Below are 57426 nucleotides of genomic sequence, written 5' to 3'. Positions count from 1 at the left end.
CTGGGCGCTGCCGGTGGGTGACCGGCCGCAGAGCATGGCCAACTTCCTGTTCGACGGCGGCACGGTCACGGATCCTAGCCAGATCGTCCTGCAGACCTCGGAGCTCGACGACTTCGGCTTCTTCCCCTGGGACGAGGCGGCCGGGCTGCTCCCCGCCGCCACCACCGCCCGCATCCCGGCGGCACGGCGGGCACGCAAGGACGCCCGCACCGTCTACCTCCCCTTCACCCCTCAGTAGCCCTCTCGGTACGCCCAGGCACCTGTGGCACGTTCCGCGCGTCCACAAAACCTAGGGCCTCTAGGAAATAGACTAGTATTCCTAGGATCGACCGAAAGGGGATCATCATGGCCACGCTGGACGTACCAGGCGCCACGCTCTACTACGAGGTCAGCGGCGACGGACCCGCACTTTTGCTGCTGCCCGGCGGCGGCGGTGACGCGGCGATCTTCGACGCGCTCGCCGGCCCGCTCGCCGAGCACTTCACGCTCATCACCCTCGACCCGCGCGGCTACTCGCGCAGCCACCTCGACGGCCCGGCCGTGGATCAGCGGGTCGAGGTGCAGAGCGAGGACGCCCGCCGGCTGCTCGACGCCGTCACCCCCGACCGGCCCGCCTACGTCTTCGGCGGCAGCAGCGGCGCCATCGTCGGCCTCGACCTGCTCGCCCGGCACCCCGAGCGGGTGCGCCGCCTGGTCGCCCACGAGCCGCCGTGCTTCGCCGTCCTCCCCGACGCCCCCGCGCAGCGGGCCTTCGTCGAGGAGGTTCACCGGCTCTTCCGCGAGCAGGGGCTCGCGGCCGCGTCCGCCCGGTTCATGGAGGGCATCGGCGGGACCCTCCGGCCGCTGCCGGACCCGGCCTCGCTGCCGCCCCGGGCCGCCGAGATGATGACCCGGCTGATGAACAACGCTCCGATCATGATGGAGCATGAGTTGCGGCAGTTCACGTCCTACGTCCCCGACCTGGCCGCGCTCGGCCGCGTCGCCGACCGGCTGGTCCTGGCCGCCGGGCGCGAGACCAGGGGGCACCTGCCGCACCGGCCGGCCGCGCTGCTGGCGGAGCGGCTCGGGCTCGGGCTGGTCGAGTTCCCCGGCGGGCACAGCTTCACCGACGCCCCCGAGGAGTTCGCCAAGCAGCTGATCGAGGCGCTCACCGCCCCCTGACCGGGGCTCTCACGCGCCGGCCACCTCGCGCATCAGCTCGGCCGAGACCATGGGGTTGCCGTAGTCGCGCGAGTGCACGATGAGCCCGTCCCGCACCGTCACGATCATGACGTACGTGGTGGCGAACGACCTGCCCGTGGCCGTGACGGACCCGTGCAGGGTGAACTCGGCCACCACCACGTCCGGGTCCGCGGTCTCCAGCAGGTTGACCGCGTCCGCGCGCTCGAACCGCCACAGCCCCTTCACCGCCTCGACCCGGGCACGCAGGAGGTCGCCGCCGACCGAACGCGCAGGCACGCCCGGCGGGGCGAACGGGATCTCGATGACCACGTTCGGCGCGTACAGGGCGAGCATCGCCTCGTGGTCGCCGGTCGCCGAGACCTCGATCAGCCGCGCGGCGACCTCCCTGGCGCTCCCGGGCCGCACGGGCGCGAGCACGGCCGCCAGCTCGGGCAGCATGCCGACGGCTTCGGCGGCGCCCACGGCGTTGGGATAGTCGAGGTAGGAGACCACGGCGCCGTCGCGGACGCGGATCACCCCGAGGGACGAGGCGAACCGGAACGGCGTGCCGCCGGCGCTGCCCTCCGGCTCGAACTCGACGACGACCACCTCCGGGTCGGCGGCCTCGTAGACGGTGGCGCGGACGTCGTCGAAGCTCAGCAGTTGCGCGATCCCGCCGGAGGCGCCCTGTTTCATGTGCTCACGGATGGTTTGTACGCCTTCGAACCGGCGCGGCTGCCCGGGCATGCCGAACCGCAGCTCATAGACGGCGTCGTCGGCGAACACGGCGGTGAAGGCGTCGGCGTCCCTGCCCGCCAGGGCCTGGCGCAGGTGCTCGACGACCGCAAAAAGGTTCTCGGACATGGTGAATCCCCTCGGAGAGAACGGAATAGAATCGGAACGCACGCCCCGTTTCAGGATTGGACGATACGGAACGCGCGCCCCGTTTGTCTAGAAGGGAGCCATCGATGACGCCGGACAAGCCGCTGCGCGCCGACGCCCGCCGCAACCGCGACCGCGTGCTGCAAGCCGCCGAGGCCGCGTTCTCGGCCGAGGGCATGGCGGTGCCGCTGGACGAGATCGCCCGACGCGCGGGCGTCGGCGCCGGCACGATCTACCGGCACTTCCCCTCCAAGGAGGCGCTGTTCGAGGCCGTGATCCACGACCGGATCGGGCAGTTCGCCGACGAGGCCCGCACGCTCTCGGCGGCGGAGCGGCCCGGCGAGGAGTTCCTCGCGTTCCTGGGCCGGGTGATCGATCAGGCGATGCTCAACAAGGCGCTGTGCGACGCCTTGGAGGCCGCCGGATCGCCGGTCAAGCCGTCCGACGGCGTCCAGCGCGACGTGTGGGAGGCCTTCGGCGCCCTGCTCGGCGCCGCCCAGCGCGCCGGCGCCGTCCGCGCCGACGTCGACGTCTCCGACCTGCGGGCCCTGCTGTCGGGGGCGCTCGCCATGGAACGCCACGCCCGCGACAGCGACCGCCCCGCCGGCCGGCTGACCGGGCTCCTGCTGGACGCCCTGCGCCCCCGCCCCTGACCCCGCGAAAAGATGGACGCGGCAGGGGCCCGCGGGGCATCCTATGGCGTGCTGTTGCGCCAGTTGGAGTATCTGGTGGCCCTGGCCCGGGAGCGGCATTTCGCCCGTGCCGCCGCGGCCTGTCACGTCTCCCAGCCGTCGCTGTCGGCGGCCATCCGCAAGCTCGAACGCGAGCTGGACGTCCCCCTCGTCCGGCGCGGCCAGCGCTTCGCCGGGCTGACCCCGGAGGGCGAGCGGGTGCTGCTGTGGGCCCACCGGATCCTCGCCGACGCCGACGCCCTGCGCCAGGACCTGTCGAAGATGCGCGAAGGGCTGTCGGGCACGCTGCGGATGGGCGCGATCCCGACCGCGCTGACCGCCGCCTCGCTGCTGACCACGCCGTTCTGCGAGCGCTACCCGCACGTACGGGTGCTGCTGACCTCGCTGTCGTCGCGGGAGATCACGCGGCGGCTGGCCGAGTTCGAGATCGACATGGCGATGACGTACCTCGACGACGAGGAGGAGTTCGGCGAGGTGCATCCGCTCTACGAGGAGCGCTACCTGCTGCTGACGCCGTCCGACGGCGAGCTGGCCGAGCGCCGGGTGGCGCGCTGGGCGGAGGTGGCCGCGCTGCCGCTGTGCCTGCTGGCCCCCGAGATGCGCAACCGCCGCATCCTGGACGCCAACTTCCGGCAGGCCGGGGCGGTGGCCGTGCCCGCGATCGAGACCGACACCGTCTCGGCCCTGTTCGCGCACGTCGCGACCCACCGCTGGTCCAGCGTGATCGCGCACGCGTGGCTGCACATGTTCGGGGTGCCCGAGGGCATGCGGGTCGTCCGGCTGGAGCGGCCCGCCCGGGAGCCGCGCGTGGGGCTCGTCCTGGCCGGTACGGGCCCGGAGCCGGTGATGGCGCGGGCGCTGCTGGACCTCGCCCGCGACCTCGATCTGCGCGAGGTGTTCGACCGGCTGACCCACGACCACCTGGGATAGAAGCCCTCTATCACCCGATAGGAACAAACGCTTTGACCTGCGGATATACGTCGGCGGACAGTGAGATCATTCCCGACCGACGAGGAGCAGAGGCCATGGCCAAGGTGCTGTGCGTGCTGTACGACGACCCGATCGACGGATACCCGACCACCTACGCGCGGGACGGCCTGCCCGCGCTGACCGGCTACCCGGGCGGCCAGACGCTGCCCAGCCCCAAGGCGATCGACTTCACCCCCGGCCACCTGCTCGGCAGCGTCTCCGGCGAGCTGGGCCTGCGCCGCTTCCTCGAAGAACGCGGCCACACGCTGGTGGTCACCTCCGACAAGGACGGCGACGACTCGGAGTTCGACCGCGAGCTGGCCGACGCCGACGTGGTGATCTCCCAGCCGTTCTGGCCCGCGTACCTGACGGCCGAGCGCATCGCCCGCGCGCCCAGGCTGAAGCTGGCCGTCACCGCCGGCATCGGCTCCGACCACGTGGACCTGGACGCCGCCATCGCCCGCGGCATCACCGTCGCCGAGGTCACCTACTGCAACAGCATCAGCGTCGCCGAACACGTCGTGATGATGATCCTGTCCCTGGTGCGCAACTACCTGCCGTCCCATCAGACGGTGCTGGACGGCGGCTGGAACATCGCCGACTGCGTCGCCCGCTCCTACGACGTCGAGGGCATGCACGTCGGCACCGTCGCCGCCGGCCGCATCGGCACGGCGGTGCTGCGCCGGCTCAAGCCGTTCGACGTGCACCTGCACTACACCGACAAGCACCGCCTGCCGCGCGAGGTCGAGGAGGAGCTCGGGCTCACCTTCCACGCGGACGCCGCCGCCATGGTCCCGCACTGCGACGTGGTGACCGTCAACGCGCCGCTCCACCCGCAGACCGAAGGGCTGTTCGGCGACGAGCTGATCGGCTCGATGAAGCGGGGCGCGTACCTGATCAACACCGCCCGCGCCAGGATCGCCGACCGCGACGCGATCGTGCGCGCGCTGGAGAGCGGGCAGCTCGCCGGCTACGCGGGCGACGTCTGGTACCCCCAGCCCGCGCCCGCCGACCACCCGTGGCGGACCATGCCGCACCACGGCATGACCCCGCACATCTCCGGCTCCTCCCTGTCGGCCCAGGCGCGCTACGCCGCCGGCACCCGCGAGATCCTCGAATCGTGGCTGGAGGGCACGCCGATCCGCGAGGAGTACCTGATCGTGGAGGGCGGCGCCCTGGCCGGAGCCGGCGCCCATTCCTACACGACCCGGACGCGTTGACGCGACCGGATCGGAAGGCGGCGGGCGCCTCCCGCGCCCGCCGCCCCGGGGATCAGGGCTCCAGGCCCTTACGGAGCAGCAGCCACGCCCTGTCGGCGGTCTCGCGCCGCAGGTCCGCCGGTATCTTGGCGAGCAGTCCCGCGATCATGCCCAACGCCGTCACCAGATCCTCGGCGGTGACGTGCTCGCGCACGCGGCCGGCCTCCCGCGCCCTCGCCAGCGGCCCCTCCAGCAGCGCCTCCACCTGGTAACGCAGGCTCATGATGCGCGGATCCGTGGCGCTGACCATCGCGATGAACGCCGTCGAGGCGATCGCCTGATCGGTCGTCAGCGCCAGCACGTCGTCGAGCGTGGCCGCGGGGTCGGTGGCCAGCGCCTCCAGCGCCTTGATGCCGTCGTCGAACACGGCCAGCGCGAGGCTGACGCGGTCGGGGAAGTGCCGGTAGAGGCTGCCCTGGCCGACCCCGGCCGCCCGCGCGATCGAGGTGAGCGGCGCGTCGAAGCCGTCGGTGGCGAACAGCTCGCGGGCCGCCTCGATCAGCGCCGCGCGGTTCTCGGCGGCGGCGCTGGGGCCTCTGTTGGGTCGACGCGTGTTGGGCATAGGAGTACGGTAGCAACCGGACGACATCGTCCGGTATTCCTGGAGCGCAACATCGCCAGTTCCGTACCCTTTTGAGGAGATACCGCATGACGCAGAGCGAGCAGGTCCTGAGCTATCCGATCCCCAGCGAGGCGGCGCTGGAGCCGCCCACCGAGTGGGCGGACCTGCGGGGGAAGTGCCCGGTCGCGCGGGTCACGCTGCCCAGCGGCGACGAGGCCACGCTGCTCACCCGGTACGAGGACGTCAAGCAGGTGCTGGCCGACCCGCGCTTCACCCGCCTGCTGAACGCGCCCGACGCGGCCCGGCTGTCGGCCAACGACGACGGCGGGCTGTTCAGCAGCGAGATGGCGGCGATCATCCCGGACAGCGGGGAGCCGCACCAGCGGTGGCGGCGCCTGGTCGGCAAGTACTTCACCGCCAAGCGCATGGCCGCCCTGCGGCCCGCCATGGCGCAGATCGCCGAGCAGCTCATCGACGACATGGTCGAGCGCGGCGCCCCCGGCGACCTCAAGGCGGCCCTGGGCTTCCCCCTGCCCGTGTACGTGATCTGCGACCTGCTCGGCGTGCCCGCCTCCGACCGGGACCGCTTCGCCCACTGGTCGGACAGCCTGCTCAACCTGACCAAGTTCACCCAGGCGGAGACCGACGCCTCGCAGGCCGAGTTCATCCAGTACATGTCCGAGCACGTGGCCGCCAAGCGGGAGACGCCGGGCGACGACCTGCTCAGCGAGCTGATCGAGGCGAGCGCCGCCGAGGGCGAGGGCCTGACGGACGTCGAGCTGCTGGCCACCGGGATGGGGCTGCTCGTGGCCGGGCACGAGACCACCGCCAACATGATCGGCAAGATGGTGGGGATGCTGCTGGCGGACCGCGCCCGCTGGGAGCGGCTGCTGGCCGACCCGTCGCTGGTGCGTACGGCGGTGGAGGAGGTGCTGCGCTTCGACGCCAACTCCGGCTTCGGCCTGCCCCGCTACCTGAAGGAGGAGACCGAGGTCAGCGGCACGGTGCTGCCCCGCGGCACGACCGTGATCTGCAGCATGGCCGCCGCCAACCGCGACGAGAGCGTCTTCGACGCGGCCGCCGAGATGGACCTGACCCGCACCCCGAACCCGCACCTGGCCTTCGGCTCCGGCTCCCACTCCTGCCTCGGCCAGTCCCTGGCCCGCACCGAGCTGCAGGTCGTCCTGGAGGTGCTGCTGCGCAAGCTGCCCACGCTGGAGCTGGCCGTGCCGGTGGAGGAGCTGCACCGGGTGGAGGGCCTCGTGGTCGGCGGCCTGCGCCAGGTCCCGGTCCGCTGGTGAGGAGGAGACTCAGATGAAGATCATCGTGGACGAGGCCAAGTGCTGCGGCGCGGGCCAGTGCGTGCTGATCGCGCCGGAGGTGTTCGACCAGAACGAGGACGACGGCATCGTCATCCTGCTGGAGGCCGAGCCCGCCGCGGACCGGCACGCCGCCGTACGTGAGGCCGCCGCCGTCTGCCCGGCGTCCGCCATCCAGGTGGACGAGGACGCCTGAGCCCTGACCGCGCCGCCCGGCCCCGGCCACCCGGGGCCGGGCATCCCGAGCTGTCGCGGCGTCAGTCCATGAGACCGAGCTGGCGACCCGCCCGCAGGGCCAGCCAGACCTCCGCGAACGCGGCGGTGGACGTCAGGTCGCGGCCCGTCAGCTCGGCGAACCTGCGCAGGCGGTAGGCCAGGGTGTTGGGATGGATGTGCAGCGCGGTCGCGGCGTCCTCGGTACGCCGGTCGCGCTCCATCCAGGTACGCACGGACGTCAGGAGCTGGGACCCGTGCGCGGAGTCGTAGGCGAGCGCCTTGCCGAGCACGTTCTCGACCAGCGCGGTGAGCGCCCACGGGTCGTCGGGCAGCCACCGGCCGGTGGTGTCGTCGCCGTAGTGGATCAGCGCGCGCCCCGACTCGGACGCCGAGGAGGCCGCCCACACCGCCTCCCGCTTGGGGATCTGCATGGACTCCCCCGGCGGGAACGGCCTGCTCATGCCCGCCGCGACGCCCGGCAGCGCGGCGATCGCCGGGCCGAGGGCGGGCGAGCCGAGCACGTAGCGGTCGTCGCCCCGGCGCAGCATCAGGTGCGGCGCGTCGTCGAGCGCCCGGTGGATGGCCTCGTCGGGCACGTTCCTGATCACGAGGAGGGCCAGCTCCGCCTCCACGGGGATGCCCATCCTGACCAGGCGCCGCCGCGCCGCGGCCGGGTCGAGGACGTCCTGGAGCAGCTCGGACAGGGTCTCGGCGCCCTGGCGGCGTAGCGTCTCGCGCTCGTTGCGGGCCATGGCCACCTGCAGGGCGGCCACCGTGGCGATGTGCTGCACCACGGCCAGCCCGGCGGGCCTGGCCCCCTGGCGCTCGAAGGCGACGAGGAAGCCCGCCGGACCTCCCGGCGCGGGCACGGGCAGGACGAAACCGCCGGGGATGGTCGGCGGCGCCTCCGGCTCGGAAGGCAGCACCGCGACGTCGGGCACCGGCACCCCCGGCAGCAGCGGCCGCCCCTGCGGGGTGCACAGATAGACCTCGTATCCGGACAGCCGCTCCAGCCGCTTGAACAGCGTCGCGCTGTCGAGGTCCTCGGCCGCCAGCCAGCGCAGCGCCCCGAACACCTGCAGCTGCGCACCGAGGCGCTGCCTGGCGTCCTCCTGCACGGCCGCGGCCACCTCCTGGGCGATCGCGATGAACGGCACGGCCAGCGGCACCTCGAGCACGGGCATCCCCCGCTCCTCGGCGGCCTGGATGAACGCGTCGTGCAGCGGCGGCACGTGCAGCTGCGCGGACAGGGCGAGCGCGGACACGCCCGCGTCGTCGAGCCGTTCCAGGTAGGCGCGCTGCTTGGCGGCCTGGCGCGGGATCGCGATCCCCGTCGTCATGATGACCTCCGCGCCGAGCAGCCATGGCGTGGGGTCGTCGAGCTCGCTGACGTGCGCCCACGACACCGACCGCCCCAGCCCCGCCTCACCGGCCAGGAGCCGTAGCTGGAGCGCGGGAGAGCGCAGCAGGTCCTCCACGGACACCTTTGTGGTCACCCACAAAGGATATGGCGGGTCTTGAGTGCTGCCCCGATTGAAGGTTGGGGGGTACGGCCTTCACACTCGGTAGTCATTCGCCCCTGTTCGGGAAGGCACGGCACGACATGAGAAGACAACTTGCCATCGCCCTCTTCACCGGATTGGCCCTCACCGGCTGCGCCGCGCCCGAGGAGACCACCACGACGGCGCCCAGGACTGAGATCGCGGCGGGCGCGAAGGACGAGGCGGTCGCCCAGCTGCTCCCGGCCGACATCCGGCAGGCCGGCAAGGTACGGGTGGCCTCGGGCGTCTCCTTCCCGCCCATGGAGTTCTTCGACACCGACAACAAGACCGTGCTCGGGTTCGACGCCGACCTCGGCAAGGCGCTCGGCGAGGTGCTGGGCGTGCAGTTCGCCTTCGAGAACGTCAGCTTCGACGGCATCATCGGCGGCCTCAACGCGGGCCGCTACGACCTCGGCCTGACCAGCATGCTCGACAAGAAGGAACGCCAGGAACAGGTGGACTTCGTCGACTACCTCAAGTCCGGGTCGGCGCTCATGGTGGCCAAGGGCAACCCGCAGGGGATCAAGGAGACCCTCGACATGTGCGGCAGGAAGGTCGCGGTCGAGAAGGCCGCGACCGGCGACCTGCTCGTGGACGACGTCACGAAGAAGTGCGCCGGGGCCGGAAAACCGGCCGTGGAGAAGGTCCCCTTCCCCGACCAGGCGAGCGCCGTGCAGGCCCTGCAGTCCGGGCGGGCCGACATGGTCGCCGCGCTCGACCTGACCCTGGCCTACAGCGTGAAGCAGGCTCCGCAGCAGTTCGAGGTCGCGGTGAGCGCGATCGACCCGCTTCCCGTCGGCATCCCGGTCCCCAAGAGCAAGCCGCAGTTGCGTGACGCCGTTCAGGCGGCGCTGAAGAAGCTCATCGCGAACGGCACCTACGACCAGCTCCTGGCCAAGTGGAACCTGCAGGCGCAGGCGTTCAAGGACGCCGCGATCAACGCGGGCGCATGACTGCCGCCCGGGAGCCGATCGTGCCGCTGCGGCGGCCCGGCCGGTGGGTGGCCGCCGCGGTGCTCGCCGTGCTGGCCGCGATGGCGGTCAACTTCGTGGTGACCACCCCGGCGCTCCGGCCCGACCTGGTGGCCGGCTACCTCTTCGAACGCTCGATCATGCGCGGGCTGCTGCTCACGGTCGAGCTGACGGCGCTGGCCATGCTGGCGGGCGCCGTGCTCGGCACCGCGCTGGCGATCATGCGGCTGTCGGACAATCCGCTGCTGCGCTGGGTCGCCGCCGCCTACGTCTGGCTCTTCCGCGGCACGCCCATCCTGGTCCAGCTGCTGTTCTGGTTCTTCCTGGGCGCCGTGATGCCGCGGATCAGCCTCGGCGTCCCCTTCGGCCCCGAGTTCTTCTCCGCGCCGGTCAACGCGCTGATCACCCCGTTCACCGCGGCCATCCTCGGCCTCGGGCTGAACGAGGCGGCGTACATGGCCGAGATCGTCAGAGCGGGCATCGGCTCGGTCGACCACGGGCAGCGGGAGGCCGCCGAGGCGCTGGGCATGCGGCCCGCGCTGGTCTACCGGCGCGTCATCCTGCCCCAGGCGGCCCGGGTGATCGTGCCGCCGACCGCCAACGAGACGATCTCGATGCTCAAGCTCACCTCCCTGGTGCTGGTCATCGGCCTCCCTGACCTGCTGACCAGCGCCCAGCTGATCTACGGCCGCAACTTCCAGCAGATCCCGCTGCTGATCGTCGCCAGCCTCTGGTACCTCGTCCTGACCACGCTGCTGACCTTGGCCCAGTCACGGCTCGAACGACGGTTTGGAGGCCGATCGTGAACGAACTGCTCAGCGCGCGGGGCGTGCGCAAGAGCTTCGGGAAGGTCGAGGTGCTCAAGGGCATCGACCTGACGGTCCACGCCGGCCAGGTGGTGTGCCTGCTCGGCCCGTCGGGCTCGGGCAAGTCGACCTTCCTGCGCTGCGTCAACCACCTCGAACGGCTCGACGCCGGGGAGATCTGGGTCGACGGCCACCTGGTCGGCTACCGCCGCTCGGGCGGCAAGAAGTACGAGATGCGCCCGCGCGAGGTGGCCGACCAGCGGCGGGACATCGGCATGGTGTTCCAGCGCTTCAACCTCTTCCCGCACCGCACCGCGCTGGAGAACGTCATGGAGGCGCCCGTGTACGTGCTCGGCCGCCCCCGCGAGGCCGTCCGGCAGGAGGCGCTCGACCTGCTGCGGCGGGTCGGCCTGGAGGAGCGGGCCGGCCACCGCCCCGATCAGCTGTCCGGGGGCCAGCAGCAGCGCGTGGCGATCGCCCGGGCCCTGGCCATGAAGCCCAAGCTGATGCTGTTCGACGAGCCGACCAGCGCGCTCGACCCCGAGCTCGTCGGAGAGGTCCTCGACGTGATGAAGGACCTGGCCGGAGCAGGGATGACGATGGTCGTGGTGACGCACGAGATCGGGTTCGCCCGCGAGGTCGCCGACCACGTCGTCTTCATGGACGACGGGCTGGTCGTCGAGGCGGGACCGGCCGCCGAGCTGATCGCCCGGCCCCGGCACGAGCGGACCAGGGCCTTCCTGGCCAAGGTCCTGTAGAGGAAGGGATCCGACCATGTCACGGGGACAAGCCGTGCGGACGGGCGGCGACCTGGTCGTCGAGTCGCTGGCCGCACTCGGCGCCACCACGGTCTTCGGCGAGCCGGGGCAGCACGCGCTCGGCCTGTTCGACGCGCTGCGCCGCTCTGACCTGCGCTACGTGGGGTGCCGTACCGAGCTGAGCGTCGCCTTCGCCGCCGACGGCCACGCGCGCGCGACCGGCTCGGTCACGCCTTTCCTGGTCTCCACCGGCCCGGGCGCGCTGGGCACCCTCCCCGCGCTCATGGAGTCCCGCGCGGCCGCCGTCCCCGTGCTGGCCGTCAGCAGCCAGATCCCCGCGGACGGGCTGGGCGGGCGGCGCAAGGGCTACCTGCACGAGCTGCCGGACCAGGCCGCGGCCTTCAGGGACGTCGTGAAGTCGGCCCACGTGGTGTGGACGGCCGGGCAGATCGCGCCGGCGCTGGCCGAGGCGTGGGAGCTCGCGCTGACCGCGCCCGCGGGCCCGGTCCTGGTGGAGATCCCGCAGGACGTGCTGCTCGCCGAGACCGGGATCCCGGCGGTGACCGAGCTCCGGGTGGCGCCGAGACCGCTCGTCCCGAGGGCCGAGCTCGTCGCCGCGGCGGCGGACCTGCTGGTACGGGCGGCCGATCCGGTGATCCTGGCCGGCGGCGGGGTGGTGCGCGCCGGCGCCCAGGCGGCCCTGCTGGAGCTGGCCCAGGAGCTGAACGCGCCGGTCGCCACCACGTTCGGCGCGAAGGGCGCCTTCCCCTGGGAGCACCCGCTGTCGCTCCAGTCGTGGCTGGAGGACCGGCACCTGACGGCGTTCCTGGAGGAGGCCGACGTGCTGCTGGTCGTGGGCTCGGGGCTGGGGGAACTGTCCAGCAACTACCACACGATGCGGCCGCGCGGCCGGGTCGTGCAGATCGAGGCCGATCTCGGCAAGCTCGAGTCCAACCATCCGGGGCTGGCCGTGCACGCGGACGCCCGGGCGGCGCTGGAGGAGCTGGCGCGGGCCGTGAAGGGCGCGCGTACCGGCCGGGACAGGGCAGTAGCCCAACCGGCGGCCCGGTCGGCGGTGCGCGACGTGCTCGGGCGCGTCGCCGCGCGGCTGGACGCGCAGGACCTCGCGCTCGAACGGTCGCTGCTCGCGGCCATCGACCGCGCGCTACCGGAACAGGCCCTGAGCTTCTGGGACATGACGATCCTGGCGTACTGGGCCTGGTCCGCCTGGCCGCGGCCGATGGAGTCGGCGCAGGGCGCGGGCGGGCTCGGCTACGCGCTGCCCGCCGCGCTCGGCGCGGCCGCCGCCACCGGCGGGCCGGTGCTCGCGGTCAGCGGCGACGGAGGGGCCATGTACGGCCTGGCCGAGCTCGCCACGCTGCACCAGCACCGGCTCGACGTGACCTGGCTGATCGTGGACGACGGCGGCTACGGCATCCTGCGCGAGTACATGACGGACGCGTTCGGCGCCGCCACGGGGACCGAGCTGGCCAGGCCGGACTTCGCCGCCCTCGCGGCGGCCTTCGGCGTCCCGGCCCGGCGCACCACTCCGGAGAACCTGGAGAGCGACCTGGCGCGGGCGCTGCGGACCCCGGGGCCGAGCGTCGTCGTGCTGCCCGCGACCCTGCGCATGTTCGCCCCCACCCACCTGGCGGGCTAGCTCTTGCGGAAGGCGTCCGCGTGGTCCCGCGCCCACTGCTCGAACGTGCGCGGCGGCCGTCCGAGCACGTCCTCCACGGTCGGGTGGACCGTCGTCTCGTCGAGCGTGCCGTCCACGAAGAACTGGAAGAAGGCGTCGACGTACTCGACCGGCATCCCCGCCTCCATCTCGGCGCGCGCCTCGCTGTTCGTCAGCCCTTCGCACCGCAGGTCCCGGTCCAGCACCCGGCCGAGAACGGCGACCTGGTCGGCGGGCAGCAGCGCGCGGGAGCCGGTCAGCTCGTGGATCCGGCCCTCGTGCTCGCCGCTCAGCAGCGCGCGGGCCGCGACGGCCGCGATGTCGTACGGGTCGACGGCCGCGACCGGCACATCGGCGAACGGCACCCGCACCACGTCGCCGGCCTCGAGCTGCGGGAGCCAGCGCAGCGCGTTGGACATGAACGACCTGGGCCGCAGGAAGGTCCAGGCCAGGCCCGACTCGCGCACGTCCCGCTCCGAGAGCGTCATGTAGCGGGAGACGGCGTTCCCGAGGTCCTCCAGCGCGGCCGAGCCGCCGGACAGGAGCACGACGTGCCGCACGCCGGCGTCGCGGGCCAGGGCCAGCAGCCCGGGCATGTCCGCATAGCCCGGCATGAGGAACAGCCCCTGGGCGCCGTCGAGCGCTCCGGCCAGGCTCTCCGGCCGGTTGAGGTCGCCGGTCACGGGCTCGGCGCCGGCCGGGAGGGCGGCGCGGTGCGGGTCCCGGACGAGCGCCCGGACCGGCCGGCCGGCCGAGGCCAGCGCGGCGACGAGTTCGGAGCCGACGTTGCCGGTGGCACCGGTCACTAAGATCATGCCGGAAGCCTATCGGGGGTCACAATCGCCGGATGCAGGTGACGGACGGGTAAGGGTCGGGGCCGTGCGGCAGCCCGTACATCGTGGTGTTGGTCGTCACCGAGTAGTCGGCCGGGCGCTCGCACTCGAACTCGATGCTGACATGCCCGACCACCTTCCCCCACGCCTTCCCGCCCTTGCACGGCGTCTTCTTCAGGCCGCCGACGATGGCCGTCTCGGTCCCGAACACGGTCTTGCGCTTCTTGGTCTTCGGCGCGGTCAGGCAACTGCCGGGCTCGTATCTGGGGCCGACATCCGTGGCGTCCTCGCCGGGGCCGACGCAGACGTACGAGCCGTTCCACTTGTAGGCGTACGACCAGATCCTGCGCTCGCACGCCTTCTTCGTCCTGGTGAAGGAGCGGATCCTGCCGGGGCCGTGGGCGTCGAAACAGGCCCGTTCCTGAACGTCGCCGTCCTGGATGAGCGTGCAGTCGCCGGCCTTCAGGACGCCGCCGCCCTTGCCGGGGTCTCCGGGGTGCGGGCCGACGCGGTTGCGCAGGCAGGCCGTCCGGGAGCCTCCCGGGGCGTCCAGCCAGCCGTCGGAGTCGGGCGGGCACTTCGCGGCGCCCTCTCCCTGGGCCACCAGCCGGATGATCCGCACGCCGGCCGTCGCCAGGGTGCAGTCGACCGGCGCCGGGACCTGGGTGTCCGGTTTGGGCACGCGTACGTCAAGGCAGAGGCCCTGCGCCCAGGCGACCGGCGCGCTGGGGGACGGTGTGCCGGCGGACGGTGTGCCGGCGGACGGGGAGCTCGTCGTGGAGGGGGTCGTTCCCGCAGGCCCGCCGCCGCTGCACGACGTCAGGGACAGGACCGCCGCCAGCCCGCCGATCACGATCGAAGACCTGCCACCCACGAACCGTCACCCCCGCGCGCTCGCCCGTCGCGACGATCGTCGGGCACGGCCCGCACCGTGACAAGACCGCTTGCCCGATAATTCGCGAGATCCACGCATTTGTCGGTCAAGGCCGCTAGGTTCGGCGCAACAACAGCGGCAGGGGCACGGAAACCCCTGCTCATTCGAGGTTTCATGCCCGGATTCGGGCGTCTGGAAGGCGGGGACCGTTGGGTTGGCTGGCAGCGGGCGACGGGTACGAGGTTGCCCTGATAGAAGGCCGGGTGGCGGCGCGAGCCACCTCCGGCCGATCGGCGGGACGGCAGCTGAAATCGCTGCCGAAGGCGTTGCGTGATCACCCCGAGGTGGACCGGCTGCGCCGCTTCGCCGAGTGGCTCGGCCGCCATGCCGCCGCGTGCGTGGCGCAGGCGGACCTGTGGATGGTGTCGTCACTGCCCGTGCCGACCGGGCTGCTGGCCCGGGTGTGGCCGGACGAGGCGTGGCAGTCGGCGCTGCGCGACCTGGCCGTGGTCGGCGACGACCCCGACGAGGTGGGCTTCCTGCGCGACGCCACCGAGACGGGCGAGCTGCGCGTGGTCAACCTCGACGGCGAGACCGTACGGCTGTCGCCGCGCACGGTGACGCTGCCCCACCCGGTGCTGCTGCCCGACCTCGACGACCTGCGGGAGTTCGCCGCCGAGCTGGGCGTGGTCCAGAAGGTCGAGCAGATCCACCGCGCCACCTGGCGCAAGCCCGCCGACCTGGACGTCAGGGCGACGACCGTGACGGAGTTCTCCGGCGGCACGTACGACTCCCGCTTCGGCCTGGCCGCGCGGGCCACCACGCTCGGCTACCGGGTCACCGGCGGCTACGCCACCTGCCGGGTCCGCGACGCCGGGGCCATCACCGAGGCGAGCGTCTGGATCGGCGAGCCGTACTGGGAGGACGAGGTGACCACGGGCGGCCTGACCTGGCAGGACCTCGACGGCAGGACGCTGCCGCTGCGTGAGGTCGGCCCGGTGGCCTGGTCGGAGGGGATGCGGATGGCCGCGGCGCTGTACGCGGGGCGCAAGGTCGAGGAGGGCAAGGACGCATGAGTGAGCAACTCCTGAAGGCCGGAGCGATCCTGCCGCCGGACACCGAGAGCGCGGTCGAGGGCGCCGTGCCGATGACCGCCCGCCGCTACCGTCACCCCGTGCTCGACGACCGCGTGGTCGTGCGCCTGGTCGCGGGCGAGCTGGGCGCGGCCGAGGACCTGGCCGCCGGGTTCCTGGGCCTGGCGCCCGACGGAGAGCCGGAGGTGGTCGGGCTCGGGTTAAGGCGTTCGCTCGGGTTCCCCGAGTGGGTGCTGGTGCACTACCCCGGCGACGGGCAGCACGCGCTCGCCGTCGTCCCGGAGCTGGAGCGGATCTCCCGCCAGGCCAAGTCCAAGCCCAAGAACGCGCTCGACGGCTACCACGAGCTGGCCCGCCGGCTCGGCGCGTCCGTGCCGCACTTCCTGCCCACGTTCTACGAGCAGGCCGGGCGGGTGTTCATCGGCGTGGAGAACGCCACCTACGCCTCCCAGATGTTCTCCAGCGCCCGCAAGGCGGAGGCCGAGCACGGGCTGGAGGTCGACGAGGACCGGCTCGACTCGGTGTTCCTGGAGTTCGCGCTGGCGGGCGCGCTGCCGGTCAAGGTGCTGTCCGGTTACGCCAGGGAGCTGGCCGCCCGGGTGTCCGCCGACGAGGCCCTGCGCCGCTTCTCCCAGCTGTGCGTGCGGCGCACGGCGGGCGGGATGCCCCCCTCCGCCCAGATGGCCACCGACCTGCGCCGCCTGGCCAGGGCGGCCGGCGTGGACGCCGACGCGACCGAGCAGTCGTACCTGCGCGAGCTGCTCGCCCTGCCCGCCACCCTGCGGGCCGCCACCGGCTGGTGGAAGGCCCACCGCGCGGCGATCGGCGCGCTGGGCGCACGCGAGCCCGAGGTGCGCGCGACGCTGCTCGCCGTCATGCCGCAGAGCCACGACAACGACGTGCCCGGTGTGTGGCTGGACGTCCTCGAGGCGGCGGGCGCCGTCGACGAGCTCGTCTCGGGCCAGGTGCCGGAGGACGGCGTGTCGGGCTGGCTCCGGCGCTTCCTCACCACCCGCAACGCCACCTATGGCCTGCCGCCGCGGCTGCCGGTCCTCTACACGCTCGTCGAGCGGGCCGCCGACCGGCTGCGCGCCGAGCTCGCGGGCACCACGACCCGGCTGACGGACTCGTACGACGTCGATCTGCTCGACCTTTTCCTCGCGCTCGGCCTGCCCGTGGCCGACCCCGATGAGCGCGACTACCTGCGGCTGGAGCACTGGGCGAAGGGCGAGGGGCAGCGCGACCTGACCGCGCTGGCCGCCGACGGCCGGTTCACGGCGGCCTTCCAGCGCTCGGCGGACACGTTCACCGGCGACTCCGACGGGCTGCGCGCCGTCCGCCTGCTGGCCGCCTCCGACGGCAGCCGGCCGATGCTGGCCGAGTGGGTGCGCAGGGTCTGCGCGCGGTCGGCGTCCGCCGGGCTGCCCGATTTGCCCGGGGCGCTGCGGCGGCTGTCCTGGCTGCCGGGCGAGGCCCTGGTCCTGGCCGAGGACGAGGTACGCCAGGCCGCCGCGGCCGACGTCTCCCCCGTGCTCGCCCGTACGCTGCGGACCGGGATCTTCGACGAGCTGGGCTGGCCGGCCTGGGAGGAGGCCGCCGCGACCCTCGTACCGAGGAAGGACGTCGACGACATCGTGGTCGCCGACGCCTGGCCGTACCTGATCGCGGCGGGCTCCCGGCAGGTCCGCGTGCTCGATCGCGAGGGCGCCGTGCTCACCCACGACCTGCGCGTCCCGCCCAACGACACGTGGAACGACATCGGCTACCACTACGTGGACGGCGACCTGCTCGTCTACTGGCACTCCCGCACCGCCGACTACGCCTACCGCGGCTACTGGCACACCTCCGCCGACCGTATCCACCCCATCGAGACCCAGAGCGGCACCCGGGGCACGCGCATGGACTGGTACCGCGGCGACGACGCGGTCACCCTGGCGCTGCCCGGCGGCGGGCGCACCACCGGGCTCGGCGTGGTGCACCCCGGCGACACCACCGTCCCCCTCGAACGGTCCGTGATCACCGACGGCACCTCCTACTGGGTGTGGACCTGGGACGATTCCGACCACGACACTGTCGGCTGGCACGAGTACGACCCGGTCAGCGGGCAGCACGGCAGGAAGAGCATGCCCGCCTTCCTCACCGACATCCCCGCGGGCACGACGTTCGAGAGCGGCTGGCTGCTGCCCGCCCCGTCCGAGGAGGCGACCCCGGGGAGCGTTCCCGTGGGCGGGCTGGTCGGCTGGCGGGTGACGCGGCTGCCCGACGGTTCGCTGCGCGGCGAGGACCTGTCCGGCCGCGCGATCACCCTCCCGCCCGACGGCGGCAAACCGGCGCGCATCCTAACCTTCCCCGGCACCGACCGGCCCGTGGCCGTCCTGAAGGGGAGCTACCGGGTCGAACTGGTCGACGCCGAGGGTGTGCTCGTCGCCACCGCCAAGACCGACGCCGCTCCCGGCGCGTTCGGCGAGGGCACGATCATCCTGCCGCCGCTGCGCTACTGGCACCACCTGCGGCCGAGGGACCCCGAGGGGTCGGCCGCCCTGCGTGAGCTCGGCCCGGACACCGCTTCGCGGCTGCTGGCCGCAGCCCCTGAGGAGGACCTGCCGGCGCGGATCCGGGAGCTGCTGCCCCAGGTCAGCCACGACGGGCTGGTGGCGGGCATCGCCGGGATCGTGCGGTTCGCCGGCGCGCAGCAGGCTTCGCTGGACGCCGTCGCCGCCAGGCTCACCGAGGCGCTGGCCGGCGGACACCGCGAGCAGGCTCCCGTGGGCCCCACGGACTACGAGCTCCAGGAGGCGCTCAGCGGGCTGGACTTCTCCACCTCCTACTACTGGCGCCACGAGACCGACGGGGCCTTCCAGCAGATCCGGAGGATCCAGGCGCTGGCGGATGACGCTCCGGCCGGGGTGGGCCACATCCACCTCGACCGGCCGGGACTGCCGTCCTCCAGCCTGGACTGGGAGCCGATGCTCGACCACCTGGCCGCGGTGGCCTACCGCAGCGGATCGGCGACCATCGCCGAGGAGCACCGCGTCCCGCAGGAGCGGCTGCTGCAGGGGCTGGCCGAGGCCGGGCTGCCCACGGCGGCCGACCCGTCGCGGTGGCGCCGCGTCGCCGTCCACCTGCCCAACCGGTATCTGAAGAAGCCCGACGGCGAGTGGCGCGAGGGCACCTGGCAGCTCGGGGTCCTGCCGCTGGAGGGCGGCGCGTTCCTGGTGCTCTTCGGCCACGACTCGCCCGACGACTCCACGACCCGGTGGAGTGCGCTGTTCCACGACCCGTCCGGGCGGTTCGACGTGCCCCAGCCGTACACGCTGGGCTCCTCCGGCCCGGTCGGCGTGGACCGGCCGCAGGGGTGGCTGGAGGCGTTCCGCGCCGAGCTGGCCGAACGCGGGCCCGCGCCGTGGCGGCCGGAGGCGGCCGAGGAGTTCTCCCGGCTCACCGGTGTCTCGCTGACGATGGCCCGGCTGGTCGTGGCGGGCCTGCCGTCCGTCGACTCGTACGAGCACTCCTTCCTCGCCAAGGAGACCCGCACCACGATCGGCGTGAAGGTGGCCGACGCCGCCATCGCCCGCAACGAGCTGCGCGAGATCGGCGCCGGGATCCGGCGGGCGGTCGTCGCCGCGCTGCTGCCTCAGGAGCCCGCCCGGCTCTGGAGCGACGGCCCCGACGTGGCCGCCGCGGCGGCCCTCTGGAACGACAGGATCGGCCACCAGACGGCCGTGCCCGAATGGCTGCTCGGCGAGGCGTCCCGCACGGTCAGGACCGGCTGGGACACCGGCCGCGCGCTGCGCGCCCTCATCGACCCGGCCGGCGAGCCGGAGCTCGGCCACGACCTGGCCTGGGCCATCCGGGGCGACCGCGCCCACCCCGCCGACGGCAACGCCACCGGCTTCACGGCCGACACCCTGCACACGGCCATCGTGATGTCGCGCTGGCTCGCGCACCGGCTGCCCGCGGGCGACCCGATCAGGGCCGCGCTGCCGGGCGCGCTGGCCGCCGTCCGCGACCGGCTGGCCGCCCCCGGCCTGCTGCTCGACCTCGGCCGGTACGTCGACCTGCCCGCCTTCCGCAAGGCGGCCGGCATGCCCACCGAGACCGGCGAGGGGTACGAAAGGTACGGCGCCGTCCTCATGGCCACCCACGACGACCGGCCCGCGCCCGCCGTCCGCGTGTCGCTCCTGGACGAGGCCGGCGACGACCCCTACCTGCGGGCCCTCATCGGCTCGGAGGGGTCGTTCCCGGCCATGGACGCGCTGCGGACCGTCCGCGGCCCGCGCTTCGAGGCCCTGCTGGCCGACCCCGGGGACCCGCTCGCCGGGGAACGCGGGGCCGACGGCACGTGGTGGCCGCAGGATCCCAGCCGTTCCGTGCCCCATCTGGTCGTCGAGGTGGCCAAGGAGTTCGGGCTGGGCGAGGACGCCGCGACCGCGTACCTGATGCTGCTGGCCATGCCCGACCCGACCGACCGGAACGCGGCGCGGTGGACCGGCTGGAAGCCCGCCCGGCTCAAGTCGGCCCACGCCGAGCTGGCCGACACCGACCTGGTCGTGCGGGCCACCCGCGAGCGGGCGGGACGGTCGCTGTTCCTGCCCGGCGGGTGGACGACGCAGAGCGCGCCGCGGCTGCCGCTGGAGCAGTGGAAGCTGGCGCTGTTCGACGTGACGGAGTCGACCGGGGTGCCGCTCGTGCCCGCCGAACCCGCCGCCGACCTGTACGCCAGGGCCTGGGGACGGGTGCGGGACGGCGACGCGCCACGCTTCGAGGAGCTGAAGGTGAAGCGCGGACGCCGCCGCTGACCTGCTCGGGGCGCGCCCCTTCCCCGGGGCGCGCCCATTCCATCCACCGATGACTCAGAGGACTTCTCTTCTCATGACCTTGACCGAAGATCGCGCCCCCTCGGCCCGGCAGGTGCTGCCCGCCGAAGAGCGCCACGCCGCCGAACTCGCCTTCCTCGCCGCCCACGACTCCGGCCCCCGCCCGCCCGGCTGGGCGCTGACCCCGCGCGCGGTCGTCACCTTCATCTGCGGCAGCGGCGACGAGACGCTGGACGGCCGGATGAAGATCGCGCCCAAGTTCGTCGGCGAACGCGCCCTCGTCGAACGCTGCGTCGTCACCCTCGCCGGCGAGCGCGGCCTGCTCCTGGTCGGCGAGCCCGGCACCGCCAAGTCGATGCTCTCGGAGCTGCTGGCCGCCGCCGTGTGCGGCACCAGCGCGCTCACCGTCCAGGGCACCGCCGGCACGACCGAGGACGCCTTCCGCTACGGCTGGAACTACGCCCTGCTCCTCGCCCAGGGCCCCAGCCGGACGGCGCTCGTCGACTCGCCCGTGCTGACCGCCATGCGCTCCGGCCGCGTCGCCCGGGTGGAGGAGATCACCCGCTGCCTGCCCGAGGTCCAGGACGCGCTCGTGTCGATCCTGTCCGACCGGCGAGTCAGCGTGCCCGAGCTGGCCGGGACCGAGGACGCGCAGGTCGCGGCGGCGTCCGGGTTCACCGTCATCGCCACGGCCAACCTGCGCGACCGCGGCGTCTCGGAGATGTCGGCCGCCCTCAAGCGGCGCTTCAACTTCGAGACCGTCGGCCCCATCTCCGACGCCGACGCCGAGGTCTCCCTGGTGCGCCGCCAAGCCACGGCCGTCGTCGAGCGCGCCGGCGCGACCTTCGGGGTGGACGACGCCGTGCTCGACGCGCTGGTCACCGTCTTCCGCGACCTGCGCTCCGGCCGCTCCACCGAGGGCTGGGACGTCGAACGCCCCGGGACCGTCATGTCCACGGCCGAGGCCGTGCAGGTGGCGGCCTCGCTGGGGGTGGCGGCGGCGTACCTGCCCACCGGCGACGTGCTGGACCTGGTGCCCGGTCACCTGCTGGGGGTCGTGCGCAAGGACGACCCCGCGGATCACGGGCGGCTGCTCGGCTACTGGGACGGGCCGGTGCGCAGGCGCGCGGAGGACGGGTCGGCGATGTGGCGCCGCCTGTGGGACCTGCGGGAGAACCTCCGTTGACCGCTCAGAGCCTCAATCCGCCCGCCCCGGATCTGGATCCCCGGGAGGCGGTCGCCGCGCTGGCGGCCTCGTCGCGGCCGTACCTGCTGGGGGTGCGGCACCACAGCCCCGCCCTGGCCGTGGTGCTGCCCGCGCTGCTGGACGCCGCCGACCCCGAGGTGGTCTGCATCGAGCTGCCGGCGGACTTCCAGCCCTGGCTCGCGCACCTGGCCGACCCGGGGACGCAGGCCCCGGTGGCGCTCGCGGGGGCCCGGGTCGACGGCGGGCTCGGGTTCTACCCGTTCGCCGACTTCTCGCCCGAGCTGGTGGCCATCCGGTGGGCCTGGAAGCGCGGGGCGGAGGTGGTCTGCTGCGACCTCCCGCTGTCCGACCGCGGCTGGGACGCCACCGCGCCGGCTCCCCTCGCCGAGGAGGCGGGCCCGCGGAATGTCTCCTTCGCCGAAGGGCTGGCCAGGGCCGGCAGCGGTCGTGACGGCGACGACATGTGGGACCGCGCCGTCGAGGTCCTCGCGCCCGGCTGCGAACCCGAGGCCGTCCGCCGCGCCGCCCTCGGCGTCGGCTGGGCCCTGCGCCGCGACGCGGAGACCGCGGGCGGCGTGCCCGCGATGGACCTGGCCCGCGAGGACCACATGCGCCGCGTCCTCGCGGCCGCCGCGGCCGGTGGCCGCCGGGTCGCGGCGGTGATCGGCGCCTTCCACGCGCCCGCGCTCCGCCTGCCCTCCGACGAGGCCACCGGTCCCGCCGCAGGGCCGGCTGACGGGGCCGGGCCGGTGCCCGTGACCTCGCTCGTGCCGTACGCGTTCGACCTGCTCGACTCCCGGTCCGGCTACCCGGCCGGCATCCGGGACCCGCGCTGGCAGCAGGCCGTGTTCGCGGCCGGGGGCGATCCCGGGAAGGTCCGGGACGGCGCCGCGCGCGCCATCACGGACCTGTGCCGGGAGCTGCGCTCGGCCGGGCACACCGCGGGCACCGGCGAGGCCGTCGAGACGCTGCGGCTCGCCTGCGACCTGGCCGGCCTGCGCGGCCTGCCCGCCCCCGGGCGCGGCGAGCTGCTGGAGGCGGTGACGACCGTGCTCGGCCAGGGCGAGCCGCTCGGCCGAGGACGTGCTCTGGCACGGGCCCTGGACACCGTGTTCGTCGGCACCCAGCGGGGCAGGACCGCGCCCGGCACGCCGCGTTCCGGGCTCGGGCCCGCCGTGGAGACCGATCTCGCCGCCCTGCGCCTCCCGTGTCCCGACAACCCCGAACCTCGTGAGGTACGCCTCGATCCGCTCCGCTCCGACCTCGACGCCCGCCGCGAGGTGGCCCTGCAGCGCCTCCTCGTCTGCGGCGTCACCTACGGCGAGCCGATCGAGGTGATGGGCACGGGCGACGGAGCCGCGCTCACCACCAGGTGGCGGCTGGCCTGGACCCCAGCGGTCCCGGCCCTGCTGGACCTGGCGGGCGTGCGCGGTGTGACCCTCGCCCAGGCCGCGGCCGGGACGCTGCGGGAGACGTACCGCCGCGAGTCGGCGGACGGCGGGCCGACCTGCGCCCTCATCCTCGGCGGCCTGCGCGCCGCCGCCGGCTGTGACCTGCCCGACCTGGTGGCCGACCGCCTCGCCGACGCCGCCGTCACGCTGCCCGCCACCGCGAGCCTCGCCGAGCTGCTCCAGGCCCTCGACCTGCTGGAGGCCCTGCGCCGCCGGCACCTGCCCGGCACCACGCCGGAGGGCCGCGAGCAGGCCGCCGAGCTGTCCGGCACCCTCCTGGAGGCTGCGGTACGCGCCCTGCCGGGGCTGGCGGGCAGCGATCAACCGGAGGACGCGGTCGCCCTGGTCGCCCTCGCCTCCCGGGCCGGCGAGGAGCGCCTGGGCCTGCGGATGGACGACGCTCTGGCGGTGCTCGCGCGTACGGCCTCGCCTCTCATGCAGGGGGCGGCGCTGGCCGCCCGCGTGCTGCTGGACCTGGACGGGCCGGCCTCGCTCGGAGACCGGGCGGCCGGCTGGATCGACACCGCCACCGGCCCCGACGGCCGCCTGCGGCTGGCCCGGTTGCTGACCGGCGTGCTCACGGCCGCCGGGCCGCTGCTCCAGTCGGCTCCGGCGGCGCTCGACCCGCTCATGAACCGGGTGGACGGGCTCACGGACAAGGAGTTCCTGGACCGGCTGCCGGCGTTGCGCGGCGGGTTCGACACGCTCAGCCCGGCCGGGCGCGCCCGGCTGCTGGGGGTGGTGTCCGAACGGCTCGGCGACCGGCTCGACGTGGCCCTGCACGCTCCACCGGCGCTGCTGGCCCTCTGGACCGCCGCCGACGCGGCCGGACTGGAGGCCCTGCGCGCGCTCCGGCTCCCCATCCCCATCGAGAGCACCCCGGCAGCACCGGCGGATGAACCGCAGGCCGGTACCTCGGAGGAGCCGGAGGCGGTCGCCGTCCCCGTGACCGACATCCACCGCAGGCTGAGGCCCGCGGACCGGTGGCGGTTGCTGCTCGGCCGGGAGTCAGAAAACCTGCCCCCGAACGCCCGCTCGTACGCCCGCGCCCTGGACGAGCTGTACGGGTCGGGCCGCGGCGAAGGCGCCAACGACTTCGGGCCCGCCCCAGGGGACGGGGGCGGCAAGGAGGCGCCGTTCCCCACGGCACGCGAGTGGTCGGAGGAGCTGGAGGAGCTGTTCGGCACCGAGGTACGCGAGGAGGTCCTGGCCCGCGCCGCCGACGCCGGACGCCACGACGTGCTGACCGAACTCGACCCCGCCTCCGTCCGGCCGTCCGTGGACCTGCTGACCTCCGTGCTGTCCCTGGCGGGCGGCCTGCCGGAACAACAGGTGGCCAAGCTGCGCCCGCTCGTACGCCGCCTGGTGGACGAGCTGACCCGCGAGCTCGCCACCCGCCTGCGGCCCGCCATGACCGGGGTCGCCACGCCGCGCCCGACCCGCCGCCCCGGCGGCAAGCTGGACCTGCCGCGCACCCTGCGCGCCAACCTGGCGCACACGCGCCGCCTGGACGACGGCCGGCTCGTGGTGGTGCCTGAGCGGCCGGTGTTCAGCACGCGTTCGCGCCGGGAGGCCGACTGGCGGCTGATCCTGGTCGTGGACGTCTCCGGCTCCATGGAGGCGTCGGTGATCTGGTCGGCGCTGACGGCCGCCGTGCTGGCGGGGGTGCCGACGCTGTCCACGCACTTCCTGTCGTTCTCCACGCAGGTGATCGACCTGACCGACCGGGTCAGCGACCCGCTGTCCCTCCTGCTGGAGGTACGCGTCGGCGGCGGCACGCACATCGCCGCCGGGCTCGCCCAGGCCCGTACGCTGGTCACGGTCCCGAGCCGCACGCTCGTCGTGGTGGTCAGCGACTTCGAGGAGGGCTACCCGATCGGCGGCCTGCTCGCCGAGGTGCGCGCGCTGGCCGGCTCCGGCGTGCACCTGATGGGATGCGCCGCCTTGGACGACGACGGCGTACCCCGCTACTCGATCCCCGTCGCCCAGCAACTCGTCGCGGCCGGGATGCCCGTGGCCGCGCTCAGCCCGCTCGCCCTCGCCCGATGGGTGGGCGACCGCCTCCGCGGAGAACACCGGTGAACCCCTCCACGTCAACCACTCCCGAAACCGCTCCGGAGACGGTCCCGTCCGGCTCTCCCGGTGGCGGCGGGCCGCTGCCGCCGGTGACCCCGGAGGTGGTGGCCGCCGCCGTCGAGAGCCTGACCTCGCGGCTGCGCAAGAAGCTGGACGCGGCGATCGAACAGTACGCCGCCCTGCCCGTCACGGCAGGTGGCGAGGGCCTGCGGATCGCCTGCGGCGAGGACGCGGTCGTCACGCTCTCGCCGGGGCCGTCCGGGGTGATCGCCGACGGTGACCAGGCGTCGTGCAGTTGCCTGCTGGCGCCGCGCTGTCTGCATCGTGCGGCCGTACTGAGTGCCTGCCCGATCGGGGACGCGCTCACCGGTGGAGAGGAGGCCACCTCCCGCGACTCCTCCGACGCCGAACCCGCGCTCGCCGGATCCGACGGCGCGCAGACGGCCGAGGGGGCCGACAGGGCTGAATCCGACAGGGCTGAATCCGACAGGGCCGGGTCCGTCGAAGCGCCCGAGGCGACGGGGCCCACGGCGGACCAGGTGGCCGCCGCGACCGGGCTGTGGGCCGCTGCCGCCGCCGTGCTGTCCGCCGGGGTGCCCGCCGCCGGCGCGGTGCCCCAGGCCGAGTTGCTGAGGGCCGCGCACACCGCCCGCCTCGCGGGGTTGCCGGGAGCGGAGGCCGCCGCGCTGCGGGTGGTGCGGGGGCTGCGCTCCGCCCGCGCCCGCCACGCCGGCCACCGCCTCGCCGACCTGGTCTCCGCCCTGCGCGAGCTGCTGCTCACCGCAGGCCGGCTGGCCGGGGCGGACCCCGACCCGGCGCTGGCCGGCACCGTACGGCGCAACTACCAATCGGGCGGGAGCCTGAAGGTGTACGGGGTGTTCAGGGAGCCGGTGATCAGCGCCACCGGGTACGGCGGCGTGGTGACGCACGTGGTCGCGGAGGACGGCCGCTGGTATTCGGTGGCCGACGTCAAGCCGGGCGGATCGGCCCGTGCCCGTGGAGCCGCCACCGCGCCCGTCGCCATCGGCCCCGCCGTGCTGAACCACTCCCAGCTCTCCCGTGCCGGACTGCTGATCGTCGGCGCCACCGTCTCCCCGGACGGGCGCCTCGGGGCGGGCAAGGGTGTACGAGCCACCCCCGTCTCCGGCATGCCGTGGACGGAGGGGCCGATGGCGGCCCTGTTCGCCCGGCCGCTGGCGGAGTCGGCGGGCGCCCGGCTCTCCGGCCACGCCTGGAGCGAGTCGGACACGGCGGAACAGGCCCGCGAACCGGTCGGCTGCGACCTGGTCATCGTCGGCGCGGCAGGCGACCACGTACTGGCCCGCGCGGTGCCGCCCGACTCCGGGGGTGACGCGCGGGGCCACGGTCCGCTGATCCGGCTCGTCCCCGCCAGCCACCATCCCGAGCTGGCCCACGTCGACAACCTGCGGCGCCTCGCCTCCCGTCCGGGCCTGCTCGTACGGGTGGTGGGCCGGGTGGAGCCGGACCGGGTGGCGACGCTGCTCCCGCTGGCGGTCGGTCCGGTCCCCGGCACCGAGGCGACGCTGCGCCTGCCCCCCGAATGGCAGGGGCACGCCGACCTCGGGTACGACCGGCTCCAGGGAGCCCACCTCCCGCCCCAGGACGCCTGCCCGCCACCCCCGGACGGCGACGAGGTGGACCCGGTGGCCGGAGCGCCGCTCTGGCGGGTGCGCAGGCTGGTCGAGCTGGCCGTGTCCGGCGGAAGGCGGGCGGTGGCCGAGTCGGCCCGCAACGGCGAGTCGTACGCCCAGCTGCGCAACGCCGGGTTCCAGGCCGCCGCCGACCTGGTCACGGGGCTGACCGCCGAGGCGGACCGCCGCAGCCGTGACGTGTTCGGGCGGTTGACGGACACGGGGCCGGACCGGTACGCGTGGGCGTGGGTGGCCGCCGCCACCCACCTCGCCGCCACGGAACGGGCCATGATCAACGCCTCCTGGCAGCCCGGGGAGGCCCTCTGACCAACCCGACCGTCACCCGGGCCGAACGTGGCGGCCCCTAAGACGGCACGGCGGGAGAGCTGGGCTCCCGCAGGATCCGGATGGCGTGGGCGAGCTCGTCCGGGTGCGTCAGCTGGGGGTGATGGCCGGCGCCGGGGACGACCGTCACCGTGGCCCGGGGGAGCGTGTCCAGCAGCATGCGTCCCTCGGCGGTGAGCGGGTCGTCGGCTCCCACGATGACGTGCACGCTCCCCGCGTACCGCCGCAGCTTGGCCCGGAGGTCCGCACGCCGGTCCTCCCGGCCGACGTCGGCCAGGAGCCGGGCGACGTCGGCGGCCACGCGGCCCCGGCGCAGGTCGGCGACGCTGGACTCCAGCGCCTCCGCGTACGCCACGTCCCCGGTGAGCCGCTCCGCCAGCGCCGCAGGACGTACCCGGCCCAGATACCGGCGGCTCAGGAACGCCGACCGCGCGGCGAGACCGGCGCGCGCCTGGAGGAAGAACGGCGACACGAACGTGAGCCGGTCCACCAGATCGGGACGCGCGAGTGCCGCCTCCAGGGCGGCCGCCGCCCCCACGGAGTGACCCACCAGGTGACGGGCCCCGGTCTCGTCCACGAGCGCGGTCAGCCAGCGCGGCCGGTCTCCGGGCCGTCCCGAGCTCAGCCCCAGCCCGGGCAGGTCCACGACGCGGGCGTGGCCCAGCGCCGCGGCGACCGGGGCCCAGGTGTCGGCGTTCACCGGCAGGCCCGGCAGCACCACGGTGGACGCGTCCGGTTCGCCGAGTTCGAAGGTGCGGACCCCGCCGATCACGGTGAACCGCCGCCGACCTGCGGGCACGGCTCCGAACCGGTGGGCCGCCAGGTGGTCGGCCCAGCGCAGGACGGACGCCGTGACGTCCGGCATGGCGAGGCCGTGCCGGGCGGCGAAGGCATCCGCCGGACCCGTGGGGTAGCGGTCGTCCGAGAGGAACGTCAGCGTCTCCGGGTCGGCCTTGGTGAGCGCTCGGGGCAGGCGCTTCAGGAGCGACACCGGGATCCGCGTACGCGGCGCCCTGACCTGGTAGTGCTCCGCGACGCGGGCGAGCAGATCGGGCAGCGCGGGCGTGTCGTCGTCGAGCACCCAGTACGCGCTCCGCGCGGCGGCCTCGTCCAGCGGGAGCAGGGTCATGAACCGGGCCAGATGGTCGACCGTGACCACCGGCACGAACGTCGTGGCATCTCCCGGCAGCGCCGCCATGCTGCCCTGCCAGATCTCCTTCACGCTCGACGCGAGGCCCAGTTGCTGGTCCGACTCGCCGGTGACGCTGTCGCCGATCACGCTGGAGGGGTTGACGACGGACCAGGGGACGCCGAGCTGGTCCGCGGTGGCCTGGAGCACGGCGTCCGACTCGACCTTGGACGCCTCGTACGCTCCCAGCGCCTCGTACGTCTCCCGCCGTCGCGCGTCGCTCCAGGGCTCGGGGTCCTGCCCGCCCACCCGGTACCCGGAGACGTGCACGAGGCGGCGCAGCCGGGGCAGCCCCGCCGCGAAGGCGACGACGGCGCGGACGCTGTCGACGTTGGCGCGGCGGGCCTCCTCCGCCGGCATCCCGAACCGGTAGGCGCCGGCGCAGTTGTAGATCTCGGTGACGTCCGCCGCGTCGCCGCGGATCAGCGACGGCGTCCCGAAGTCGACCCGGAGATCGGCCGGGGCCTCGCCGTGCCCGTGCTCCTCCAGCCAGCGGACGAGCCGCCGGTACGACTCGGGGCTCCGGGTGGCCGCGCTCACCCGTACGCCGGCCTGGCCGAGCGCGAGGATCAGGTGGCGGCCGATGAGCCCCGTCGCCCCGAACACCAGGGCGTGCCGGCTCATGACAGCGTCTCCCCGGCCAGGAGCGCGGCGATGACGTCGGCGGCGCAGCGCAGCGGCTCCACCGACCGCCGGGCGCGTGACATGATCATCGCCCCCTCGACCGTGCTGACCACGGCCGTCGCCAGCGTCCGCGCGGCGGCCGGGCGGCCCTGCGCTACGAGGTATTCGGCCACGGGGTCGATCCAGGAGCCGAACGCGTCCGCGCAGGCCTCCCGCAGCCGCTCGCTCTGCGCGCCCATCTCCAGCGTGACCACCGAGACCGGGCAGCCGAGCTGGAAGTCGCTGTCGGTGAGCATCCCGGCCAGCACGTCGATCACGCGGCGGACCACGTCGCCCGGGCTCCCCGGCTCCCCTGCCGACTCGACCACGAGGGCGCGGAAGCGCTCGGCCGCGAGCGCGACGGCCTTCTCCCCGAGCGCCTCCTTCCCTTCGGGGAAGTGGAAGTACAGCGATCCCTTGGGAGCGCGGGCGAGCTCGACCACGGTGTTGAGGCCCGTGCCGCTGTAGCCGCGGGCCTGGATCAGTTCGAGCATCGACTCGACCAGCCGGGCGCTGGTTTGCGCGCCTTTGGTTCCTATCATGCGGAAAATATAGACCGGTCTACCTATTTTTCCAACTATATGGTGATGACGACCTTCCCCCGGGTGTGGCCCTTCTCGAGGTAGCGGACGGCTTCGGGCAGCTCCTTGAGCGGATACGTCCGGTCGATGACCGGCGTGATCTTCCCGGCTTCGGCGAAGTCCCGCAGGAGTTCGAGATCCTCGTTGCTCGTCCGCGACAGTATGGGCGCCAGCCGCTGGCTCACGACCACGGAGAGCGCCATCAGCTTGAGCGGACCGGTGAAGGGCCCCAGCCACAGCCCCTTGACCGGCCCTCCGACGGCCACCAGCACCCCCTTCGGGGCCAGCACGCGCCTGACCTCGGACAGCGAGTGGTTTCCGACCATGTCGATCATCGCGTCGTAGCGCCGCCCGGCCCGGGTGACGTCGTCCCGGGTGTAGTCCACGACGTGGTCGGCGCCGATCGAGCGGACCGTCTCCACGTTCCCGGTGCTGCACACGCCGGTGACCTCGGCCCCGTACGCCTTGGCGAGCTGGACCGCGAACGTGCCCACGCCTCCCCCGGCGCCGTTGACGAGGACCCGCTGCCCGGCCCGGACGCGCGCCTTGTCCCGCAGCGCCTGCAGGGCGCTGAGCGCGGCCACCGGGATGGCGGCGGCCTCCTCGAAGGTCAGGTTGACCGGCTTCTTCAGGAGCATCGCGTCCTGGTGGAAGCAGGCGTACTCGGCGAACGCCGCGCTGCGCGCCTCCGGCTTCGCCCGGCCGCCGAACACCTCGTCCCCCGGCCGGAGCCTGGTGACGTTCCTGCCCACCGCTTCGACGCACCCCGCCAGGTCAGCGCCCATGCCGATGGACTTGGGCCGTGACAGGCCGCTCATCGAGCGGACCACGTACGGCGTGCCCCTCATGAAGTGGTAGTCGAGCGGGTTGACGGCGGCCGCCTTCACGCTGACCAGGACGTCGTCGTCGCCCACGGCGGGTGGGTCGACGTCGTGGAGCTCGAGGACGTCGGGCGAGCCGTACCGGTCATACCGGATTGCCTTCATGGTGCCCCCTTGGACGAGTTGCCGGCAGGACGCGCCGCGCGGCCGCGTCGCTGGTCAGCGTAGGCAGCCGCCACCGAGCGCCGATATCACGGAAATTCGTGATTTTGGGGGCCAATCGATCCGCCGCCGGGAGTAGTGTCCAGATCAACGATGGCCAGACCACCGCGCCGCTCGGGCAACCTGCCGGCCGAAGCGACCAGCTTCATCGGCCGCCGCCACGAGCTGGCAGAAGTCAGGAAGAAGCTCACCGGGGCCCGGCTGGTCAGCCTCGTCGGGCCGGGCGGCGTGGGCAAGACCCGCCTCGCGGTGCGGATGGCGTCCGACCTCGGACGCGGGTTCCCCGGCGGCGCGTGGCTGGTCGAACTGGCCGAGGTCCGGGATCCGGCTCGGGTCGGCGACACCGTGCTGGCGACCCTGGACCTGCGGGACCAGGCGGCGGCCGATCCCCTGGTCCGGCTGCTGGCCCACCTGCGCGACAAGCGGCTGCTGATCGTGCTGGACAACTGCGAGCACCTGCTCGAAGCGGCCTCCCTGCTCGTGACGGAGATCATGAAAGCCGCGCCGGGCGTGAGCGTGCTGGCCACCAGCCGGGAGCCACTGTCCGCGCAGGGTGAGCACGTGGTACCGGTGCCGCCGCTCCAGCTGCCGGTGGCCGGGCCCCTCGCGCGGGTCCGGCAGAACGAGGCGGTCACGCTCTTCGTGGAACGGGCCGTGGCCGGATCGGGCGCCTTCGAGCTGACCGCCGCGAACCAGGCGGCCGTGGCCGATCTGTGTCACCGGCTCGACGGCCTGCCGCTGGCGATCGAGCTGGCGGCCGTCAGGACGCGGGTCCTGTCCGCCGAGCAGATCCTCGACCGGCTGTCCGACCGGTTCGGCCTGCTCACCGGCGGGGTACGGGCCGCGCTGCCCCGCCATCAGACGCTGCGCACCACCATCGACTGGAGCCACGACCTGCTGGCGGCGGGCGAGCAGGCGCTGCTGAGGCGGCTGTCCGTGTTCTCCGGCAGGTTCACCCTGGAAGACGTCGAGTCGGTCTGCGCGTGGGACGACGTGCCGGCGGAGCGGGCGCTGGACCTGCTGTCGTCACTGGTCGACAAGTCCCTGGTGACGAAGGAGGACGCCGGCAGCCTGGCCTGCTACCGGCTGCACGAGACGATGCGCGAGTACGCCGGGCTCAGGCTGCGCGCGGCCGGCGAGGAGGAGACCGTCGAACGGCGTTGCTCCGGCTACTACCGGTCGAGGTGCCGCCGGTCCGCGGCCGAGGCCCGGGTCCGGCTCGTCGAGTGGCTCGCGTGGATGGACCTGGAGATCGACAACATCCGGTCGGTCCTCAGGCGCTGCCCGGCCCACGAAGGTGTCGACCTCGTCTACTTCCTCGGCTGGTACTGGATGACGCGGGCCACGAGCGAAGGCGTCCGATGGCTGGACGAGCTGCTCGCCTCCGGCCCCGGCGACCCGGGGGCGCGGGCACGGGGGTACTTCATGCGCGGTTTCCTGGCCGTGCTGCAGTCCGACCCGGCCGCAGCCCGCCCGGCGCTCGAACGGGCGGTGACGGCCGCTCGGGAGGCGGACCTGCGCAGCCTGCTGTCGCAGTCGCTCTCCCTCGCCGCGATCGCCGCGACCATGGCCGGCGACCACCCCGCCACCAGGCGCCTGTCCGAGGAGGCCCACTCTGTCGCGGCGGCCCTCGACGACCTCCCGGCCACGCTCATGGCGCTGCAGTCGCGAGCGCTGAACGGCCTGGCCGACGGCGACCTCGACGACGCCAGGGCCGCGGCGTCGCAGGGCGTGCGGATCAGCCGGGAGATCGGCGACCTCTACAGCCTCGGCATGATGCTGCTGAACCTCGGCTCGGCCATGCTGATGGCCGGCGCGCTCGACGAGTCGAAGCCGCTGCTCGCGGAGGCCCTGCCGATCGCCCACCGGATCGACGACCGGGTGGCGCAGTACTGCCTGCTCGACGCCCTGGGCTGCCACGCCGCGGCCTCCGGACAGGCGCAGGTCGCGGCGCGGCTGCTCGGAGCGGCGGAGACGGTGCGCACGGGCGCCGGCGCGAGCCTCCAGCCGTACCTGACCCGGCTGGTCGCCCGGGCCGAGGAGTCGGCGACGGCGGCGCTCGGCGAGCCCGGCTTCAGGGCCGAGTACGAGGCCGGCGCACGCCTGAGCCGCGACGCCGCGATCAGGCTGGCGCTCGGCGAGCCGGCTCCCGCCGCCCGGACCGCCCCCGCCGACGCGGGGCCGCTCGGGAAGCGGGAGGCGGAGGTCGCCCGGCTGGTCGCCGACGGGCTGAGCAACAAGCGGATCGCGGCCCGCCTGTTCATCTCCGAGCACACCGTCGACAGCCACGTCCGCAACATCCTGAACAAGCTCGGCGTCAACTCGCGGGCGCAGATCGCGGCCTGGATGGCGGCGTCCGGTCAGGCGGACGGGCGCAGCAGCACGGCCAGCGGGTCGGCCGCCTTCGACGAAGGGTCGTCGGAGACCGTGTAGACCCGTCCCGCGCCGTTGCCGACGGTGATCCGGTAGGTCATCAGGTCGGCGCCCACCTCCCCGGACCCGCCCTCCGCCGTGGCGGCGTCGATGGCGGACAGCGCCTCGTACACCCTGGCGGCCTGAGGCTCGGGGAGGTCGTCGGTGTCGTACTCACCGACGGCCTCCTCGATGCCGGCGAAGCCGCCGGTTCTCTCGATCTTCACACGCATGTCTGACTCCCCCTGCCGTACCGCACGATACGGCGAGGTGTCACTTGAACGCCTTCTTCAGCACGCTCAGTTCCGAGGCGAGGATGTCGTCGTCGTGCAGCTGGCCCTTGGTCGTCAGCTTGTCGGCGCCGATCACCTGGAACTCCGGCAGCTGCATGGTGCCGCAGCAGCTCGAACGGTCCTGCACCGCGCGCAGGCTGGCCGACGACGCGTCGGCGGGCTTGACGGTGGTGATGTCCTTCGCGGTCTTGCCGTCGCCGGTGTAGTCGGCGTTCCTGAAGTCCATCTCACCGGAGAGCATCTCGGAGAACGGCGTGGGCGACGTCACCACCTCGCGGAAGGCGAATCGGTTGCGGATGAAGGTCCGGTAGATGTTGGGATCGCCCTGGCCGGCCGAGATCTGCAGCATCTGGTTGACGACGTCCGTGTAGGTGGCCTTGGTCGCCGGCGCCTTCACGATGGCCTTGAACAGCAGCTCGCACAGCCGGTTCGCGACCTCCATGAGGATCACGGTGGGGCTCTTGAGCGCGCCCTGCCGGGTGCGTTCGAACGCGTAGATGTCGGCCAGCACGTCGTAGATGCCGCCGGTGAACACCTGCGAGATCGCGTGCACCTCGTTGCTGACCTCGCTCAGCTTGAGGTCGTTGTCGGCGTTGCGCAGGCCGAACGGCCGGCCGAGCGCCTGCCCGAACTGCTCGGCCAGGGCCGACAGGAACGACTTGGCGTGCAGGTTGGCCTTGGTGAGCGCGACGAGCGCCTCGGCCTGGTCCGGCTGCGCCAGCGTCAGGAAGACCGCGGTCAGGTCGCCGAACGACTCGTGCAGGCCGCCGGTCTGCGGCGGGTTGTCCGCGGCGAGCCAGCCCGGCTTGAGCCCGTCGAGGATCGCGTGGCCGGTCTCGTGCGCGACGATGTCCAGCGAGCGGCAGGTGAAGACCTGCTGCGTGGTGCCGGTCGGGGTGAAGAAGAGGAACTTCAGCGCCTTGGCCGTCCTGCTGTAGAAGGCGTTGGCCCCGACCGCGGCGTGCGGGAAGACGGTGATCCGGTCGATGTTCCCGCCGGTGTTCCAGGCGAACGGGATGGGCGTACCGCCGTTGTGGCGCTCGTACATCGTCAGCGTCTCCCGGACGACCGCGTACGTGTGCGAGCAGTCGAACTCCGGCGAGTTGGGGACGAAGATGAAGTCGCCGTTGACGCTGCGCGCCACGGGCGTGGTGCCGGGCAGCTGGGTGACGATCCGGGCGTCGGTGGGTCCGTTGAGCACCGGGTTGGGGATGAAGATCGGCCTGACGCCCAGCTCGGCTACGGTGGGGTCCTGCTTGTAGATGAGGATCCGGGGCCCGACGATCGGCGGGACCGGGATGGGGACCGGAGCCGGGGCCGCACGCTGAACGGGCGCCGGTTCGATCGTGAACGGCGGCTGCAGCAGCAGCTTCGTCGTGTCGGCCACGGCCGTCCCGGTGACCGCGCGGCCCTCAGGGACGCTCTTCTCCCGCACTTCCTGAATGATCATCTGATCTCCACTCCCCGTAACTCGGGCGCGGCGACAATTTGGACGCGCCTATCGAGTCGTGCCCGGACTTGGATAATCAGGTGCACATGGGAAATAAAAGGTTCGATCGGACATTCTGCTAGAGCGTCCGCAGCGCGGGTGGCACGATCTTCTCGTACGTGGGGAGGTGCTTGACCAGGCCGGTCGCGCGGTGGAAGGCGATGGCCGTGTCGAAGGAGGCCCGCGTGAAGCCGATGCTCTCCGGCATCTCCGTACGCATGAGACCCGGCAACTCGGTCAGCGCCTTCGGGTCGATGCCCTTGAGGTAGACGGTCAGCAGCCGCGTGATCTCGGCGGGGTCGGCCTCGGGCAGGTCGATCGGCCGGTCGAGCACGATGCGGCCGACCCGGCCGAGCACGACGACCCTGTCGCCGAGCAGCAGCGCCTCCTCGATGTCGTGGGTCACGAACACCACCGTCTGCCCGCTCTCCTCCCACAGCCGCAGCAGCTCCGCCTGCAGGTCGCCGCGCAGCTGGGCGTCCAGCGCGCCGAACGGCTCGTCCATGAGCAGCGTCTCGGGGTCGCCGGCCAGCATCCTGGCCAGGCTGACCCGGCGGAGCATCCCGCCGGACAGCTCGCGCGGGTAGTGCCGCTCGAACCCCTCCAGGCCGACCTTCTTGATGAGCTCGGCCGCGCGTTCCCTGCGCGGCCGCGCGGGCACGCCGCCGATCTCCAGGGGGAGCTCGACGTTGCGGCGGACGTCCCGCCACGGCATGAGCGTGTCGGACTGGGTGAGGTAGCCCAGCTGTGTACGCGGGCCGGAGACCGGCTCGCCCCGGTAGGCGACCGAGCCCGCGGTCGGCGTGGTGAGACCGGCCATCAGGTTGAGCATCGTCGACTTGCCGCAGCCGCTGCGGCCGAGCACGCTGACGAAGCCGCCCTCCGCGATCTCCAGGTCGAAGTCGCGCAGCGCCACGATGCCGACGGCCATGGTCCGGACGTCCTCCTCGGTGAAGCCCTCGGCGAGCAGCCGGTCGGCCAGCAGGGCGAGACCGTCCTCCACGGGCGGGTTGAACGGCTGGCCGAGGTCGCTGGAGAGCACCGAGTGCTCGGGGCCCACGGCGCCGATGTGCTCGTACCACGTCTCCCAGGAGACCTTGCCGGAGTGCGGTGTGGTGAAGCAGCGTTCGAGCAGAGCGCCCTTGGCCGCGAGCGCCCGCTGCCGGTCGATCGCGACCCACTGGGAGGTGAACTCCGGATGGGTGATCACGATGCGGCGGACGCCCTCCTCCGCGGCCGCGTCCACCACCGCGTCGATCTCGTCCGCGCTGAGGTGGCCGGTGGCGAGCGTCATGTCGTGCCCGGCGATCACCCGCAGCACCTGCCGGGTCCGCTCCAGCACGGCGCCGCCGGGCCCCACGACGTCCACCGGATCGGCCGCCATCCCCGCCTCCCGCAGCTCGTCCTGCAACCGGGCCCACATGGGCGGCGTGGCCCCCTCGGGGTCGCCGGCCGTGCAGGCCCGCTGGTTGGCGCTGTCGACGGTGGGCAGCCACACGACCTGCGCGCCGCCCCGGGCGGCGATCTCGACGGCGACGGGGTTCATGCCGCCCACGGACGCGTTCAGGGTGATCGCGCCGACCGCGCCGAACCCGGGCACCGCCGCCCGCACCACCGCGGCCCGCTCCGTCGTGGGGACGTAGTGCGACTTGAGCACGAACCCGGCCAGCCCCACCTCCGCGAAGCGCCCCGCCAGGGTGAGGTCGTCTATCCGCCTGCGCATCACATCGGGTGCCACGTGGATGTGGATGGTCGCCGAGAATCGCGCGACTACACCGCGCTCGACGTCCCGCTATGACGCGGCCGCCACTTCTTGCCGACCGCAGGCCCGGATCTTGTATCCGCCAGGGAGACGCGCTGCGTATCGGATCTGTTACACCCTGTGATGGAACTGTCCTGGAAGCCCCTCCAGGCTGCACCGACACGAGGAGAAACTGTAATGAAGTCGAGCACACGCGGCATGCGCATCGCATCGATTACCGGCACCGTCGCCCTCGCCGTCCTGGCTTGCGCCGCCCCCGCCACGGCGGCGGCCCCACCCGTCTCCGGCTCGGCCCGGGCCGGCGACATCTGCCTGTACAGCGGGCGGGACTACACCGGCGCGTCGTGGTGCTGGAACCCGGGGAACGGCTACGTGGACGTTCCCCCGGCCCTGCACGACAACGTGGGCTCCTTCATGGCGCACGCCGACGGATGTTTCATCAACTGGATCCACGTCCCCGACCGCAAGGAGACACGCGTCGTCCGGGACGGCGACTACCGCAGGGTTTACAAGGACGACTTCGGCGGCAAGATCGACGCCGTGGCGCCCCGCTGCTGAGCCCCTGAGCCCCTGAGCCGAGCCGGACACGCGGGCCCCGGGCGCACGCGGCGCGAAGGGGCCCGCGCGCGCCGGGAAACTAAATGAGCAAAACGAAACCTCTTCCAGGTCCTTACGCGTCTCTCAGATAACCAGCCTCATCGGCTGCACGGAGGGAGGCCGTAATGGACCTTGTCCTGCTGATTCTCTCGGTGGCCCTGGCGGCGATCGCCGTCACCATCGCCTTCGCGATCAAACGCGAGCACGCCGCCACCCGGGTGGCCTCGGCCGGATCCCGCGCTCGCGACCTCGATCATTACGAACTCGCCTATCTGGCGGGCGGATCCGGGAAAGTGGTCGACACGGCCCTCACGCTCCTGGCCGAAAGCGGAGAGCTGCGCGTGTCACGGGGGCCGCGCTTCTACACCGTCTCCAAGAGATTCGCCACGGACGAGCCTGTCGAGCGGGAGACTCTGACCGCCGTCGCGGCGAACGACGGCCCGTCAAGGTTCCTGGTGAGCCGGGCCGTGGGCGGTGGCCCGGCCATGAGGGAGCTGGAGCACCGCGTCGCCGGGCTGGGCCTGATCGTGGCCGATGCCCGTCTCGCACGACTCACGCGGCTGGCCCGCGGGCTGCGGGTGATCTCCGTCCTGGCGGTCGCCGGGGTCGCCGCAGGGGCGGTCGTACTCGCCGCAGGCCCGACGCTGTTGCCGCTGGTCACCGTACTCGTCCTGCTGGCCACCGGAATCGGCGCGGTCGGCGTGCTCGCCGGTGACAGGAGGTTCAGGCGGGGCAGGCTCACGGCCGACGGCACGGCGGAGCTGGGCCGGGTACGCAAGGCGCACCCCGCGGGCTCGGGAAACGGGCCGGTGTACATCGCGCTGTACGGTCACTGGGCACTGCGCGACACGGACCTGAGCAGGGCACTGGACACCTACATCCCCCGGACCGCGCCTCGACGCGGACCGCGGTCGACGTCCAGCAGCAGCGGCACCTATTCCGGTGGTTGCGGCGGATCGACCCACAGCGGGTCGAGCTGCGGCACCGGGTCCTCGTCCTCGGGCTGCGGCAGCGGCTCCTCAGGCTGCGGCGGCGGGTCCGGTTGCGGGGGCGGCGGTTGCGGGGGCGGCGGCAGCTGACCTGCGCAACGGCCAGCGACGCGACGCGATGCCAGGCCGTGCGCAGCGCGACATCTCCGCGTTGACAGGCAAGTGACGGCTTGCCTATCATCGCCGCATGGGCGACATCTTCAAGGCCCTGGCCGACCCCACCCGGCGGACCATCCTCGACGAGCTGACCGAACACGACGGCCAGACCCTGTTCGAGATCTGCGTCCGCCTGACGAGCCGACATCAGCTGAGCCTGACCAGGCAGGCCGTGTCCCAGCATCTGGCGGTGCTGGAGGAGGCCGGGCTGATCACCACGCGCAAGCAGGGGCGGTACAAATTCCACCACCTCGACACCACTCCCCTGGCCGCCATCTTCGAACGGTGGCCGATCACCAGGAAAGGACAGACACCGTGAAGATCTACATCACCAGCGTGTTCGTGGACGACCAGCAGAAGGCCCTCGCCTTCTACACCGACGTGCTCGGCTTCATCAAGAAGCATGACATCCCGCTGGGCGGGGCCCAGTGGCTGACGGTCGTCTCGCCGGAGGACCCCGAGGGCACGGAGCTGCTGCTGGAACCGGACGGGCACCCCGCAGTCGGGCCCTACAAGAAGGCGCTGGTCGCCGACGGCATTCCGGCCGCCTCGTTCCAGGTCCCGGACGTGCAGGCGGAGTACGAGCGGCTGCGCGGGCTGGGAGTGACGTTCACGCAGGAGCCGTTGGCGGCGGGGCCGGTGACCATGGCGGTCTTCGACGACACCTGCGGGAACCTGATCCAGATCGTGGCCCCGGCCTAGTGGCGCTTTGCCATGCCGACAGGGGGCGAGACGCGGATCAGGGGGTTCTGAACGCGTCGGCGTTGCGTGCGCACCAGGCGGCGAAAGTGCGGGGCTTGCGCTGAAGCAGGCGTTCCACGGTGTCGGTGCGGAAGCCGGCGGTGTCGGCGCGCATGAGGTGGAATCCCTCGATGATGGCCTCGGCCAGCGCCGGAGGGGCCCCGTTGGGGAATCGGGAGGCGACGGCCTCCTCCGCCGTGGTCACCGCCCGGATCGCGATCTCCCGGCCGGCCGCCGCAGCGAGGATCTTGACCTGCTCGGTGATGGTGAACAGCTCCTCACCGGTGAGGACGTACTCCTGGCCTTGGTGGCCGTCACCGGCCAGGGCCAGGGCCGCGACGGCGGCGATGTCGGCGGGGTCGATCGGCGCGTACCGGCCGGGGCCGACCGGATCGAGGACATAGCCCGCCTCACGGATGGTGGGCAGCCAGTCGAAGGCGTTGGCCATGAAGCCGCCGGGCCGCAGGAAGGTGGCCGCGATGCCGGAGGCCCGGATGGCCTGCTCGCGTTCGTGGTGCCAGCGGCCCATGGCGGGCATGGGGTCGCCGAGCACGTTGAACGAGGACAGGTGCACGATGTGGCGCACCCCGGCGGACCGGGCGGCGGCGACGGCGTGCCGGGTGTGGTCGAGGCCGATGCCCGGGGTGAGCAGGAACAGCCGGCCCGCTCCGGCGAAGGCGGGCGGCAGCGTCGCCGGGTCGTTCAGGTCCGCCACGACCCGTTCGACCCGTTCGGGCAAGGTGGCGGCGCGGGCCGGGTCGCGGACCAGGACGCGGAACGGCACGCCGGCCTCGTCCAGCTCGCGGACGAGCTCGCGACCGACGTTTCCGGTGGCACCGGTGACCAGTATCATGAGAACCCCTAAATCGTGTACCGGTTAATGATCGAGGAGAACGTTAACCGGTACACGATCTGCTGTCAATCGCCCGCGCTCGCGACATCACCGGAGGTCCTCGACGTGCCCGAATTCCTGGACGTGCACAGCAAGACGTCGAAGGCGCTGCGGGCGGCGGCCGAGGCGGCCGTGCGACGCCACGGGCTGCACCTGGGACAAGACCACCTCCTCGCGGTGCTGTGGCAACAGGACGGCCGCACCCCGGGCGAGGTCGCCGCCGCGCTGAACGTCACCACCCCCAACGTGGTCAAGGCGGCCACCCGGATGACCGCGGCGGGCCTGCTCACCCGACGCCGCGACGACCAGGACAACCGCCTGGTCCGGCTGTGGCTCACCGACGCCGGACGCGCCCTGCAGGCACCCATCGAGAAGGAACGGCGGTTGCTCGAGGAGAAGGTCACCGCCGACCTCACCGAGACGGAACGCGAACATCTCCTCAGCGCACTCAGGAAGATCCACCGATCGGCGAACGCCCTGCTGGAGGCCCCCACCGACCACCACGGCCCGGCCACCACCTGACCCTGGACCAGCGAGGCGACGCACCGGCCGAACCGCTTACGCCTCGGCCGTAAAGGCCAAAGTGGTCACCCTGAGTGGCGGCTTCTGCACATTCGGGAGAACATCGAGGGGTACCTGGAACCCCCCGTCCCGGCGAAGGAGCCTCGCATGCTGGCGAAAGTGGCCGATGGGATCGCTGACCGGTATCAAAGCCTCCAGAGATGGGCGAGCGAGCGGTTCGCCGACAACCCCCGCGAGGCGGAGATCGCAAAGTACGTGGTCATCGTGGTGTGCGTCGCGGTCGTGGCCCTCGTCTCGGTCACGCTGTTGTGGCTGGCCGTCATGGTGCTGGGCGGCGTGGTCAACGGCGTGGCCCATGGCCTTGCCACCGGCCTGACGTGGGCGCTGGAACGGGTGGCCGACTGGCACCTCACCGAGGTCGTCACCAAGCCGGTCCATGACTACATCACCGCCCACGCCGCCGGCCTGCCCTCCGGAGCCGAAGCGATCTGGTCGGCCTGGGCCTTGACCGGGCCGGGCCTGTGGCTGCTCTGCTGGCTGCTGCGGTCCTGGGGAGCCCGCCTGGCCTGGGTCCTGTACGGCGCCGGCACGGTCGCGATGGTCTACAGCGCCAGCCCGGCCAACGGGCAGTCGCTCGCCGCGGGCATCGCCGTTCTGTACTGGGCCGTGCTGTCGGTGTTCGCCTTCCGCGGCGTCGGCCGGCGCCGCCCGACGGTGCAGGTCCACCCGGCCCCCGACGTCAGCACCACGCTGGTGCAGCTGCGCGAATACCTGAACGAACAGTTCGAGGACGTTCAGGCTCGCATGACCGGCATCGAGGCGGCGGCCAAGGACGAACTCGCCGCCCGGCGGGCAGACTCATGAACCGTTGACGTGCCGACCCGAATCTAGCGTCGACCGCTCCACGAGCCGCGGTGCACGACCTCCTCCAGCGGTCTCCTGCCGCGCTTCAGCGAGGGCGAGCGCTTGTCCTGCGCCCGGTATCCCACGCTGATCACCCCGATCGGCGTGTACGCCTCGGGCACCCCGAAGGCCTCCTTGAACGCCTTCGTCCGCTCACCCGGCGGGATCCCGAAGAAGCAGGCGCCCAGCCCCTCGTCGACGGCGGTCAGCAGCATCAGCAGCGAGGCGAACCCGGTGTCGATGTCCCAGTACGGCACCGGCCAGCGGGCCTCGTCCCTGTCCTCCCAGCCCTTGTCGCCCTCGGCGTACCGGTCGAGGTAGGCCTGCTTGTGCGACAGGGCGACGATCAGCAGCGGCGCCCGCCGCAGCCCCATCCCCCACTCGGAGTCGTCGGTGGACGCCTCCCAGAACCGCTCGCGATCGGCCGGATCCTCCAGCACCAGGAAGGCCCAGCCCTGGCTGAACCCGGCGGAGGGCGCGTGCAGCGCGTTGCCGAGGATCCGGTCGACCACGGCGGCGGGCACCGCACGGTCCGGGTCGTAGTTCCGGACCATGCGGCGCCGCCGTACCACCTCTTGAAACTCCATAGGAGTCAGTATCGCTCGGCGATCCCCGTGTTGATCTCGACGAGGGCCACCATCGCGTCCGTGACGCCGATGAGGTCGGGGTCGGCCAGGGTCTGCTGCGCGTGCTTGGCGGCCTCGCCGACCGTGTGCAGGTGCAGCCGCTCGATCGTGATCGTGCGGACGGCCGTCGCCGCGTTGATCCGCCTGCTGCCCACGTTGAAGTACGTGGTCAGCAGCTCGGCGCGGAGGTTGCGCGGCGGCAGCAGCGGCAGCGTGAACGCGGCCGCCACCTCGTGCTGGGACAGCTGGCCGTCGGGCGTCGAGCCGTCGATCCCGTCGAAGCGGGTGTCGGTGGCCTGGACCCTGGCCAGCAGCTCAGACGTCCGCATTGAGGGGAAGGCCAGCCAGATCCCCTGCGGGCGGGGGTCCCTGCTCGGCGCGGTCTCGGTCACGGTGCTGGTGGAGGTCGCCGTGGCCGGGGTGTAGGAGCAGCCCTTGGCGTTGCCGTAGGAGACCTGCGACTGCCCGGTCAGGACGGTCCCGCCCACCACGAGCAGGCTGGAACGGCTGCTGAAGGCCACGGTCGTGGTCGAACCGGCCGCCAGCGTGCCCAGGTTCCAGGTCAGCGTGCCGCCGGCGACCGCGTCAGGCTTGGGGCCCGCGCCCTTGTCGAGGGCCGTGCTGTAGTACACCTCGGTCGGCAGCTTGTAGGTGAGCTTGGCTCCGGTGGCGCTCGCGCCTCCGGTGTTCTTCACCGTCAGCGTGGTCGTCACCGCCTCGGCCGCGCCGGCGGTGGGCGTCGCGCTCGCCGACAGGGTGAGCTTCGGCGCCTTGACCGTGGTCGAGGCCTTGCCGGTGTTGTCGGAAGTATCCTCCTCCGCGCCGCCTGCCACGTTCTTGCCCACGACGGTGGCGGAGTTGGTGACCGTGGCGGCGTCGTCGGTCGCGCACGGGATCGCATAGGTGAAGGTCTCGCTGCGGCTCGCCCCGGCGGCCAGGTCGGGCAGGTCGCGGGCGACGGCGGTGCCGTCGGGCAGCGTGTCGGTGAGCTTGACGGACTCCGCCCCGCCCTTGCCGACGTTGTCCACCTTGACCGTGTAGGTGAGGGTGTCGCCGGGCTCGGCCGGCTCCTTGTCGACGGTCTTGGTGGTGGCCAGGTCGGGCGTGTAGAAGTCCTGGAAACCGGCCTCGATCTTGGCCGCGGTCACGAAGTCGATCTCACGGCCGGACTCCACGCCGGCGCCGGGCTTGGAGACGTCGAGCTTCAGGTGTCCCCAGTCGTCGTAGTCGGTGAGGATCGGGTCGCGACCCTTGTCGTCGCTGCCCGCCAGCGGCGTCGACTGGCACGTGTTGTCGGGCCCCTGGATGATCGCGTCGCTGAACTGGACGTCGTCGCTCATCCTGGTGGAGTCGACCGTGTTGTTGGTGCCCGCCAGGACGCACACGTCGTCCTCGGAGTTGATGTCGGCCGCGATCGTGGGCGGGTCCTCCGTCCCGTTCACGTTCCAGTCCAGCCAGTCGACGGCCGGGTCGACCGGGCCGTACTGCTCCGGCTTGCTGGGGATCTTCCAGCGGGCGTAGTCGTCGCCGGGGCCGATGGCCTTGCTCTCGTCGAGGTGATCACGGTCGAGCCGGGGCATCCTGCCCTGGCTGTAGTCCAGGCGGCGGGGCGCCGGGTCCAGGCCGGTCGGGATGCCGGCCGGCTCGTAGGCGTAGTTCATGATGCTGAGGTAGTTGGGCTTGTAGTTGGTCCGGGTGTCGCCGCCGTGGGCGAGCCCGAGCGCGTGTCCCAGCTCGTGCATCAGCGTGCCGGCCTGGTCGCGGGCCGTACCGGAGAAGACGACGTCCGGACCGCTGCCTGGCTTCATCAGCTGGATGTCGTCGGAACCCTTCTTGACCTTGCTGTTGCAGACGTGGTCGGGGCCGACGCCGATCTGGCTGCCCTTGAGGAAGTCGTCTCCCACCACGGTGGAGTCCAGCTTGCCGTTCGGGCCCCCGTCGACGCACCACGTACGCCACTCGCCGAGCGTGACGATGAAGTCGCGGTTGCCGCGGCTGGGGTCACAGCAGCGGCCGGAGACCATGCTGCCGGCGGTGAGGTCGTGGGCGAAGATCGTGTAGTGCGCGTACGGCGCCAGCTGCCCTGGCAGGTCGGCCGTCCTGGCGTTGGCGAAGGCGGTGTCCTTCTCCGTCATCACGGCCTGTTCCGGAATGCCCGTGCCGACGATGGGGATGAAGTCCACCCCGTCGTCCAGCGGGACGCCGCCGTAGGGGCAGGGCTGGGTGGCCGTGGCCGGGCCGTCCTCGAAGGCGCGCCTGAGCTCCTGGAGCGCGGCGTCCTTGGGCCGGTGGGTGTGCTGGGAGTCGCCGGTCATCCAGTCGATCCACACGATGACCGTCTTGCGGCAGGGGTTGGCGCCCAGCTGCTTCAGGTCGAACCTCATCGAGTCGTCGGGGTTGCGGATGCCGAAGCGCTCGATGACGTCGGGGATGCCGTCGCCGTCGATGTCGGGCAGCGGGCCGCTGGTCCGCTCGATCCTGAAGCCGATCCCCGCCCGCTTGCCGTCGTGCGCGTTGGGGAAGTTGGGGTCGCCGTCGCCCTCCACGTAGGTCTGGCCCGGCGTGAGCAGGTCGCCGGGGTCGGTCCAGGTGTCGGTGCCGATGTCGTACTGGAGCTCGAGGTCGTCGTCCTGGTTCTGGGGGCTGATGTCCAGCTTGTCGTCGCCGCCGTTGAGGCCGCCGTCCTCGTCCCAGAGGCGGATGAGGATCGGCACCTTGGTGGTGTCGTCCGGGACCTGTACGTCCTGGGTGAAGATCCACGGTGGGTCGAACGCGCTGGGATCGAAGTCGTCGTCCTCCACCGCGCTCCTGCGCTGCAGGTCGCCGTTCCCGATGCGGATCTCGGGGAAGTAGTTGCCCGTGCCGTTGTCGGGGCTCTCGATCTGGTGGATCTTGTTGATCGTGAGCCGGAGTGTGACGCCCGTACTGGCCTGGGCGGCGGGCGTGCCGACCACCACCAGGCTGAGCGCGATCAGGGATAACACTGTGAGTAAGCGCATGCTGCCAGGATGAAGTGACCTCGCGGGACGCACATGAGTAAGGTCTACTCAGAACCTTGGGCGTTTCGCGGTCGTCATACCAACCATGATGAAGCTCATGATCGCCGTGGCCGCCACCCTGACGCTCGCCGCCACCCCCGCCCTCGCCCAGACCAAGCCGGTTGTCGGTCCGAACGGTTTCGGCGGGCTGAAGCTCGGCATGTCGCTCAAGCAGGCCAAAGCGGCCGGGATCACCAAGAAGATCGACGGTGGCACCGACGGCTGCTCGGGCTGGGACCTGAAGAAGTACCCGACCGGCAAGGACAACGTCGGCCTGTACATCTCGCCGAAGCTGGGTGTGGCCGCCTTCTTCCCGCCCAAGACCGCCAAGACCTCCGAAGGCGTGGCGGTCGGGACGGCCAAGTCGCAGCTGAAGAAGGTCTACCCGAACCTCAAGCAGGACACGCACGGCTTCTGGGTGACCACGGTGCCGGGCAACACGAAGGCCTACTACTCCTTCACCGTCCTGCACGGCAAGGTCACGGAGTTCGGCATGGCCCTGAAGAAGCAGGACTGCTTCAACTGAGCGGCCCGCCCCTCCGCATGATCCCGGCGGGGTCGGACGCGAAGTTCCGGCTCCCGCCGGCCGAGGCCACGCCCCGGTCGGCGGGAGCCGCGGGCTGGGATCAGATACCCGGCAGGGCGGTGGTGCGGGCGGGGTTCGTGCCGACAGGGAGCACGTCCATGCCGGCGCGGGACAGGTGGCGCGCGGTCACCAGGCCCAGGCCGCCCGCTCGCTCACGCAGCTCGCATCCCGGCATATACCGCCCTCGTACGGGTCATCGGCCCGGGGCGCGGCGCCCCATCCGGTAGACGGCCAGCGGGCGTCGCAGCGCGGTGATGTCGGAGAGCGGGTCGCCCGCCACGGCCAGCAGATCGGCGTCGAACCCGGACGCGATCCTGCCCTTGCGCTCCCCCACCCGGCAGGCGCGGGCCGCGCCCGACGTGATCGCCCGCAGCACGTCCAGGGGCGCGTACCCGTGCTCGACCAGCATCTCCGCCCCGTACGGCAGCACTCCGTGGGGCTTGGGCGGCCCGATGCCCGCGTCCGTCCCGATGACGAAGTCCACCCCGGCGGCCTGAACGGCCCGCAGCGCCTCCCTCATGCCCGCCATCCGCTGCTGGATGCGCGGCGGCAGCTGCGCCGGGCCGGGCGCCACCCCCGCCGTGAGGGACACCACGACGTCGGCGGCGGCCAGCCGGGCGATCATCGCGTGGTCCACCGCGTAGGAGTCCTCGGTGAAGAACGAGCAGTGCTCGATCGAGTCGAACCCGGCGTCCAGGACGTGCGCGATCCCCTCCGCGCAGTGGACGTGCCCGGTGATCGGCAGGCCGTGCGCGTGGGCCTCGTCGGCCGCCGCCCTCAGCTCGGCGAGGCCGTACTGGAGCAGGTGGGAGTGCGTGCCTGGCGTCATCTCGCCGCCCGTCACCATCATCTTGATCACGTGGACGCCGCGCGCCGCCCGTTCCCGTACGGCCTCGCGCACCCCGTGCTCCCCCGCCGCCTCACCGCCCAGGAACCAGCAGTGCCCTCTGGGAGTGGTGATCGGCGGCCCGGCGGAGAGGATCTCCGGCCCGTCGAGCCCGAGGTCGAGCCCGAGCGCCAGGTAGTCCCGGTCCCCCAGGTCGCGTACGGTCGTCACCCCGGCCGCGAGGTGCTGCCGCGCGGCCTGCCGCATCCGGTCGGCGAGCCCCGGCGGTTCCAGCATCGCCACGACGTCGCGGCTCGCGTCGAAGGCCAGGTGGACGTGGCAGTCGATGAGTCCGGGCAGCAGCGTGGCATCACCCAGGTCGACCGTGGCCGGCACCTCGGTGGTGATGCCGGTGATGCGGCCGTCCTCGACGATCACCACCTGGTCGTGGCGCATTTCCTGGCCGTCGAAGAGACGACGGGCACGCAAGGCGAGCATGGCCCCACCGTCGCGCCCTCGCGCCGCGATCGCCTGAGTATGCCCTACTCAACTTCGCCCGCGCCCCCGGCGCCGCGGTCGACCACTCCGGATCGCCGGCTCGGCTGCCGCTTCCTTTCCCAGCCGGCTGAAGTGATCTACACCACTCACCGCAGTCGCCCGTGGTGGCGACCGACTGGTAGCCGAGCGGTTTCACGGTCACACAGCGTAGCGGCGACCATCCTCCTTTTGAGCATGCCTTGCTCATGCGGCGCCGCGCGGTGCAAAGCACAGTCGAGACATGAGAACCTTCCTCGCAGCGGCGCTGTCGGCCACCGGGCCGGCGGCCACCGCCGAGCGCGTCGGCGTCCGGGGCGGGGCGGCCGGCTACTGCCCGGCCGGGCTGCGGCGAAGACCGAGTTGAGCGCGGCGCGGTTATGGCCATAGGTGACCGGCCCGTGGCAGTTGCGGCACAGCGCCGGCGCGGCGGCGGGGTGGTCCCGCGCTCCGCGAGCATGCGCGCAGGCGGGATCCCCGTCGGTATGGTGCGCCTCCGGCGGGGACTCACCGGCATCGGTGACGTCTTGCCGGAAGCCCGTTCGGCGTGTTCGACCTGCAGGCACAACTGCCGGTACCGCGGTCGGATTTTCCGCCAAAGCTCCGGAGCTTCCAGGTAGCGACAGTGTGATCGTCGGCGATATCGGTATGTGACGGCTCAGTCCCTGGCGACATGCCGTCTTCGTGGTGTCCTGCGTTTGCCCGGAGGCGGCCCATGGTGAGTGAGACGGTGCGGTTGCGGCTACGAGTGATCGACGCAGCCGCGGATGCCCAAGAGCTGGACGACGCCACGGCCAAGCTGAGGAACGAACTCCTCGAACTGGACGTGGTGGCCGGCGCCGCCGAGGCGGGGGAAGCCGCCGAAGACACCAGGGCGGTCCTGTCGTTCACGCTCGGAGGCCTGGTGATCGCGCTGGCCGGCACGGAACTGCTGGCCTCGATCGTGAACGCTGTGACCGCCTGGCTCAACCGCCATCAGCACCGTTCGGTCAAGCTGGAGATCGACGGCGACGTGCTGGAACTGACCGGCATCCCGTCCAGGGAGCAACGCGAGCTCACCGACGTATGGTTGCGCCGCCGCAAGCAGCCGGACGCACCCGGCCAGTCCGGCCGCCGCCTCGCGCTGATCGTGGCCAGCGACGAGTTCGGAGATCCCGGGCTGCGGCGGCTGCGGGCGCCCGCACTTGACGCCGAGGCCTTGGCGAGGGTGCTGGGCGACGAGGCCATCGGCGGGTTCGACGTACGCACGATGCTCAACGAGTCCACCACCGTCGTCAACGAAGCCGTGGAGGAGTTCTTCGCCGACTGTCACCCCGACGACCTGCTGTTGCTGCACTTCTCCGGCCACGGGGTCAAGGACGACAACGGCGAACTGTATTTCGCCACGCCCAGCACCAAGCTCAACAGGCTCGGCGCCACCGCGGTGTCGGCGGAGTTCGTCAACCGGCGGATGGGCCGCAGCCGCAGCCGGCGCATCGTCCTGTTGCTCGACTGCTGCTACGCCGGCGCCTTCGCGCGGGGCGCGCTGCCGAGAGCGGGAACGGACGTGCACGTCGAGGAGCAGTTCGGCGGGCGCGGGCGGGTGGTCATCACGGCCTCCAATGCCCTGGAGTACGCCTTCGACGGGACCGACCTCGCCGACGCTCAGGAGACGACCTCGCCTTCGGTGTTCACCAGAGCGCTGGTCGAAGGGCTCGAGACCGGCGAGGCCGACCAGGACCAGGACGGCTATGTGGGCATACACGAGCTGTACGACTTCGTCTACGACAAGGTACGGGCCGTCACCCCCAAGCAGACGCCCGGGAAGTGGACGTTCGACGTACAGGGCGACTTGATCATCGCACGGCGCGGCCGTCCCGTGGATCGACCCGCGCCGTTGCCGACCGAACTGCAGGAGGCCATCGACCACCCGATCGCCAAGATCCGGGAGGGTACGATCGGCGCGTTGGAGCGGCTACGACACAGCCGCCACGCCGGGCTCGCGCTCGCGGCGCGGCTGGCCCTGGAAGAGCTCGCGCACGACGACAGCCGATCCGTCTCGGCAGCGGCGTCACGCGCCCTCGGCCACCCCGCCGTCCCGCCTGAGAACCTGCCGGATGATGCCGGCCGTGGGACAGTCGCGCACGTCGGCCGCGCGGCGCCGCTCCCCACCGTGCCGGAGGCCGAGCAGGTGCCCGGCGGCGACGTGGAAGCCGACCAGGTTCGCGCGGCTGCGCGGGCTCCCGGCTCCTGGACCGGGAAACCTGGTGCGAGGAACGCCGCATCGGCGGACGTGGACGCGTCGCCGGACAGGGATTCCGACACGCCGCGCGGGCGGGTGTGGCTGCTCCTGGCATCGCGTGGATTGGCGCTGTTGTCAGGGCTGCTGCTGTTGCTCGGTCCGGAGCGCACGCCCCCGTTCTCCGCCATGTTCAGCAGTGCGGTCGTCCCTGACTACATCGTCTGGTTGTGGCTCTTGATCGCCGCGGCATTCGGGGTCGGCCTGCTGCCGGAGGGCCGATGGCGCACCGTGAGCCTCGGCGCGTCCGCCGGCCTGGCCGCGCTGCACTTGGGCGTATCTGCCCACGTCTACGCGGCTTTCAGTGCAGCCGAACTGGTCGGCCCCATGGTATCCGGCCTGCTGATCCTGCTGGTCGCGTTCACGGAGACGGCCATGGCCCAGCCCGGCCGCTGGTGGTGGAGAGCCGCAGGAGCCTTCGGCGGAGCGCTCGCACTGGTCATGATCATCATCAACCAGCGGTTCCCCCACGACATGATGGACGATCCCGGGGAGGAGATCCCTTGGCGGGTGGTGTTCTCGGCCGTCGTGCTCTTGCTCGGGTTCTTTGTGACGCGGGTGGTTCTGCGCTGGCGAGCGGGCGGCGCGCGGCCGGCACTGGTCCTGGGCATGGCGGCCACGTTGCTGGTCGTCGCGGACGTGTGCGGCGTCTACCTGCTGAACAGCGGCTCGGACTACCCGCAGATTCCGGCTTACACGCCCGCCCTGCTGGTGCTGCTGCTCATGGCCGCCCAGGCGCTCGATGACCGGCCGGAACTGCTTGCGGCGGTCCAGCTCACCGTCATCGTGGGACTTGGACACAACCTGGCGATGGTCGCGACCTGGCCGGTGTTCGTGACAGTGCTTTTCGTCGCCGCGGCCTGCTCTGCGGCAGCGGTCTACCTGCCCGGCAGACGCCTGCACTCGAGCCGCCGTCCTTGAGCGCTTGTCCGGCGTCGAGGTGGTCTTGGCGCCGGCTCTCGTAGTCACCGCGACCGTGCAGCTGCGGCGGGCGGCACGGCGCAACTGCGCCGGAGCGCGGCCGATGCGTCAGCCTAGTGCCGGATGCTTCCCCCGGTCAGCGGTGAATCAGCGCTGGGCATCCGTCGCGGGTAGGCGTTGGGTGGGTCGGACATCGGCGAGGTCGGTCAGGGCCTGCTGCTCGGCGGGGTCGATGGTCAGCTGCCGTGCGACCCCAACGCCTCAAGATCGCGAAGTGTCGCTGGAGTACCAGGCGTCATTTACCAGAGCCTGACACCTCCTCGGCTGGGGTGTCAGGCTCGGTGACCGTCGGGCTCAGAGCTTGCGGCGGGCCATGGTCGAGGTGCACCAGGCCGGACGGGTGAAGCCGTACCGGTACTTCCACGGCCACCAGCACGGGTTGAACCCGGCCCAGCTACACGAGCAAGCCACCTTCCACCTGGTCCTCATCGGCGACTGCGAAGGCGCCGCCGGGATGTTGCTGCTGTGGCCCCCAACGGTGCGTACCACGGGGGAGGCACCGGTACGGGTGTCGTTCGAGACCCCCTGGCCGGCGATCGTGGCCGTCGTCGCCCGCCGCCACCCTCGGCGCGTTCCTCGCCCGCGAGCAGTCGCATCCTCCCGAACCCGCTGCGCCTCGACCCTGAAGCGGGTGAACCGAACCGCCATCTCGCGCGCCGGCCGGGGCGTGCTGTGGCCACACCTCCCGTCACCAAAGGTGGCGCCGGAGCGCAGCCGACGGTGACGGGGGCCTCTGAGGCCAGGTGCCGGCAGGTGACGGGTCAGGCCTCGACCCGCTGCACGCTGATCTCATACTGGTCCACAGCACCCTCCCACCGGGCCACCAGTGCGCATGTCGTGAAGACAAAGGGCGAGGTCGTCGGAGTGGGGGCGCAGAACGCGCCCAGGTGCGCCCAGCGAAAGGCAACTCCGTCTGGACTCGACCCCGGTGGCGCGCAGCAGCTCCATGCCACGCGCCTGCTCGGCCGCGTCTTCCGCGAGGGCCGACTTGCCGATGCCCACCTCGCCTGCGATGACCAGCGCGCCGCTGCCGCCTTCCCGGAGGGCTTGGAGCAGCCGGTCGATCTCCGCCTTCTCGGCGGCCCGTCCATGTAACAAGGCACCCCTAGCTCGGCCGATCACCTGCCTGGAGCACCAGTCCGCCATGGACGATCATCTCCCTGTCAGGCCGGATGTCATGCCAGATCGTCCGGAGCTCCAGGAGCCGACGATGGCTATTGGCGGGAGAGTACGCGGGTGAGGCCTGCCAGGATGGTCGTCGTGAGGATCCACCCCGCGGCGATCAGCCCGGCGGCGAGCCACTGTTGCAGGTCGCGCGGGCCGAAGGCGCTCTCCTGTCCGAAGGTGATGATCGGGAGGAGCAGGTCCAGGGTGTAGAGGAAGGGGCTGAAGGGGGGTGCCTCGCCGGGTTTGAAGGCCGGTGGCTGGTGGACGGCGAAAGCGACCGTGCCTATGAGGAGAAGGGCCGCGAGCCAGAGCGCGGCGCGGAACGGGCGGTAGCCGTACCCGACGGTCCAGTCCTGCAGGTAACCCCAGAGCCGCGCCCCGGGCCGCTGCCCCGTCCGGCGGCGGCGCTGTTTGGCCAGCAGCACGTCCCGAGCGGCCTCGTCGTGACCATGCCGGCGGTAGACGGCGGCCAGCTGCTCGTACGGCTGCGGCTGGTAGGCCTCCTTGGCCAGCCAGTCAAGGCGCTCCTGGACGGGCAGGGGTGTCTCCAGGCTGTCGTAGGTGAAGCCGTTCATCAGGAGTTGGGCGGGCCACCGGTCAGGAACGTCGTCGAGCAGGCCGACCCGGGTGTGGCGAAGGTCGACGGTGCGCAGCAGCAGGGTCTCCGGCCCGATCTTCAGCGAGGCGGCTTCGACGCCACGCAGGTGAAGGTCGCCGTCGAGGGTGGTCTCGGCGAAGCACAGCGTGGAGGCGATCCGGGAGTTCCTGATCGAGAGGGCTCCGGTGGCCGTGAAGCCCTCGCAGCAGTCGACGCCACCGCCCGCGGTCACTTCCCACAGGGACAGAGCGCGCCCGCCGGGATTGCTGAGGGTGGCGCCGTGAAACTCCACGGTGCCCTCGACCTTGGCGGTGATGAGCACGATCTCGCCTTCGGCGCTGAAGCCCTCGCTGCAGCTGAGCCTGCCGGTAACCCCCAGCCGCCGCAGTGAGAGCGCCGTCCCGCCCGGGTTGGAGATCCTCCCGCCGTCGACGTTGAGCGATCCGCGGACCTGCGTCGAGTCCAGGAAGACCGCTCCGGTCGCCACGAAGCCGGGTGTGGCCCGCAGCCCGCCGCCGATCTCCATCAGCGGTGCGTTCAGCGCGCGTCCGCCCGGATTGGCCAGAGTCGCATGGCGGAAGAAGAGCTGCCCGGCCACCTGGGCTCCGCGCAGGAGGACTTCGCCTTCGGCGGCGAAGCCCTCATCGAAGAGCAGCCTGCCCTCGACGGTGAGCCTCTCCGCGTTCAGGGCGACGCCGCCGGGGTTGGACAGCCGGGCCCCGCCGAACTCGCATCGGCGTCCCACCCGGGCATCCTGCACGCTCAGCTCACCGTACGAGAGGAAGCCGTGCCGGCCCGACAACCCGCCGTCGACGACGATCCCCTCGGCGGTGAGGCCGCGGCCGCCCGGCCGACCGACCCGCGCGCCGTCGAGCGTCATCGTCCCGCCGATCCTGGCGCCCGCGAGGCGCATCTCACCGTCGATGACGGCGTTCGCGCACAGAAGATCCCGGTTGACGGTCAGGCCGTCGGCGTGGACGGCCGGATCCGCGCGGATCGCCGTGTCGCTGAGATCCATCGTCCCGGACACATGCGCTCCGCCGAGCTGGATCGGGCCGTCCATCAGGCACCCTTCCAGGCGCAGGCCCCCACCGATCACGGCATCCGCGGACCGCAGTCCGGGTAACCGGGAAGCCGCGAGGTCGACCAGGCCGGTGTGGGCTCGGGTGAGGACGGGCGCCTCCTCGAACTCGCAGCCGGTCAGGATCAGAGGGTGCTGCACCTCGGCGTCGGACAGGTCCAGCCGGCCGGTGATCCGGGCTCCGGACAGCCGCAGGCCGGGCGTCTGTCCCGGCAGGCGTTCCTGGGCGCCGAGCAGCAGCTTCGCGATGACCGCGGCCCGGACGGGGACGCCGGGAAGATCTACCGGACGGGCTACGGGAAACGCCTCCCAGAGGACGAGTTCCGGCTCGGAGAGATCATCGATGACCACAGGGCACTCCCGGAACGTCGCACGCGTCGGTAAGGAGATGCTCCAAGGTCATCACCGACTTCGCAACAGCGAAGACCTCTGCCGAGCCGGTCACTCTGCCCGGCTGATCCGGTGCCGGGGCCGGGTCACCAGCTGCCGCTGGCTCCGCCTCCGCCGCCGCTGCCGCCGCCGAAACCGCCGAAGCCGCCATCGCTGTCGGCCGCGGCGGGTCCCGCGATCGCGAGCATGGCGCAGGCGGCCAGCGCCACCGCGCCCACGACGATGCGCCGCAGTCGCCGGATGCCGGTCTTGCCGTTGTCGTTCATCGGTCCTCCTCGGTCGTGTGGGTTCCGGCGCCCATTGTGGGCAAGATCGGCCCTCGGGTGAACGGCCGCGGACCCGTAAATCCGGCGCCTCAGTGGTTTCACGTATCCCGCGGGCGACGGGGGCGGGCGGCTCACGGCGTTCACCGGATGCCGCGGCGGCCGGGTGCCGTCTCATCCTGCTGACAGCCAACGGCCAGGGGTCCGCCGAAGCGCGTGGTCCCCGCGAGCAGCGAGGATGCCACCTTTGTCACACATCGCCGCGACGCCGGCACAACGTACAGACACGGACACGGAACCGGCGCCGTACTGGTGGGCCGGGGCGCTCACGCTCGCCGAGCGGCTGGCGCTCACCACCCGGCCCGCTCCCCGCGAGAGCGGCCTGGCCGAGCGGCGGCTCGCGCGCTGGCGGGCCGCGCACCGCATGGACGAGGACGGCCGGTTCGAGGCCAGGCTCGCCGACCTCGGCATCGACGCGGACATGCTGCTCGCGCTGCTGGCCGAGCCGCCCGAGGAGCTGGCGGCGCGCGCACCCCGGCCCGCCTGGGCCGGCACCGTCGAATCCGCGCTCGCGGCGGCCTCCCTGGGCGGCGGCGTCCAGGTCGCGCCGCCGGAGCTCGACGAGGCGGCGTTCACGTGGGACGCGGGGTTCGCGCGGATCGTCGCCCCGTTCGTCCGGGACGCCGTCGACCGGATCGCGTCCGGAGCGCCGGACTGGCTCGGGAAGCCGGCGGCTCTGCGGCGCGGGTTCGCGGACCAGCTCGGCAGAAAGCTCGTCCCGCTCGCCTCGCGCGTGCTCGTCCTGGAGCTGAACGTGGCCCGGGTACGCGGCGAGCTGCACGGGGACAGCGCCGAGGAGCGTTTCCGGTCCTTCACGACGCGGCTGGCCGGCCGGGAGGGGCTGGCGGGACTGCTGTCCGAGTACGTCGTGCTGGCCCGGCTGATGGCCCAATGCGCCGACCACGCCGTGGAGACCTACCTGGAGCTGCTGCGGCGGCTGGCCGCCGACCGGTCCGCGATCGTGGCGGAGCTGTTCGGCGGGACCGAGCCGGGGCCGCTGGCCGAGGTGGTCATGGGCGTGGGCGACGGGCACCGGGGCGGTCGGTCGGTCGGGCTGCTGCGGTTCGAGAGCGGGGCGCGGGTGGTCTACAAGCCGCGGTCGCTGGCCGTGCACGCGCACTTCAACCGGGCGCTCGGCTGGCTCGACGACCGGATGCCCGGCCTCGGCCTGCGCGTGCTGACCGTGCTGGAACGGCCGGGCCACGGCTGGGTGGAGTACGCCGAGCACGGGCCCTGCGCGGACGAGGCCGGCGTACGTGCCTTCTACCGGCGGCAGGGCGCCCTGCTGGCCCTGCTGTACGCGCTCGACGGCGTGGACTTCCACTTCGAGAACCTCATCGCCGCCGGGGACCAGCCGGTGCTGGTCGACCTGGAGGCGCTGTTCCACCCGGCGATCCCCAGGGGCGGCGCCCGCGGGCGTACCGACGACGACCCGGCCGAACGGGCATTGGACACCTCGGTCGCCCGGGTGGGGCTGCTGCCGGCCGTCGTGTGGAGCAAGGACGGCGGCGCCCTCGACATGGGAGGCATGGGCGGGGACGCGGGCAGCACGCTGCCGTTCGAATCGGCCGGCTGGTCCGCCCCGGGGACCGACGAGATGCGGCTGATCCGTGAGCGAGCGGCCTTCCCCGGCAGCAGCAACCGCCCGGGCGTCGGTGACGCCGTCGCCGATCCGGCCGACCACGTCGAGGACTTCCTGTCGGGTTTCACCGGCGCGTACGAGGTCATCGCCGCCCACCGCGACGAGCTGCTCGCACCCGGCGGCATCCTGGCGGCCTTCCAGGGGGACGAGATCCGCGTGGTGATGCGGCCCACTCAGCTGTACGGCACCCTGCTGCTGGAGTCGACCCACCCGGATGTCATGCGTGACGCCCTGGACCGCGACCACGTGCTCGACGCGCTGTGGGCCGCCTGCGCCGACGACCCGGTCCGCCGCCGGCTGGTCCCCGCTGAGATCGCCGACGTCTGGAACGGCGACATCCCCCTCTTCGCCGGCCGCCCCGGCACGTCCGACCTGTGGACCAGCCGGGACGAGCCGCTGGCCGGCGCGCTCATGGGCGTGCCCTCCTCGGACGCCGCCGCCAAGATCCGCGCCATGGGCCCCCGGGATCTGGCCGAGCAGCAGTGGATCATCCGCGCCTCCCTGGCCAGCCGCCGCGACCGCGACCGCGTCTGGACCCCCACCGCCCCTGCGGCTCACGCCGCCCCCACCCCGCCGGTGGACGGGCTCGCCGACCGGCTCGTGGCCATGGCCACCGCGCTCGGGGACGAACTCGCCGAACGCGCCCACCGCGACGCCTCCGCCGCCAACTGGCTCGGCATGGAGCTCGTGGGCGAGACCCGCTGGACGGTCGGCACGCTGAAGAGCGACCTGTACGGCGGCACCCCCGGCGTCGCCCTCTTCCTCGGCCAGCTCGCCAGGATCACCGGCGAGACCCGCCACGCCGACCTCGCCATGCGGGCCCTGTCCTGGGTCCCCGGCTTCGTGGACGGCATCGCAGGGAATGTCACGGCGTTCCCGTGCGGGCCGTTCAACAGCGCCGTCGGGCTGGCGTACGCGCTGACGCACCTGGCCCGCGACCTCGGCGCGCCCGGCCTGCTCGACCACGTCGAACCCCTGATCGCCGCGACGACCGGCGCCGCCGCCACGGACGAGGGACTCGACGTCGTGAGCGGCGCGGCCGGCTGCCTGGCCGCGATGCTCGCCGTCCACGAGGCAACCGGGCTGCCGAACGCGCTGGACGTGGCCCGCGCCTGCGCCGACCGGCTCGTCGAGACGGCGCGGCCGCAGGACGGCGGGGTGGCGTGGCACGGTCACATCCCCGCCTCGGCGCCCTTGACCGGGTTCTCCCACGGGACGGCGGGGATCGGCTGGGCGCTGCTCCGCTTCGCCGACCGGACCGGCGAGGCACGGTACGCGGAGACCGGCCTGGCCGCCTTCGCCTATGAGCGTTCCCGCTTCGACGCCCGCATCGGCAACTGGCCCGACTTCCGGGACCTGCCCGACGCCTCGGCGAACCCCTCCGGCCTGCCCCCGTCCATGCAGGGGTGGTGCCACGGCGCGCCCGGCATCGGCCTGGCCCGCGCCGACCTCCTTCACCGCCGTCCTGGCCTGAGCGCCGAAGCGGCCGGTGATCTCGCCGCCGACCTGGACCTGGCGCTGCGCTCGTACCTGAGCAGCCCGCCCGGCATCGTCGGCCACAGCCTGTGCCACGGCGAGGCCGGGAACCTGGAGCTCCTCACCCAGGCCGTCGCCGCGGGCAGGCACGACCTGACGGACACCCTGCGCCTGCGGGCCGGCGTCCTGCTCGCCCAGCTCGCCGACGGCCCGCTCTGCGGCACCCCGGGCGGCGTGACGACGCCGGGTCTGATGTCCGGTCTGGCGGGGATCGGGCACGGTCTCCTGCGGCTGGCCGCCCCCGCCGACGTTCCGTCCGTCCTGGTCCTGGCCCCGCCGGCCGCCTGAAGCGCCACGTACCCGCCAAAGAAAGGGGCTGCCGTGATGCGGCGCCGCGTCCCCGTCCGCCTGCAACTGACCACGAGCGAGTGCGGGGCCGCCGTCCTGGCCATGCTGCTGAGCCACCACGGCAGGCACGCCTCGGT

At 72.7% G+C, this 57426-nt stretch carries 47 protein-coding genes (2 of these 47 running past the window's edge); 28 read left to right on the top strand and 19 right to left on the bottom strand.

The window, feature by feature from the left end:
• Together AB0L65_RS38665 and AB0L65_RS38660 are read left to right on the top strand one after the other, a co-directional pair.
• Positions 1-238, top strand: partial view of an NUDIX hydrolase gene (locus AB0L65_RS38665; RefSeq protein WP_364256127.1) — the end only. Its footprint begins 245 nt before the window's first position; 238 of the gene's 483 nt are visible here — the last part of the coding sequence; its start codon lies beyond the left edge, outside the window; it ends in the stop codon at positions 236-238.
• Positions 239-345: 107 nt separating this feature from the next.
• Complete coding sequence (locus AB0L65_RS38660) at positions 346-1161, top strand: alpha/beta fold hydrolase (RefSeq protein WP_364256124.1); 816 nt, start codon at positions 346-348, stop codon at positions 1159-1161.
• Between the two features lie 9 nt (positions 1162-1170).
• Here the strand turns inward: AB0L65_RS38660 and AB0L65_RS38655 are convergent, their stop codons facing one another.
• Entirely contained in the window at positions 1171-2025 is an 855-nt protein-coding gene (locus AB0L65_RS38655; protein ID WP_364256121.1) for a nuclear transport factor 2 family protein, read from the bottom strand.
• Positions 2026-2129: 104 nt separating this feature from the next.
• Here AB0L65_RS38655 and AB0L65_RS38650 point away from each other — a divergent pair, with 104 nt between their 5' ends.
• The 3 genes from AB0L65_RS38650 to AB0L65_RS38640 all read left to right on the top strand — a co-directional run bounded on the left by AB0L65_RS38650 (position 2130) and on the right by AB0L65_RS38640 (position 4924).
• Positions 2130-2696 carry a helix-turn-helix domain-containing protein gene (locus AB0L65_RS38650; RefSeq protein ID WP_364256118.1) on the top strand — a complete coding sequence of 189 codons (567 nt, stop codon included), beginning with the start codon at positions 2130-2132 and terminating at the stop codon, positions 2694-2696.
• A gap of 54 nt (positions 2697-2750) precedes the next feature.
• Positions 2751-3665 (top strand): LysR family transcriptional regulator, encoded by a 915-nt coding sequence (locus AB0L65_RS38645; RefSeq protein ID WP_364256115.1) that lies wholly within the window; start codon positions 2751-2753, stop codon positions 3663-3665.
• A gap of 95 nt (positions 3666-3760) precedes the next feature.
• On the top strand, positions 3761-4924 hold the full coding sequence (locus AB0L65_RS38640; protein WP_364256112.1) for an NAD-dependent formate dehydrogenase: 1164 nt from the start codon (positions 3761-3763) through the stop codon (positions 4922-4924).
• A 52-nt stretch (positions 4925-4976) separates the two neighbouring features.
• Here AB0L65_RS38640 and AB0L65_RS38635 read toward each other — a convergent pair whose 3' ends face one another.
• Positions 4977-5525 (bottom strand): helix-turn-helix domain-containing protein, encoded by a 549-nt coding sequence (locus tag AB0L65_RS38635; protein ID WP_350732174.1) that lies wholly within the window; start codon positions 5523-5525, stop codon positions 4977-4979.
• A gap of 86 nt (positions 5526-5611) precedes the next feature.
• Here AB0L65_RS38635 and AB0L65_RS38630 point away from each other — a divergent pair, with 86 nt between their 5' ends.
• Together AB0L65_RS38630 and AB0L65_RS38625 are read left to right on the top strand one after the other, a co-directional pair.
• Positions 5612-6826, top strand: a complete 1215-nt coding sequence (locus AB0L65_RS38630; RefSeq protein ID WP_364256109.1) for a cytochrome P450 — start codon at positions 5612-5614, stop codon at positions 6824-6826.
• 13 nt (positions 6827-6839) lie between these two features.
• Positions 6840-7040 carry a ferredoxin gene (locus AB0L65_RS38625; protein WP_364256106.1) on the top strand — a complete coding sequence of 67 codons (201 nt, stop codon included), beginning with the start codon at positions 6840-6842 and terminating at the stop codon, positions 7038-7040.
• A 61-nt stretch (positions 7041-7101) separates the two neighbouring features.
• Here AB0L65_RS38625 and AB0L65_RS38620 read toward each other — a convergent pair whose 3' ends face one another.
• Positions 7102-8556: a PucR family transcriptional regulator gene (locus tag AB0L65_RS38620; RefSeq protein ID WP_364256103.1), complete on the bottom strand. Its 1455-nt coding sequence runs from the start codon at positions 8554-8556 to the stop codon at positions 7102-7104.
• A gap of 107 nt (positions 8557-8663) precedes the next feature.
• Between AB0L65_RS38620 and AB0L65_RS38615 the strand changes: the two genes are divergently transcribed.
• Genes AB0L65_RS38615 through AB0L65_RS38600 form a run of 4 tightly spaced genes read left to right on the top strand, consistent with a single transcriptional unit; the run spans position 8664 to position 12796 of the window.
• Positions 8664-9554: an ABC transporter substrate-binding protein gene (locus AB0L65_RS38615; protein ID WP_364256100.1), complete on the top strand. Its 891-nt coding sequence runs from the start codon at positions 8664-8666 to the stop codon at positions 9552-9554.
• Positions 9551-10378: an amino acid ABC transporter permease gene (locus AB0L65_RS38610; protein WP_364256097.1), complete on the top strand. Its 828-nt coding sequence runs from the start codon at positions 9551-9553 to the stop codon at positions 10376-10378. The genes AB0L65_RS38615 and AB0L65_RS38610 overlap by 4 nt, the downstream gene beginning before the upstream one ends.
• The gene (locus AB0L65_RS38605) at positions 10375-11136 is read left to right on the top strand and encodes an amino acid ABC transporter ATP-binding protein (protein ID WP_364256094.1); all 762 of its coding nucleotides are present in this window, start codon (positions 10375-10377) and stop codon (positions 11134-11136) included. Before AB0L65_RS38610 ends, AB0L65_RS38605 begins: the two co-directional genes overlap by 4 nt.
• Positions 11137-11152: 16 nt before the next feature.
• Positions 11153-12796 (top strand): thiamine pyrophosphate-binding protein, encoded by a 1644-nt coding sequence (locus AB0L65_RS38600; protein WP_364256091.1) that lies wholly within the window; start codon positions 11153-11155, stop codon positions 12794-12796.
• On the opposite strand, the gene AB0L65_RS38595 is transcribed toward AB0L65_RS38600, so the two are convergent.
• The gene (locus AB0L65_RS38595) at positions 12793-13629 is read right to left on the bottom strand and encodes an NAD(P)H-binding protein (RefSeq protein WP_364256089.1); all 837 of its coding nucleotides are present in this window, start codon (positions 13627-13629) and stop codon (positions 12793-12795) included. The two genes, AB0L65_RS38600 and AB0L65_RS38595, sit on opposite strands and share 4 nt — an antisense overlap.
• A gap of 19 nt (positions 13630-13648) precedes the next feature.
• Positions 13649-14521, bottom strand: a complete 873-nt coding sequence (locus tag AB0L65_RS38590) for a hypothetical protein (RefSeq protein ID WP_364256086.1) — start codon at positions 14519-14521, stop codon at positions 13649-13651.
• A 209-nt stretch (positions 14522-14730) separates the two neighbouring features.
• Here AB0L65_RS38590 and AB0L65_RS38585 point away from each other — a divergent pair, with 209 nt between their 5' ends.
• The 5 genes from AB0L65_RS38585 (at position 14731) to AB0L65_RS38565 (ending at position 27145) form a co-directional block, all read left to right on the top strand.
• Positions 14731-15597, top strand: coding sequence for a DUF4132 domain-containing protein (locus tag AB0L65_RS38585; RefSeq protein WP_364256083.1), 867 nt, complete (start codon positions 14731-14733; stop codon positions 15595-15597).
• Positions 15594-20414 (top strand): DNA-binding protein, encoded by a 4821-nt coding sequence (locus AB0L65_RS38580; protein ID WP_364256080.1) that lies wholly within the window; start codon positions 15594-15596, stop codon positions 20412-20414. Before AB0L65_RS38585 ends, AB0L65_RS38580 begins: the two co-directional genes overlap by 4 nt.
• A gap of 73 nt (positions 20415-20487) precedes the next feature.
• Positions 20488-21618 (top strand): AAA family ATPase, encoded by a 1131-nt coding sequence (locus AB0L65_RS38575; protein ID WP_350732152.1) that lies wholly within the window; start codon positions 20488-20490, stop codon positions 21616-21618.
• Positions 21615-25172 carry a DUF5682 family protein gene (locus AB0L65_RS38570; RefSeq protein WP_364256077.1) on the top strand — a complete coding sequence of 1186 codons (3558 nt, stop codon included), beginning with the start codon at positions 21615-21617 and terminating at the stop codon, positions 25170-25172. Before AB0L65_RS38575 ends, AB0L65_RS38570 begins: the two co-directional genes overlap by 4 nt.
• Positions 25169-27145 carry an SWIM zinc finger family protein gene (locus tag AB0L65_RS38565; protein WP_364256074.1) on the top strand — a complete coding sequence of 659 codons (1977 nt, stop codon included), beginning with the start codon at positions 25169-25171 and terminating at the stop codon, positions 27143-27145. Before AB0L65_RS38570 ends, AB0L65_RS38565 begins: the two co-directional genes overlap by 4 nt.
• A gap of 37 nt (positions 27146-27182) precedes the next feature.
• Here AB0L65_RS38565 and AB0L65_RS38560 read toward each other — a convergent pair whose 3' ends face one another.
• Genes AB0L65_RS38560 through AB0L65_RS38550 form a run of 3 tightly spaced genes read right to left on the bottom strand, consistent with a single transcriptional unit; the run spans position 27183 to position 30582 of the window.
• On the bottom strand, positions 27183-28976 hold the full coding sequence (locus tag AB0L65_RS38560) for an alpha/beta fold hydrolase (protein ID WP_364256071.1): 1794 nt from the start codon (positions 28974-28976) through the stop codon (positions 27183-27185).
• Positions 28973-29557, bottom strand: a complete 585-nt coding sequence (locus tag AB0L65_RS38555; protein ID WP_364256068.1) for a TetR/AcrR family transcriptional regulator — start codon at positions 29555-29557, stop codon at positions 28973-28975. Before AB0L65_RS38555 ends, AB0L65_RS38560 begins: the two co-directional genes overlap by 4 nt.
• A 35-nt stretch (positions 29558-29592) precedes the next feature.
• On the bottom strand, positions 29593-30582 hold the full coding sequence (locus AB0L65_RS38550) for an NAD(P)-dependent alcohol dehydrogenase (RefSeq protein WP_364256065.1): 990 nt from the start codon (positions 30580-30582) through the stop codon (positions 29593-29595).
• A 150-nt stretch (positions 30583-30732) separates the two neighbouring features.
• Here AB0L65_RS38550 and AB0L65_RS38545 point away from each other — a divergent pair, with 150 nt between their 5' ends.
• Positions 30733-33072 (top strand): LuxR C-terminal-related transcriptional regulator, encoded by a 2340-nt coding sequence (locus AB0L65_RS38545; RefSeq protein ID WP_364256062.1) that lies wholly within the window; start codon positions 30733-30735, stop codon positions 33070-33072.
• Here the strand turns inward: AB0L65_RS38545 and AB0L65_RS38540 are convergent.
• From AB0L65_RS38540 to AB0L65_RS38530, 3 genes are all read right to left on the bottom strand, one after another.
• Positions 33000-33284, bottom strand: coding sequence for a protealysin inhibitor emfourin (locus tag AB0L65_RS38540; protein ID WP_319719532.1), 285 nt, complete (start codon positions 33282-33284; stop codon positions 33000-33002). The genes AB0L65_RS38545 and AB0L65_RS38540 overlap by 73 nt on opposite strands.
• A gap of 40 nt (positions 33285-33324) precedes the next feature.
• Positions 33325-34794, bottom strand: a complete 1470-nt coding sequence (locus tag AB0L65_RS38535) for a hypothetical protein (protein WP_364256059.1) — start codon at positions 34792-34794, stop codon at positions 33325-33327.
• A 118-nt stretch (positions 34795-34912) separates the two neighbouring features.
• On the bottom strand, positions 34913-36571 hold the full coding sequence (locus AB0L65_RS38530) for a DUF6282 family protein (protein ID WP_364256056.1): 1659 nt from the start codon (positions 36569-36571) through the stop codon (positions 34913-34915).
• Positions 36572-36772: 201 nt separating this feature from the next.
• Between AB0L65_RS38530 and AB0L65_RS38525 the strand changes: the two genes are divergently transcribed.
• The 4 genes from AB0L65_RS38525 to AB0L65_RS38510 all read left to right on the top strand — a co-directional run bounded on the left by AB0L65_RS38525 (position 36773) and on the right by AB0L65_RS38510 (position 39039).
• Positions 36773-37153, top strand: a complete 381-nt coding sequence (locus AB0L65_RS38525) for a peptidase inhibitor family I36 protein (protein ID WP_364256053.1) — start codon at positions 36773-36775, stop codon at positions 37151-37153.
• 164 nt (positions 37154-37317) lie between these two features.
• Entirely contained in the window at positions 37318-38271 is a 954-nt protein-coding gene (locus AB0L65_RS38520) for a TIGR04222 domain-containing membrane protein (protein ID WP_364256050.1), read from the top strand.
• Between the two features lie 97 nt (positions 38272-38368).
• Entirely contained in the window at positions 38369-38656 is a 288-nt protein-coding gene (locus AB0L65_RS38515) for a metalloregulator ArsR/SmtB family transcription factor (RefSeq protein WP_363969448.1), read from the top strand.
• The gene (locus tag AB0L65_RS38510; RefSeq protein ID WP_364256047.1) at positions 38653-39039 is read left to right on the top strand and encodes a VOC family protein; all 387 of its coding nucleotides are present in this window, start codon (positions 38653-38655) and stop codon (positions 39037-39039) included. Before AB0L65_RS38515 ends, AB0L65_RS38510 begins: the two co-directional genes overlap by 4 nt.
• A 37-nt stretch (positions 39040-39076) precedes the next feature.
• Here AB0L65_RS38510 and AB0L65_RS38505 read toward each other — a convergent pair whose 3' ends face one another.
• A complete protein-coding gene (locus tag AB0L65_RS38505; protein WP_364256045.1) occupies positions 39077-39931 on the bottom strand; it encodes an NAD(P)H-binding protein in 855 nt (284 codons plus the stop codon).
• A gap of 105 nt (positions 39932-40036) precedes the next feature.
• Here AB0L65_RS38505 and AB0L65_RS38500 point away from each other — a divergent pair, with 105 nt between their 5' ends.
• Together AB0L65_RS38500 and AB0L65_RS38495 are read left to right on the top strand one after the other, a co-directional pair.
• Positions 40037-40492 (top strand): MarR family transcriptional regulator, encoded by a 456-nt coding sequence (locus AB0L65_RS38500; RefSeq protein ID WP_364256043.1) that lies wholly within the window; start codon positions 40037-40039, stop codon positions 40490-40492.
• A 147-nt stretch (positions 40493-40639) separates the two neighbouring features.
• On the top strand, positions 40640-41356 hold the full coding sequence (locus AB0L65_RS38495; protein WP_364256040.1) for a hypothetical protein: 717 nt from the start codon (positions 40640-40642) through the stop codon (positions 41354-41356).
• A gap of 23 nt (positions 41357-41379) precedes the next feature.
• Here AB0L65_RS38495 and AB0L65_RS38490 read toward each other — a convergent pair whose 3' ends face one another.
• Together AB0L65_RS38490 and AB0L65_RS38485 are read right to left on the bottom strand one after the other, a co-directional pair.
• Positions 41380-41982 (bottom strand): nitroreductase family protein, encoded by a 603-nt coding sequence (locus AB0L65_RS38490; protein ID WP_364256037.1) that lies wholly within the window; start codon positions 41980-41982, stop codon positions 41380-41382.
• A 5-nt stretch (positions 41983-41987) separates the two neighbouring features.
• Positions 41988-45020 carry a CARDB domain-containing protein gene (locus AB0L65_RS38485; RefSeq protein ID WP_364256034.1) on the bottom strand — a complete coding sequence of 1011 codons (3033 nt, stop codon included), beginning with the start codon at positions 45018-45020 and terminating at the stop codon, positions 41988-41990.
• A gap of 85 nt (positions 45021-45105) precedes the next feature.
• Here AB0L65_RS38485 and AB0L65_RS38480 point away from each other — a divergent pair, with 85 nt between their 5' ends.
• Positions 45106-45585 (top strand): hypothetical protein, encoded by a 480-nt coding sequence (locus AB0L65_RS38480; RefSeq protein ID WP_364256031.1) that lies wholly within the window; start codon positions 45106-45108, stop codon positions 45583-45585.
• A 100-nt stretch (positions 45586-45685) separates the two neighbouring features.
• On the opposite strand, the gene AB0L65_RS38475 is transcribed toward AB0L65_RS38480, so the two are convergent.
• Both AB0L65_RS38475 and AB0L65_RS38470 read right to left on the bottom strand, forming a co-directional pair.
• Entirely contained in the window at positions 45686-45820 is a 135-nt protein-coding gene (locus AB0L65_RS38475) for a hypothetical protein (protein ID WP_364256028.1), read from the bottom strand.
• An 18-nt stretch (positions 45821-45838) separates the two neighbouring features.
• Positions 45839-46969 (bottom strand): amidohydrolase family protein, encoded by a 1131-nt coding sequence (locus AB0L65_RS38470; RefSeq protein WP_364256025.1) that lies wholly within the window; start codon positions 46967-46969, stop codon positions 45839-45841.
• Positions 46970-47249: 280 nt separating this feature from the next.
• Here AB0L65_RS38470 and AB0L65_RS38465 point away from each other — a divergent pair, with 280 nt between their 5' ends.
• Both AB0L65_RS38465 and AB0L65_RS38460 read left to right on the top strand, forming a co-directional pair.
• Positions 47250-47372 carry a hypothetical protein gene (locus AB0L65_RS38465; RefSeq protein WP_364256022.1) on the top strand — a complete coding sequence of 41 codons (123 nt, stop codon included), beginning with the start codon at positions 47250-47252 and terminating at the stop codon, positions 47370-47372.
• A gap of 348 nt (positions 47373-47720) precedes the next feature.
• A complete protein-coding gene (locus AB0L65_RS38460; RefSeq protein WP_364256019.1) occupies positions 47721-50204 on the top strand; it encodes a caspase family protein in 2484 nt (827 codons plus the stop codon).
• A gap of 849 nt (positions 50205-51053) precedes the next feature.
• Here the strand turns inward: AB0L65_RS38460 and AB0L65_RS38455 are convergent.
• The 3 genes from AB0L65_RS38455 to AB0L65_RS38445 all read right to left on the bottom strand — a co-directional run bounded on the left by AB0L65_RS38455 (position 51054) and on the right by AB0L65_RS38445 (position 53766).
• Entirely contained in the window at positions 51054-51410 is a 357-nt protein-coding gene (locus tag AB0L65_RS38455) for an AAA family ATPase (RefSeq protein WP_364256016.1), read from the bottom strand.
• Positions 51411-51478: 68 nt separating this feature from the next.
• Positions 51479-53461, bottom strand: coding sequence for a hypothetical protein (locus tag AB0L65_RS38450; RefSeq protein ID WP_364256013.1), 1983 nt, complete (start codon positions 53459-53461; stop codon positions 51479-51481).
• A gap of 125 nt (positions 53462-53586) precedes the next feature.
• Positions 53587-53766, bottom strand: a complete 180-nt coding sequence (locus tag AB0L65_RS38445; protein ID WP_364256010.1) for a hypothetical protein — start codon at positions 53764-53766, stop codon at positions 53587-53589.
• 235 nt (positions 53767-54001) lie between these two features.
• On the opposite strand from AB0L65_RS38445, the gene AB0L65_RS38440 reads away from it, so the two are divergent.
• Both AB0L65_RS38440 and AB0L65_RS38435 read left to right on the top strand, forming a co-directional pair.
• Entirely contained in the window at positions 54002-57289 is a 3288-nt protein-coding gene (locus AB0L65_RS38440; RefSeq protein ID WP_364256007.1) for a type 2 lanthipeptide synthetase LanM family protein, read from the top strand.
• 36 nt (positions 57290-57325) lie between these two features.
• Positions 57326-57426, top strand: the 5' portion of a protein-coding gene (locus AB0L65_RS38435; protein ID WP_364256394.1) for a peptidase domain-containing ABC transporter. Its footprint extends 2062 nt past the window's final position; 101 of the gene's 2163 nt are visible here — the first part of the coding sequence; it begins with the start codon at positions 57326-57328; its stop codon lies beyond the right edge, outside the window.

The sequence above is a fragment of the Nonomuraea sp. NPDC052116 genome, from assembly GCF_040680035.1.
GTDB lineage: Bacteria > Actinomycetota > Actinomycetes > Streptosporangiales > Streptosporangiaceae > Nonomuraea > Nonomuraea angiospora_A.
Note: the sequence above shows the minus strand (reverse complement) of the source record. Positions and strands in the feature narration are given on the sequence as shown.

Coding starts and splice junctions, on each gene's coding strand:
- AB0L65_RS38660 (WP_364256124.1), top strand. CDS start 346: ATGGCCACGCTGGACGTACCAGGCGCCACGCTCTACTACGAGGTCAGC.
- AB0L65_RS38655 (WP_364256121.1), bottom strand. CDS start 2,025: ATGTCCGAGAACCTTTTTGCGGTCGTCGAGCACCTGCGCCAGGCCCTG.
- AB0L65_RS38650 (WP_364256118.1), top strand. CDS start 2,130: ATGACGCCGGACAAGCCGCTGCGCGCCGACGCCCGCCGCAACCGCGAC.
- AB0L65_RS38640 (WP_364256112.1), top strand. CDS start 3,761: ATGGCCAAGGTGCTGTGCGTGCTGTACGACGACCCGATCGACGGATAC.
- AB0L65_RS38635 (WP_350732174.1), bottom strand. CDS start 5,525: ATGCCCAACACGCGTCGACCCAACAGAGGCCCCAGCGCCGCCGCCGAG.
- AB0L65_RS38630 (WP_364256109.1), top strand. CDS start 5,612: ATGACGCAGAGCGAGCAGGTCCTGAGCTATCCGATCCCCAGCGAGGCG.
- AB0L65_RS38625 (WP_364256106.1), top strand. CDS start 6,840: ATGAAGATCATCGTGGACGAGGCCAAGTGCTGCGGCGCGGGCCAGTGC.
- AB0L65_RS38615 (WP_364256100.1), top strand. CDS start 8,664: ATGAGAAGACAACTTGCCATCGCCCTCTTCACCGGATTGGCCCTCACC.
- AB0L65_RS38610 (WP_364256097.1), top strand. CDS start 9,551: ATGACTGCCGCCCGGGAGCCGATCGTGCCGCTGCGGCGGCCCGGCCGG.
- AB0L65_RS38600 (WP_364256091.1), top strand. CDS start 11,153: ATGTCACGGGGACAAGCCGTGCGGACGGGCGGCGACCTGGTCGTCGAG.
- AB0L65_RS38595 (WP_364256089.1), bottom strand. CDS start 13,629: ATGATCTTAGTGACCGGTGCCACCGGCAACGTCGGCTCCGAACTCGTC.
- AB0L65_RS38580 (WP_364256080.1), top strand. CDS start 15,594: ATGAGTGAGCAACTCCTGAAGGCCGGAGCGATCCTGCCGCCGGACACC.
- AB0L65_RS38575 (WP_350732152.1), top strand. CDS start 20,488: ATGACCTTGACCGAAGATCGCGCCCCCTCGGCCCGGCAGGTGCTGCCC.
- AB0L65_RS38560 (WP_364256071.1), bottom strand. CDS start 28,976: ATGAGCCGGCACGCCCTGGTGTTCGGGGCGACGGGGCTCATCGGCCGC.
- AB0L65_RS38555 (WP_364256068.1), bottom strand. CDS start 29,557: ATGATAGGAACCAAAGGCGCGCAAACCAGCGCCCGGCTGGTCGAGTCG.
- AB0L65_RS38550 (WP_364256065.1), bottom strand. CDS start 30,582: ATGAAGGCAATCCGGTATGACCGGTACGGCTCGCCCGACGTCCTCGAG.
- AB0L65_RS38545 (WP_364256062.1), top strand. CDS start 30,733: ATGGCCAGACCACCGCGCCGCTCGGGCAACCTGCCGGCCGAAGCGACC.
- AB0L65_RS38540 (WP_319719532.1), bottom strand. CDS start 33,284: ATGCGTGTGAAGATCGAGAGAACCGGCGGCTTCGCCGGCATCGAGGAG.
- AB0L65_RS38535 (WP_364256059.1), bottom strand. CDS start 34,794: ATGATCATTCAGGAAGTGCGGGAGAAGAGCGTCCCTGAGGGCCGCGCG.
- AB0L65_RS38525 (WP_364256053.1), top strand. CDS start 36,773: ATGAAGTCGAGCACACGCGGCATGCGCATCGCATCGATTACCGGCACC.
- AB0L65_RS38520 (WP_364256050.1), top strand. CDS start 37,318: ATGGACCTTGTCCTGCTGATTCTCTCGGTGGCCCTGGCGGCGATCGCC.
- AB0L65_RS38515 (WP_363969448.1), top strand. CDS start 38,369: ATGGGCGACATCTTCAAGGCCCTGGCCGACCCCACCCGGCGGACCATC.
- AB0L65_RS38505 (WP_364256045.1), bottom strand. CDS start 39,931: ATGATACTGGTCACCGGTGCCACCGGAAACGTCGGTCGCGAGCTCGTC.
- AB0L65_RS38495 (WP_364256040.1), top strand. CDS start 40,640: ATGCTGGCGAAAGTGGCCGATGGGATCGCTGACCGGTATCAAAGCCTC.
- AB0L65_RS38490 (WP_364256037.1), bottom strand. CDS start 41,982: ATGGAGTTTCAAGAGGTGGTACGGCGGCGCCGCATGGTCCGGAACTAC.
- AB0L65_RS38485 (WP_364256034.1), bottom strand. CDS start 45,020: ATGCGCTTACTCACAGTGTTATCCCTGATCGCGCTCAGCCTGGTGGTG.
- AB0L65_RS38480 (WP_364256031.1), top strand. CDS start 45,106: ATGATGAAGCTCATGATCGCCGTGGCCGCCACCCTGACGCTCGCCGCC.
- AB0L65_RS38475 (WP_364256028.1), bottom strand. CDS start 45,820: ATGCCGGGATGCGAGCTGCGTGAGCGAGCGGGCGGCCTGGGCCTGGTG.
- AB0L65_RS38470 (WP_364256025.1), bottom strand. CDS start 46,969: ATGCTCGCCTTGCGTGCCCGTCGTCTCTTCGACGGCCAGGAAATGCGC.
- AB0L65_RS38465 (WP_364256022.1), top strand. CDS start 47,250: ATGAGAACCTTCCTCGCAGCGGCGCTGTCGGCCACCGGGCCGGCGGCC.
- AB0L65_RS38460 (WP_364256019.1), top strand. CDS start 47,721: ATGGTGAGTGAGACGGTGCGGTTGCGGCTACGAGTGATCGACGCAGCC.
- AB0L65_RS38455 (WP_364256016.1), bottom strand. CDS start 51,410: ATGGCGGACTGGTGCTCCAGGCAGGTGATCGGCCGAGCTAGGGGTGCC.
- AB0L65_RS38445 (WP_364256010.1), bottom strand. CDS start 53,766: ATGAACGACAACGGCAAGACCGGCATCCGGCGACTGCGGCGCATCGTC.
- AB0L65_RS38440 (WP_364256007.1), top strand. CDS start 54,002: ATGCCACCTTTGTCACACATCGCCGCGACGCCGGCACAACGTACAGAC.